The organism is Waltera intestinalis (assembly GCF_009695995.1).
Lineage (GTDB): Bacteria > Bacillota > Clostridia > Lachnospirales > Lachnospiraceae > Acetatifactor > Acetatifactor intestinalis.
The window spans coordinates 173,014-230,684 of record NZ_VUMU01000002.1; the positions used below are offsets into that span (position 1 = coordinate 173,014).

Annotated in this window: 55 protein-coding genes, 1 tRNA gene, 2 pseudogenes and 1 other annotated feature (2 of these 59 only partly in view); of the genes and pseudogenes, 52 read left to right on the top strand and 6 right to left on the bottom strand. The window is 46.4% G+C overall.

Annotated features, from left to right (window positions below):
• Positions 1-82, top strand: partial view of a bactofilin family protein gene (locus FYJ59_RS02540; RefSeq protein WP_154495128.1) — the final stretch only. 443 nt of this gene lie to the left of the window's left edge; the window shows 82 of its 525 coding nt (coding positions 444-525); the start codon falls outside the window, past its left edge; it ends in the stop codon at positions 80-82.
• A 24-nt stretch (positions 83-106) separates the two neighbouring features.
• On the opposite strand, the gene FYJ59_RS02545 is transcribed toward FYJ59_RS02540, so the two are convergent.
• Positions 107-409 (bottom strand): YerC/YecD family TrpR-related protein, encoded by a 303-nt coding sequence (locus FYJ59_RS02545; protein WP_022154909.1) that lies wholly within the window; start codon positions 407-409, stop codon positions 107-109.
• A gap of 349 nt (positions 410-758) precedes the next feature.
• Between FYJ59_RS02545 and FYJ59_RS02550 the strand changes: the two genes are divergently transcribed.
• The 4 genes from FYJ59_RS02550 to FYJ59_RS02565 all read left to right on the top strand — a co-directional run bounded on the left by FYJ59_RS02550 (position 759) and on the right by FYJ59_RS02565 (position 3,773).
• On the top strand, positions 759-1,400 hold the full coding sequence (locus tag FYJ59_RS02550) for a DUF1836 domain-containing protein (protein ID WP_154495129.1): 642 nt from the start codon (positions 759-761) through the stop codon (positions 1,398-1,400).
• 35 nt (positions 1,401-1,435) lie between these two features.
• Positions 1,436-2,194, top strand: a complete 759-nt coding sequence (locus FYJ59_RS02555) for a phosphatase (protein ID WP_154495130.1) — start codon at positions 1,436-1,438, stop codon at positions 2,192-2,194.
• 78 nt (positions 2,195-2,272) lie between these two features.
• Entirely contained in the window at positions 2,273-2,692 is a 420-nt protein-coding gene (locus tag FYJ59_RS02560; RefSeq protein WP_154495131.1) for an HIT family protein, read from the top strand.
• 67 nt (positions 2,693-2,759) lie between these two features.
• A complete protein-coding gene (locus FYJ59_RS02565; RefSeq protein ID WP_154495132.1) occupies positions 2,760-3,773 on the top strand; it encodes an ABC transporter substrate-binding protein in 1,014 nt (337 codons plus the stop codon).
• A 47-nt stretch (positions 3,774-3,820) separates the two neighbouring features.
• Here the strand turns inward: FYJ59_RS02565 and FYJ59_RS02570 are convergent, their stop codons facing one another.
• A complete protein-coding gene (locus FYJ59_RS02570) occupies positions 3,821-4,318 on the bottom strand; it encodes a helix-turn-helix domain-containing protein (protein WP_154495133.1) in 498 nt (165 codons plus the stop codon).
• A gap of 191 nt (positions 4,319-4,509) precedes the next feature.
• Here FYJ59_RS02570 and FYJ59_RS02575 point away from each other — a divergent pair, with 191 nt between their 5' ends.
• From FYJ59_RS02575 to FYJ59_RS02635, 15 genes and pseudogenes are all read left to right on the top strand, one after another.
• Positions 4,510-5,865 carry an SPFH domain-containing protein gene (locus FYJ59_RS02575; protein WP_022154915.1) on the top strand — a complete coding sequence of 452 codons (1,356 nt, stop codon included), beginning with the start codon at positions 4,510-4,512 and terminating at the stop codon, positions 5,863-5,865.
• 102 nt (positions 5,866-5,967) lie between these two features.
• Positions 5,968-6,729 (top strand): zinc ribbon domain-containing protein, encoded by a 762-nt coding sequence (locus FYJ59_RS02580; RefSeq protein WP_154495134.1) that lies wholly within the window; start codon positions 5,968-5,970, stop codon positions 6,727-6,729.
• Positions 6,730-6,748: 19 nt separating this feature from the next.
• On the top strand, positions 6,749-9,583 hold the full coding sequence (locus FYJ59_RS02585; protein ID WP_154495135.1) for a bifunctional diguanylate cyclase/phosphodiesterase: 2,835 nt from the start codon (positions 6,749-6,751) through the stop codon (positions 9,581-9,583).
• A 6-nt stretch (positions 9,584-9,589) separates the two neighbouring features.
• Positions 9,590-11,974 (top strand): ATP-dependent helicase, encoded by a 2,385-nt coding sequence (locus tag FYJ59_RS02590; RefSeq protein ID WP_154495136.1) that lies wholly within the window; start codon positions 9,590-9,592, stop codon positions 11,972-11,974.
• A 95-nt stretch (positions 11,975-12,069) separates the two neighbouring features.
• Positions 12,070-12,369 carry a DUF4366 domain-containing protein gene (locus FYJ59_RS02595; RefSeq protein WP_154495137.1) on the top strand — a complete coding sequence of 100 codons (300 nt, stop codon included), beginning with the start codon at positions 12,070-12,072 and terminating at the stop codon, positions 12,367-12,369.
• A 3-nt stretch (positions 12,370-12,372) separates the two neighbouring features.
• Positions 12,373-13,863, top strand: coding sequence for a 23S rRNA (uracil(1939)-C(5))-methyltransferase RlmD (gene rlmD / locus FYJ59_RS02600; protein ID WP_154495138.1), 1,491 nt, complete (start codon positions 12,373-12,375; stop codon positions 13,861-13,863).
• A pseudogene (locus FYJ59_RS02605) lies at positions 13,805-13,972 on the top strand (class II aldolase/adducin family protein); the annotation flags it as partial. The gene rlmD and the pseudogene FYJ59_RS02605, both read left to right, overlap by 59 nt.
• 26 nt (positions 13,973-13,998) lie before the next feature.
• The gene (locus FYJ59_RS02610; protein WP_118547232.1) at positions 13,999-15,264 is read left to right on the top strand and encodes a glycoside hydrolase family 27 protein; all 1,266 of its coding nucleotides are present in this window, start codon (positions 13,999-14,001) and stop codon (positions 15,262-15,264) included.
• Positions 15,265-15,515: 251 nt separating this feature from the next.
• Positions 15,516-17,012, top strand: coding sequence for a glycoside hydrolase family 43 protein (locus FYJ59_RS02615; RefSeq protein ID WP_154495139.1), 1,497 nt, complete (start codon positions 15,516-15,518; stop codon positions 17,010-17,012).
• A gap of 369 nt (positions 17,013-17,381) precedes the next feature.
• Entirely contained in the window at positions 17,382-17,654 is a 273-nt protein-coding gene (locus FYJ59_RS14035; protein WP_235897890.1) for a hypothetical protein, read from the top strand.
• A gap of 225 nt (positions 17,655-17,879) precedes the next feature.
• Entirely contained in the window at positions 17,880-18,122 is a 243-nt protein-coding gene (locus FYJ59_RS14205) for a recombinase family protein (protein WP_268878525.1), read from the top strand.
• A gap of 18 nt (positions 18,123-18,140) precedes the next feature.
• Entirely contained in the window at positions 18,141-18,737 is a 597-nt protein-coding gene (locus FYJ59_RS14210) for a recombinase zinc beta ribbon domain-containing protein (RefSeq protein ID WP_268878526.1), read from the top strand.
• Positions 18,738-18,754: 17 nt separating this feature from the next.
• Positions 18,755-19,174, top strand: coding sequence for a hypothetical protein (locus FYJ59_RS14215; protein WP_268878527.1), 420 nt, complete (start codon positions 18,755-18,757; stop codon positions 19,172-19,174).
• 81 nt (positions 19,175-19,255) lie between these two features.
• Complete coding sequence (locus tag FYJ59_RS02630) at positions 19,256-19,531, top strand: hypothetical protein (RefSeq protein WP_147365368.1); 276 nt, start codon at positions 19,256-19,258, stop codon at positions 19,529-19,531.
• A gap of 31 nt (positions 19,532-19,562) precedes the next feature.
• Positions 19,563-20,111, top strand: coding sequence for a GNAT family N-acetyltransferase (locus tag FYJ59_RS02635; protein ID WP_205839430.1), 549 nt, complete (start codon positions 19,563-19,565; stop codon positions 20,109-20,111).
• Between the two features lie 66 nt (positions 20,112-20,177).
• On the opposite strand, the gene FYJ59_RS02640 is transcribed toward FYJ59_RS02635, so the two are convergent.
• Positions 20,178-20,384, bottom strand: a complete 207-nt coding sequence (locus FYJ59_RS02640; RefSeq protein WP_154495141.1) for a hypothetical protein — start codon at positions 20,382-20,384, stop codon at positions 20,178-20,180.
• Positions 20,385-20,771: 387 nt separating this feature from the next.
• On the opposite strand from FYJ59_RS02640, the gene FYJ59_RS02645 reads away from it, so the two are divergent.
• The 5 genes from FYJ59_RS02645 (at position 20,772) to FYJ59_RS02665 (ending at position 26,660) form a co-directional block, all read left to right on the top strand.
• Positions 20,772-20,972, top strand: a complete 201-nt coding sequence (locus FYJ59_RS02645; protein ID WP_154495142.1) for a hypothetical protein — start codon at positions 20,772-20,774, stop codon at positions 20,970-20,972.
• A gap of 69 nt (positions 20,973-21,041) precedes the next feature.
• A complete protein-coding gene (locus FYJ59_RS02650; protein WP_205839431.1) occupies positions 21,042-22,043 on the top strand; it encodes a hypothetical protein in 1,002 nt (333 codons plus the stop codon).
• A complete protein-coding gene (locus tag FYJ59_RS02655; protein ID WP_154495143.1) occupies positions 22,043-22,972 on the top strand; it encodes a PIN domain-containing protein in 930 nt (309 codons plus the stop codon). Before FYJ59_RS02650 ends, FYJ59_RS02655 begins: the two co-directional genes overlap by 1 nt.
• A gap of 80 nt (positions 22,973-23,052) precedes the next feature.
• Positions 23,053-23,321: a binding site (T-box leader), on the top strand.
• A 105-nt stretch (positions 23,322-23,426) separates the two neighbouring features.
• The gene (locus FYJ59_RS02660; protein WP_154495144.1) at positions 23,427-25,118 is read left to right on the top strand and encodes a carbon starvation CstA family protein; all 1,692 of its coding nucleotides are present in this window, start codon (positions 23,427-23,429) and stop codon (positions 25,116-25,118) included.
• Positions 25,119-25,313: 195 nt separating this feature from the next.
• On the top strand, positions 25,314-26,660 hold the full coding sequence (locus FYJ59_RS02665; RefSeq protein WP_154495145.1) for an MATE family efflux transporter: 1,347 nt from the start codon (positions 25,314-25,316) through the stop codon (positions 26,658-26,660).
• Between the two features lie 59 nt (positions 26,661-26,719).
• On the opposite strand, the gene FYJ59_RS02670 is transcribed toward FYJ59_RS02665, so the two are convergent.
• Complete coding sequence (locus FYJ59_RS02670; protein ID WP_154495146.1) at positions 26,720-27,292, bottom strand: ECF transporter S component; 573 nt, start codon at positions 27,290-27,292, stop codon at positions 26,720-26,722.
• A 200-nt stretch (positions 27,293-27,492) separates the two neighbouring features.
• Here FYJ59_RS02670 and FYJ59_RS02675 point away from each other — a divergent pair, with 200 nt between their 5' ends.
• The 12 genes and pseudogenes from FYJ59_RS02675 (at position 27,493) to gdhA (ending at position 36,076) form a co-directional block, all read left to right on the top strand.
• Complete coding sequence (locus FYJ59_RS02675) at positions 27,493-27,897, top strand: DUF3842 family protein (protein WP_118547222.1); 405 nt, start codon at positions 27,493-27,495, stop codon at positions 27,895-27,897.
• Positions 27,875-28,441, top strand: coding sequence for a uridine kinase family protein (locus FYJ59_RS02680; protein WP_154495147.1), 567 nt, complete (start codon positions 27,875-27,877; stop codon positions 28,439-28,441). The genes FYJ59_RS02675 and FYJ59_RS02680 overlap by 23 nt, the downstream gene beginning before the upstream one ends.
• A gap of 25 nt (positions 28,442-28,466) precedes the next feature.
• On the top strand, positions 28,467-28,976 hold the full coding sequence (locus FYJ59_RS02685; RefSeq protein WP_118547220.1) for a YqeG family HAD IIIA-type phosphatase: 510 nt from the start codon (positions 28,467-28,469) through the stop codon (positions 28,974-28,976).
• Position 28,977: 1 nt separating this feature from the next.
• On the top strand, positions 28,978-29,865 hold the full coding sequence (aroE, locus tag FYJ59_RS02690) for a shikimate dehydrogenase (RefSeq protein WP_154495148.1): 888 nt from the start codon (positions 28,978-28,980) through the stop codon (positions 29,863-29,865).
• A 91-nt stretch (positions 29,866-29,956) separates the two neighbouring features.
• Positions 29,957-30,313 (top strand): annotated as a pseudogene (locus FYJ59_RS14420) (shikimate kinase); the annotation flags it as partial.
• Between the two features lie 111 nt (positions 30,314-30,424).
• Positions 30,425-30,853, top strand: a complete 429-nt coding sequence (gene aroQ, locus FYJ59_RS14425) for a type II 3-dehydroquinate dehydratase (RefSeq protein ID WP_118550386.1) — start codon at positions 30,425-30,427, stop codon at positions 30,851-30,853.
• Between the two features lie 89 nt (positions 30,854-30,942).
• On the top strand, positions 30,943-31,500 hold the full coding sequence (gene efp, locus FYJ59_RS02705) for an elongation factor P (RefSeq protein WP_022154943.1): 558 nt from the start codon (positions 30,943-30,945) through the stop codon (positions 31,498-31,500).
• A gap of 152 nt (positions 31,501-31,652) precedes the next feature.
• Positions 31,653-32,549 (top strand): DUF5688 family protein, encoded by an 897-nt coding sequence (locus FYJ59_RS02710; protein ID WP_154495149.1) that lies wholly within the window; start codon positions 31,653-31,655, stop codon positions 32,547-32,549.
• 68 nt (positions 32,550-32,617) lie between these two features.
• Positions 32,618-32,689 (top strand) — tRNA-Arg (locus FYJ59_RS02715).
• Positions 32,690-32,782: 93 nt separating this feature from the next.
• Positions 32,783-33,994 (top strand): SH3 domain-containing protein, encoded by a 1,212-nt coding sequence (locus FYJ59_RS02720; protein ID WP_205839432.1) that lies wholly within the window; start codon positions 32,783-32,785, stop codon positions 33,992-33,994.
• Between the two features lie 86 nt (positions 33,995-34,080).
• Positions 34,081-34,515 carry a hypothetical protein gene (locus FYJ59_RS02725; RefSeq protein ID WP_154495151.1) on the top strand — a complete coding sequence of 145 codons (435 nt, stop codon included), beginning with the start codon at positions 34,081-34,083 and terminating at the stop codon, positions 34,513-34,515.
• Positions 34,516-34,729: 214 nt separating this feature from the next.
• Entirely contained in the window at positions 34,730-36,076 is a 1,347-nt protein-coding gene (gene gdhA, locus FYJ59_RS02730; protein ID WP_154495152.1) for an NADP-specific glutamate dehydrogenase, read from the top strand.
• Between the two features lie 240 nt (positions 36,077-36,316).
• On the opposite strand, the gene FYJ59_RS02735 is transcribed toward gdhA, so the two are convergent.
• Positions 36,317-38,986, bottom strand: a complete 2,670-nt coding sequence (locus FYJ59_RS02735; protein ID WP_154495153.1) for a transglycosylase domain-containing protein — start codon at positions 38,984-38,986, stop codon at positions 36,317-36,319.
• A gap of 152 nt (positions 38,987-39,138) precedes the next feature.
• Between FYJ59_RS02735 and FYJ59_RS02740 the strand changes: the two genes are divergently transcribed.
• The 9 genes from FYJ59_RS02740 to FYJ59_RS02780 all read left to right on the top strand — a co-directional run bounded on the left by FYJ59_RS02740 (position 39,139) and on the right by FYJ59_RS02780 (position 51,199).
• Positions 39,139-39,786 carry a YigZ family protein gene (locus FYJ59_RS02740; RefSeq protein WP_154495154.1) on the top strand — a complete coding sequence of 216 codons (648 nt, stop codon included), beginning with the start codon at positions 39,139-39,141 and terminating at the stop codon, positions 39,784-39,786.
• A 154-nt stretch (positions 39,787-39,940) separates the two neighbouring features.
• Positions 39,941-41,293 (top strand): magnesium transporter, encoded by a 1,353-nt coding sequence (gene mgtE / locus FYJ59_RS02745; protein ID WP_154495155.1) that lies wholly within the window; start codon positions 39,941-39,943, stop codon positions 41,291-41,293.
• Positions 41,294-41,504: 211 nt separating this feature from the next.
• Positions 41,505-42,173, top strand: a complete 669-nt coding sequence (locus tag FYJ59_RS02750; protein ID WP_154495156.1) for a DUF1905 domain-containing protein — start codon at positions 41,505-41,507, stop codon at positions 42,171-42,173.
• Positions 42,174-42,322: 149 nt separating this feature from the next.
• Positions 42,323-43,282: a hypothetical protein gene (locus FYJ59_RS02755; protein ID WP_154495157.1), complete on the top strand. Its 960-nt coding sequence runs from the start codon at positions 42,323-42,325 to the stop codon at positions 43,280-43,282.
• A gap of 121 nt (positions 43,283-43,403) precedes the next feature.
• On the top strand, positions 43,404-45,071 hold the full coding sequence (locus FYJ59_RS02760) for an ABC transporter substrate binding protein (RefSeq protein WP_205839433.1): 1,668 nt from the start codon (positions 43,404-43,406) through the stop codon (positions 45,069-45,071).
• A gap of 138 nt (positions 45,072-45,209) precedes the next feature.
• Positions 45,210-47,306, top strand: coding sequence for a membrane protein insertase YidC (yidC, locus tag FYJ59_RS02765; RefSeq protein WP_154495159.1), 2,097 nt, complete (start codon positions 45,210-45,212; stop codon positions 47,304-47,306).
• 57 nt (positions 47,307-47,363) lie between these two features.
• Entirely contained in the window at positions 47,364-47,645 is a 282-nt protein-coding gene (locus FYJ59_RS02770; RefSeq protein ID WP_154495160.1) for a hypothetical protein, read from the top strand.
• Between the two features lie 19 nt (positions 47,646-47,664).
• A complete protein-coding gene (locus FYJ59_RS02775; protein ID WP_154495161.1) occupies positions 47,665-49,329 on the top strand; it encodes a sulfatase-like hydrolase/transferase in 1,665 nt (554 codons plus the stop codon).
• Positions 49,330-49,381: 52 nt separating this feature from the next.
• Positions 49,382-51,199 carry an aminotransferase class I/II-fold pyridoxal phosphate-dependent enzyme gene (locus FYJ59_RS02780; protein ID WP_331464267.1) on the top strand — a complete coding sequence of 606 codons (1,818 nt, stop codon included), beginning with the start codon at positions 49,382-49,384 and terminating at the stop codon, positions 51,197-51,199.
• On the opposite strand, the gene lepB is transcribed toward FYJ59_RS02780, so the two are convergent.
• Positions 51,180-51,680, bottom strand: a complete 501-nt coding sequence (lepB, locus tag FYJ59_RS02785; RefSeq protein ID WP_154495162.1) for a signal peptidase I — start codon at positions 51,678-51,680, stop codon at positions 51,180-51,182. The two genes, FYJ59_RS02780 and lepB, sit on opposite strands and share 20 nt — an antisense overlap.
• Positions 51,681-51,786: 106 nt before the next feature.
• Here lepB and FYJ59_RS02790 point away from each other — a divergent pair, with 106 nt between their 5' ends.
• The 6 genes from FYJ59_RS02790 to FYJ59_RS02815 all read left to right on the top strand — a co-directional run.
• On the top strand, positions 51,787-52,407 hold the full coding sequence (locus FYJ59_RS02790; protein ID WP_022154856.1) for a flavodoxin family protein: 621 nt from the start codon (positions 51,787-51,789) through the stop codon (positions 52,405-52,407).
• 39 nt (positions 52,408-52,446) lie between these two features.
• Positions 52,447-53,010: an RNase H family protein gene (locus FYJ59_RS02795; RefSeq protein ID WP_154495163.1), complete on the top strand. Its 564-nt coding sequence runs from the start codon at positions 52,447-52,449 to the stop codon at positions 53,008-53,010.
• A complete protein-coding gene (locus tag FYJ59_RS02800) occupies positions 52,997-53,710 on the top strand; it encodes a pseudouridine synthase (protein ID WP_235897891.1) in 714 nt (237 codons plus the stop codon). Before FYJ59_RS02795 ends, FYJ59_RS02800 begins: the two co-directional genes overlap by 14 nt.
• Positions 53,711-53,733: 23 nt before the next feature.
• On the top strand, positions 53,734-55,707 hold the full coding sequence (gene ligA, locus FYJ59_RS02805; RefSeq protein ID WP_154495165.1) for an NAD-dependent DNA ligase LigA: 1,974 nt from the start codon (positions 53,734-53,736) through the stop codon (positions 55,705-55,707).
• A gap of 21 nt (positions 55,708-55,728) precedes the next feature.
• The gene (gene metA / locus FYJ59_RS02810) at positions 55,729-56,646 is read left to right on the top strand and encodes a homoserine O-acetyltransferase MetA (protein ID WP_154495166.1); all 918 of its coding nucleotides are present in this window, start codon (positions 55,729-55,731) and stop codon (positions 56,644-56,646) included.
• A gap of 149 nt (positions 56,647-56,795) precedes the next feature.
• Positions 56,796-57,671, top strand: the 5' portion of a protein-coding gene (locus tag FYJ59_RS02815; protein WP_154495167.1) for a flotillin family protein. It continues 714 nt past the right edge of the window; only the first 876 of its 1,590 coding nucleotides appear in the window; its start codon is at positions 56,796-56,798; its stop codon lies off the right edge, out of view.

A 57,671-nucleotide genomic window follows, 5' to 3' on the forward strand; every position in this document is an offset into this window, starting at 1 on the left:
GGAAGAAAAGAGAGAAAATCAGGAAAATACAGCAGCGCCGGAACAGACGCAAAATACGGCGGCAGAAGAAACAACAAAATAAGATAAAAGAAAAAGACGTTGGGGATTACTTGCCAACGTCTTTTTTCTCCATACGTCCGAATACCAGTTCATAACCGTCATTGCCATAATTCAGAGAACGATTCACTCTGCTGATGGTAGCAGTGGAGGCTCCGGTTTTCTCGGCGATTTCCAGATAAGTCTTGCCATCTTTCAACATGGCAGCTACTTCAAAACGCTGGGACAGAGACAATAATTCATTGACTGTACACAGATCTTCGAAGAAACTGTAACATTCCTCCCGGGACTGCAGACACAATACTGCATCAAACAGAGAATCCACAGCATCCGTTTTGATTTTTTTATTCATGATCGACACACCTTTCCATAGTTGTAATCCGTACAACGCAACTATCTGTATTTTAGCATACTAAAGTTTTAAAGTAAAGGCGTGAAACAAAATAGTTATAAAATCTTCATAATTTCAAAGAATGTAGAAAATGAGAATGTAGAAAAGATGGAAGTGTTGACATGTAGTTTTGGATACTATATAATAGCCACATAGAGAAAACAAGTAGCTGCGAAGCAGACAGCAGAGTGCGAAGCACGGCTATTTGTGCCGCAGGCGTCACAAAGTAGCCCTTATCGCAGAATCCAAATTAGAAATTTGATTCGCGATTCCTCCGACGAAAGGAATCGTCTGCGGAATGGAGATTAGTATGGCAACAACAGAAGAATTACTTCAGACGATTTTGCAGAGCCTGGAGAAAGTGGAATATATCAAATCAGAAGACATTCCGAATATTGATCTGTATATGGATCAGGTGCTGACTTTTATGGACCGCAAGCTGCGTTCGGCAGTACGCCCGCAGACCGAGGACCGCGTCCTGACCAAGACCATGATCAACAATTATGCAAAAAACGATCTGCTTCCTCCTCCGGTGAAGAAGAAATATTCTAAGGAACATGTACTGTTGCTCATTTTCATCTATTACTATAAGGGCGTGATTCCCATGAATGAGATTCAGACTCTGTTGCAGCCGATCACCGATCATTATTTTCAAAATGGACAGGCATTTGACCTGGAAAGCTTATATAAAGAAGTCGTATCTTTGGAAAAGGAACAGCTGGAGGACTTAAAAAAAGACGTAGTGGACAAATTCCGCAGAGCAGAGAATTCCTTTACGGAGACCTCCGGAGAAGAACGAGAATTCTTACAGAAATTTGCCTTGATCTGTCTCTTAAGTTTTGATGTCTACATGAAGAAAATGATCGTGGAACAGCTTGTAGCGGAACTGGCAAACGATGCGAAAGCCAGGGAGCCCGAAAAGGAAACTCACAAGAAAAATAAAGAGAAATAAAAATAAGTAGCAAAATCAGAAACAGGAAAAATTTTATGAAAGCATTTATGGATCTTCATACGCATTCTCTGGCAGCAGGGCATGCGTATAGTACTTTATTAGAAAATATTGACGCTGCACTGGCAGTCGGGATCAGATACCTGGGAATGAGTGAACATGGTCCCGCATCTCCCGGAGGACCGCATGAGTTCTTTTTTAGCAATTATAAAGTGATTCCCAGAGAGTATGACAGAGAAGAGGTTAGCGGCAGAGTGGTACCGGTGACAGGTGGAAGGCTCCATCTTTTGTGTGGTGTGGAAGCCAATATCTGTGACACGGACGGTAAGCTGGATCTGGAGGAACGTTATCTGCAGAAGATGGATTATGCGCTTGCCAGCATTCATCCTTTTGCTTTTACTGCGGGAAGTCGTAAGGAGAATACGTTAGCTTCCGTGAGAGCATTTCAGAACCCTTATGTGAAAATACTGGGACATCCCGATGACGGCAGATTCCCTTTAGATTACGAGGAACTGGTGCGGGAAGCAAAGCAGGCGCACGTTGCATTGGAAGTGAACAATTCTTCTCTAAATCCCCGGTCGTCAAGACAGGGCGGTAGGGAAAATATCATAGAATTGTTAAAGACTTGCATGAAATATGAACAGCCTGTTATAATGGGAACGGACAGCCATATGTGTTTTGCCATAGGAAAATTTGTCGAGACCGAACAGCTGATGAGGGAACTGGATTTCCCTACGGAGCTGGTGTTGAATTACGCCCCGGAGAATATTCATAAGCTGATCAACATCACACTGTAGCTGATACCACCCGGTGTTACCGGAATAAGAATACAGCCGGAGAAGGCACGCCCCGCAAGCGGGCAGATAGGAGAACAAATGAAAGACGCAAATTGTGGATATTGTATGAGAGGGGAACTGTTAGATAAGTTCGGTATTTTCATCTGTGACCTGAAGGTGAGCAGCCTGATCCTGTTCAAGGAACAGAGCCATCCCGGCAGATGCATCGTAGCATACAAGGACCATGTCAGTGAGATCGTGGACATCAGCGAGGAAGAGAGAAGATTATTTTTTGAGGATGTGGCGCATGCAGCGAAAGCCATCCATGCAGCATTCCATCCAGATAAGTTAAATTACGGAGCATACGGAGACACCGGCTGCCATCTGCACATGCACCTGTGCCCGAAGTACAAGGACGGTTTCGAGTGGGGCGGCACTTTCGAGATGAATCCCGGCAAGACCTTTTTGACGGATGTAGAATATCAGGAGATGATCGACAGGATCAAGGCGAACCTGTAAATATTCCGGAACATTTTCCCTGGGATTACATAGAATAGATATGTAATCTCAGGGAGGATGAACGATTATGAAAACAAAGAAAGTAATGGCAGCGGTATTGGCTGTACTGCTTGCGGCAGGTGGACTTACGGGCTGCGGCAATGCAGAACAGACGAACGGACCAAAGAAGACAAGAGTGGTGCTCAATGAAGTGGCCCACTCTCTTTTTTATGCACCGATGTATGTGGCTATCGAGGAAGAATATTTTGCCGATGCCGGGATCGACCTGGAGCTCGTAACGGGATTTGGCGCGGATAAGACTATGACAGCGGTTCTGACCGGTGAGGCGGACATCGGCTTCATGGGCAGTGAGAGCACGATTTACACCTATGCCGGAGGAACGGAAGACTATGTGGTGAACTTTGCCCAGTTGACCCAGCGGGCAGGAAATTTCCTGGTGGCGAGAGAACCTATCGATGACTTTTCGTGGGATATGTTAAAGGGTGCTACAGTCTTAGGTGGTAGAGCTGGCGGTATGCCGGAGATGGTATTTGAATATATCCTGGAGAAAAATAATATGGATCCGACAACGGATCTGTCCATCGACCAAAGCATTGACTTCGGTTCCACGGCAGCAGCTTTTTCCGGCGGGCAGGGAGACTTTACCATTGAGTTCGAGCCGCATGCTACGCTGTTAGAGCAGAAGGGCGACGGCTATGTGGTGGCATCTTTAGGCGAGGAATCCGGCTATGTACCGTATACTTCTTTTTCTGCCAGGAAGAGTTATATAGAGAAAAATGCGGAGACGATCCAGGCATTTACCGATGCCCTGCAAAAAGGTATGGATTATGTGCAGGAGCACAGTGCGGAAGAAATCGCCAAATGTATTGCACCCCAGTTCGCAGAGACCGGGAGTGATACGCTGACAGCCATTGTGGCCAGATATCAGGAGCAGGATACCTGGAAAAAAGATCTGATCTTCCACAAAGATGCTTTTGACCTGTTACAGAATATTCTGGAGGATTCTGATGTACTGAAAGAGAGAGTGCCCTATGAAAAACTGGTGACCACAGAATTTGCTGAGAAAGCGGCGGCAAAATAAGGAAAACGAAGAGAGTGTTATAAAAATAGTTTAAAAAAGGAGGAGGATCAGACATCCTCCTCCTGAATGTGTATATTTTTAATGGCCCAGAGCTTTAATGCCTTGGCATTGGTACTGATCTTCTCCAGGGAATCCAGAATATCCTGAAATGCCGGACGCTCATTCTCAGAGATCACGCCGTCTTCGGAGATAGCGATCAGGGACGCACGAAGCGTGTCGATATCTTTCAAGGATCCCAGTACTTTCAGCGCCAGTCGGTCAAAGTCTACAATGTCAACCTCTGATACATTGTTGCGCCCCATGGGGCATTCTCTGGCACAGTAGGAATTGCACAGCTCCGGGGTATTATATGCCTCTGCCATAGCCTTGACTTCCTCCGGATAAGGGGCGATGGTATCCAGTTCGATCCTTGCCAGTCTGGTGCGGTCGATGCCTACCAGTTCAGCGGCCTTTTCCCGGCTGCTGAAGTCCGGATTTTCCTTGGCAGCTTCGCATCGTGCGAGATAGTACATATTATCAGCGGCTTTTGTAGCTTTTTTACCCATATTTCTTTTAATCCTTTTATAGTATAGTGTAATCAAACATCTCTAATATCACAGTTTAGTAGAAAAAAGACACATTGTAAAGGAAAAATGACGATATTTTACGAAAAGCAGTTGAGGGAATGTGTAAAATTTGCTAAAATATAAGAGATGTGAAAAAATCAATTTTTCATATATAAAATGGAGGTGCGGTAATGGGTTTAATCAGAGCAGCAAAAGATGCAGTCAGCAGCATGATGGCTGACCAGTGGAGAGAGTATTTCTACTGTGATTCTCTTTCCAACGATGTATTGGTAGTAAAAGGACAGCAGCGAGTAACCAATGGACGTAACAGCAACACCAAGGGTGTGGAGAACATTATCTCCAACGGTTCCATCGTAGCAGTTAACGAAGGACAGTGTATGATCATTGTGGATCAGGGCGGAATCGTAGAGTTCTGTGCGGATGCCGGTGAGTTCGTATATGATTCTTCCACAGAACCCAGCTTGTTCTACGGCAATCTTGGCGAGAGCGTTAAGAATACTTTTTCCAATATCGGAAAACGTTTTACCTTTGGTGGTAATGCAGCGAAGGATCAGAGAATCTACTTCTTCAATATCAAGGAGATCATGAACAACCTCTTTGGTACGGCAAGCCCTATTCCGTTCCGTGTAATTGACCAGAATATCGGACTGGATCTGGATACCTCCTTACGTTGTAACGGTGAGTATTCCTTCCACCTGGTGGATCCTTTGTTATTCTATAAAAATGTATGCGGTAACGTAACAGAGTCCTATACCAGAAGCGAACTGGTAGCGAAAATGAAGGCAGAATTGTTGACCGCTCTGCAACCTGCACTGGCTAAGGTTTCTGCACAGGGCGTACGTCCCAGTGAGATCCCTGCTCACACAGAAGATCTGACAGAAGCATTGAAGGAAGAGCTTTCCGATCTGTGGACCAAACTTCGTGGTATCGAGATCGTTACCATTAATATCAATTCTGCGAAGATCCCTGATGAGGATGCAAAGACCATCGCAGATCTGCAGAGAACCGCAGTACTGCGCAATACCGGAATGGCAGCAGCTACCATGACCGCTGCACAGGCAGAGGCTATGAAGATGGCAGCATCCAACACCTCTACCGGTCCCATGATGGCATTTGCAGGCATGAACATGGCGAACATGGTAGGCGGTATCAATGCCGGACAGCTGTATCAGATGGATGCCCAGCAGAACAGTGGTATGCAGCAGGCACAGGCAGCACCCGCGCAGGGGCAGGCTCCTAAGATGCAGGCACCGGTACTTGGCTGGACCTGTAGCTGCGGCGCTACGGATAACCGTGGTAAGTTCTGCGCTGAGTGTGGAGCACCTAAGCCTTCGGACGCAGGCTGGACCTGCAGCTGTGGTGCAGTAAATCAGGGCAAGTTCTGTTCCGAATGCGGAGCAAAGAAGCCGGAAGGAGCACCGATCTATAAATGTGATAAATGCGGCTGGGAGCCGGAAGATCCTGCACATCCTCCTAAGTTCTGCCCGGAGTGCGGCGATCCCTTTGATGACAACGACAGAGTATAATACATACTCGTCAGAATATATTTACCGGAAACAGTACAGCAGATACCTTTATGATATCTGCTGTACTGAACTGTTATGAATGAAAAAGAAAGAGAAATATAAATGAACGGAAGTCTGATCGCTATTATTGTTATACTGGTATTGTGTCTGGTACTGGCAGGGATCATTTATTATGCTTATTGCAGGATCCGTGAAAAATTACGGGATACCTCCAGAATGCTATTCGGTACAGATTCCATGATCGAGGGCATGAAGCAGAGAGAAGCGGAAGTGGAGATGACACCGAAGTCCGTATCCTCCGCGACAAATCTGTATATGCCTTCTATTATGAGAGATTTTCCCGAGTTCCATTATGATGAGATGAAGAGCAGAGCGGAGAACGTGCTGACCTCTTATTTACAAAGTATTACCGGACAGAATCCGGCACTTTTGTCGGAGGGAACGAAAGAATTGAAAGAACAGCTCAGACTGCGGCTGGAGATGCTACAGAACCAGTCACAGAGGGAGAGCTTTGAAAATATACATATTCACAGAACAGAGATACATCAGTACCGGAAGCAGAAGGGAAGACAGAGTATTGTCCTGCAGTCAGCCGTAGAATATATCCATGCGTTGAAAGAAAACGGTAAGCTTATCGGGGGCAGTGAAGAACGGAAAGAACAGGCAAAATACAATGTGGAACTGGTCTATATCCAGGATCAGGATATGGTCGAGAACCAGGAGGATGCAGGTCTGGCCCTGAATTGTCCCAATTGTGGTGCACCGCTTCCCGGACTTGGGGCAAAAAAGTGCATTTATTGTGATACACCTATTGTGGAATATAATCTGCGGATCTGGAATTTCAGCAGAGTGGAAGAAGCATAGAGAAGGCTGAGAGGGCTGTATGGACGAAAAAATAATGGAGTTAGAAAATAACAAAGATATAGACAGACGGCTGGAGGAAACAACGAAGCAACTGCAGCGGGAACGGGAAAAACTGATGGCTGTGATCCGAATGTCCGGAGATCTGATCTTTGAATATGATATTGCAAAGGATCAAATGCATTATGCCGGTCCGGAAGAAGGTAGTCTGTATTGCGGACAGATCACGGAAGGGTATACTGAGCAGCTCCTCAGGGAAGTGGACAACCGCACGGATGCAGTGGAACAGCAGCTTGCAGAAGCGCTGCACAGCGGCAAGCCGGATATTTGTATTGAACTCTGCAAGCCGGACGAGGAAGGTAATCCTCACTGGATGAAGGTCATCGGGCAGACTTTTTATAATGAAAAAAAAGAACCGGAACGTGTCCTGGGCAAGGTCTGTGATATTGATGCGCAGAAGAAAAAGGAAAGGGAACTACAGGAAAAATCACAAAGGGATTCCCTGACTGGACTTTTGAATCATTCCACCATCAAGCAGCAGATCACACACAGACTGCAGAAAATGAAACGGGGACAGGTGGGATACCTTATTGTTCTGGATGTGGATAGTTTTAAAAAGATCAACGATACAAACGGACATCTGTTTGGAGATGCGGTATTGTGCTCTTTTGCGGATGAAATGAATAAATTGTTTCCCGAGGCGCTGAAAGGCAGGATTGGTGGAGACGAGTTCGTATGCTATGTAGAGAATATGCCAAGAGAGGAACTGGAAGAGAAGCTTGGACAGTTGAATCGCTGTATGTCTGACCGCTATGATGATGATAAAACAGGACTGCATATCTCCTGCAGTCTGGGAGCTGCGGTTACGGATGGAACAGTGACAGACTATAATCTGCTGTTCCGGTGGGCAGATGCAGCCTTGTATCAGGTGAAGAGTCGGGAAAAGGGCGCTTATGATCTTCTGGAGGTCAAGGAGGGTGTGGCATTGCCCGGTCAAAGCTACCTGGACAGTGAGGAGAACAAAGAGGACGAGATCGTTCACAAGGAGGCACAGTTCGAGAGCGCGGAAGATCTGGTGCTGTTCTGCATGGACCTGTTGGAAAATGTACCGAATCTGACCAGCGCCCTGAAGTTGATCAGTGAACGTACCTGCAGTTTTTTCAATATTGATGATATGATATGTGTGGAAGTGAGTGAGGCAGGACCGTCGATCCGTTATCAATGGAATCGGGAAGAAAAGAAAAATTTTGTCAAAAGAATATTGCACCCGGGAGTATTTGAATGGGACAGGATCCGGAAACGTGCAGACGAATCCGGTGCCGCAATTTACAGACAGTCGGAGACTCCGAATATCTACAAAGAAGAAGCGGAGTCTGTGATGATCGTAATGTCTACCGCTTCGAAGGGATTAAAGGCCAGTGTTATCTTCTCAGACCGCCATACAGACAGAACCTGGGAAGAGGAGAAAAATGCCCTGTGCAGAATATCCCATCAGATATTCAACAGGCTTCGCATGCTGAAAAATGCAGAAAAAGATCAAAGGGAACTGAACCGGAAACTGAATTATGATGCGCTGACCGGACTGCCGGTGTACAATAAGTTCGTAGACAAATTAGAAGCCTATATGGCAGCGAATGGAAAGACCGGATTATATTTTGTGTCCTCTGACTTTTCTAATTTCCAGTATGTGAATGAAATGTATGGCTACGAGGTAGGCGACCGTATCCTGCATGATTTTGCTGTGGAATTACAGGAAAAATGTCAGGAAGGCGTATTGTTCTGCCGCGTAACCTCCGATCACTTTGTCGGTGTGCTGAAGGAAGATTCCGCGGAGGATGCCAGACAGGCGTACCTGACGTTTACGAATTCTTTTGTGAAGAGGATCAATAGCCGGTATGATCAGTGTAATCTGGTCATTGCCACCGGTTTGTATGAGATCACGGAGAATGACTGGTCGGTATCTTCCATGATGGATAATGCCAATGAGACCAGAAAACAATGCAAGACGCAGAAGGTAGACAGTGCCGTAGAAATTTACACGGACAAGATCCGCAGAGATTTGGAGAATACCAGAACAATTGTATCCGGAATGGTAAGCGCCTATAATAATAAAGAATTCCATGCATATCTCCAGCCTAAGGTATCTCTTCATACCGGAAAAGTAGTGGGAGCGGAAGCACTGGTGCGCTGGATAAAAGCGGATGGAACTATGGTAATGCCCGGAAAGTTTATAGATATTTTTGAGAGAAATGGGTTTATTACCAAGGTTGATTTCGCCATTCTGGATCAGGTCATGGAATATTTGCGTGATGCCCTGGCACAGGGAGAAGAAGTGGTGCCGATCTCTGTTAACTTTTCCAGACGTCATAATGAATATGCGGATTTTGTGCCGAATATCTTAAAGCGCCTGAAAGACTATAAGGTACCCAGCAATCTGCTGGAGGTGGAAGTGACGGAGTCAGTATTTATGTCGGATCTGAATAAGCTGACCAATAATCTGGAAACCCTCAGGGACAGAGGAGTGGAGATCTCTGTCGATGATTTCGGAAGTGGATATTCTTCGCTGAATCTGTTATCCAAGGTGGCTGTGGATACGGTAAAACTGGACAAGCAGTTCCTGGATGATACCATGAACAGCGAACGGGAAGAAACCGCATTGACAATTATAAAATATCTGACTAAAATGTTAAGACATCTCGGCTTTAAAGTGCTGGCAGAGGGTGTGGAGACCAGTGAACAGCTGGAGATGCTCCGGCTGGCGGATTGCGATATCGTGCAGGGATATTTTTATGCAAAACCAATGCCGATCGGGGAATTCAGAACTTTTTTACAGGAATTCAATGAAAGGGATAATTAGTCATACATGAGCATTTATGATACTTTGAATAAAGAACAAAAAGAAGCGGTGCTTCATACGGAAGGACCGCTCCTTCTGTTAGCGGGCGCCGGAAGCGGCAAGACCCGTGTCCTGACCCACCGAGTGGCATATCTGATCGATGAACTGGGAGTGAATCCATGGAACATTCTTGCTATTACCTTTACCAATAAGGCGGCACAGGAGATGCGGGAACGTGTGGACCAGATCGCCGGTTTCGGCGCGGATCAGGTGTGGGTAGCCACTTTCCATGCCACCTGCATGAGGATCCTCAGAAGACATATTGACAGACTGGGATATGATACGAATTTTACTATCTATGATACAGACGATCAGAAGACCGTGATCAAACAGGTCTGCAAACGTCTGAACATCGACACGAAGATGTATAAGGAGCGGACGCTGCTGTCTGAAATATCTTCTGCCAAGGATGAACTGGTGGATGTACGGGAATTCGAGGTCAAGTCTGTAGGCGATTATCGCAAAAGTGTGACGGCAAAGGTTTACAGAGAATATCAGGACACCCTGAAGAAGAGTAATGCACTGGATTTTGATGATATCATTGTGAAAACGGTGGAGCTGTTCAAAAGCTGTCCGGAGGTACTCTATAACTATCAGGAGCGCTTTCGATACATCATGGTGGATGAGTACCAGGATACGAATACGGCGCAGTTTGAACTGATCCGGCTGTTGGCGGACGGTTACCGCAATCTTTGTGTCGTGGGTGATGATGACCAGTCCATTTACAAGTTCCGAGGTGCCAATATCCGCAATATTTTAGATTACGAGAAGATATATCCGGATGCAAAAGTGATCAAGCTGGAGCAGAATTACCGTTCCACACAGAATATTCTGGATGCGGCAAACGCGGTGATCCGCAACAACAGAGGCCGTAAAGAGAAGGCACTGTGGACGGAAAAAGGAGCAGGCAGCCGAATACATTTCAGACAATTTGACAATGCTTATGAAGAGGCGGAATATATCGCAGATGATATTTCTGATAAAGTGAACAAAAATGGCGTTGCCTATGCGGATTGTGCAGTACTGTACCGTACCAATGCCCAGTCCAGACTTTTAGAAGAACGTATGGTGGTGGAAGGAATTCCCTATCATGTGGTAGGCGGTGTGAACTTCTATGCCAGACAGGAGATCCGGGACATCCTGGCGTATTTAAAGACTATTGATAACGGCAGGGATGAAGTGGCTCTGCGCAGAATCATCAATGTGCCGAAACGAAGCATCGGTACGGCATCGCTGGAAAAAGTGGCGGATTATGCACAGATGAAGGATATCACGTTATTTGATGCATTGTGCGAGGCAGACCAGATCAGGGGACTGGGAAGAGCGGAAGCAAAGATCCGTGGATTCGTCAATCTGATCGAAGTGCTTCGCAGCGGATTGTCCTCCTATACACTGCCGGATCTGATCAAGTCCTTATTAGAACGGATCGATTATGCGGAATATCTGCGGGATCAGGATGAAGAATCTGCAGAGGACCGTCTCGGGAACGTAGATGAATTGATCACCAAGGCAGCAGTCTACGAGGAGACCCATGATGAGCCTTCTCTGTCGGAATTTTTGGAAGAGATCATGCTGGTAGCGGATATTGACAATGTGGAGGATGGCGATAACAGAGTGCTTTTGATGACTCTGCACAGTGCCAAAGGTCTGGAATTCCCGGTGGTCTATCTCGCCGGCATGGAGGATGGACTATTTCCCGGCTTTATGACGATCGCGTCCGATGATCCCTTGGAGATCGAGGAAGAGAGACGACTGGCTTATGTGGGAATCACCAGAGCCAAGGAGGATCTGACGCTGACCTGTGCCAGAAGCAGAATGCTCCGCGGTGAGACACAGTACAATCCCGTGAGCCGTTTTGTGCGGGAGATCCCGAAGGAACTTATGGATAATACCCTGCCGCCCAGCAGAAGATACCGGGACGATGACCTGGAGGATTTTCAGACGAGAAGAGCCAATGAGGCAGCCCTTCGTGCCATGGGACTGGAAGCGATTGCACCCCCCCGGTCCGGAAACGGTTCGGGTAGCGGCTTCGGAGGCTTTGGCAATACGGGATTTGATCCAAGACCCAAGGCAACCTTGAAACCCCGAGTTACGGCAAAAGCAGACAAACCTTATATTTCCAAGGGGATCAATGGACTCAACCAGCTGGCGGGACTTCAGAAAGGAACGGAATTCAAGGCACCGGATGCACTGGACTATACGGTAGGTGACAGAGTACGTCATATCAAATACGGTGAGGGCACGGTATTGAATATCGCGAGAGAACCCAGGGACTATAAGGTCACGGTGGAATTCGACCAGGCGGGGCAGAAGATCATGTATGCATCTTTTGCCAAGTTAAAACGGGTATAGTATTTTTCACGAAAACATGGTATCATATAAAGGAATGAAAACAATTGCTTTGCATCCGCAGAAAAGTCCGGATGCCGGAAAGGCAGGTAAATAATATGAACAGAATCGAAAATCTGGTAGACCTTGACAAATTAAACGAACTGAAAGTCAGCGAACTGAAGAAGCTTAATAAGCTCCTGGGTAAGGAAGTGGAAGAGAAGAAGGAGCGCAATGTCCTGGTATGGGTACTGGCGATCATCGGCGCCGTAGCAGCTGTTGCAGCTGTAGCTTATGCCGTATATCATTTCTTCTTTGCACAGGATTATCTGGAAGACTTCGAGGATGATTTCGAGGACGAAGCAGATGAAGTGGAAGAGGATGATGACGACTTCTTCGAGGATGAAGGAGAGAACTAACCCATGAAAAAAGGACAGGTATATGAAGGATCTGTTGTAAGGGTCGATTTTCCCAACAAAGGGATCGTCTGTGTGGGAGAAGAGACTGCTGTAGTCAAGAACAGCCTGCCCGGACAGAAAGTCAAGTTCTCAGTGAATAAAGTACGCAAAGGGAAGGCGGAAGGAAGGCTTTTAGAGGTGACAGAGAAGTCACCTTTAGAAACCGGCCGGACGTGTTCCCTTTTTGGGTTGTGCGGTGGATGTACCTATTTGTCTCTGCCCTATGAAGAACAGCTGAAGGTCAAAGAAGAACAGGTAAAACGTCTGCTGGACAGCGTGTTAAACAAGCAGGAAGAAGCCTGGATTTTTGAGGGCATCAAGGGCAGCCCGAAGGCTTATGAATACCGCAATAAGATGGAATTTTCCTTCGGAGACGAGTACAAGGATGGACCGCTGGCACTGGGCATGCATAAGAGAGGCAGTTTCTACGACATTGTGACCGTAGCGGACTGTGAGATCGTGGATGCGGATTACCGCCTGATCTTACAGTCAGTGAGAGATTATTTTGCCCGGGCGAAGGTAAGCTTTTTCCACAGAATGAGCCATGAGGGGTACTTACGGCACCTGCTGGTACGTAAGGCATCCCGCACCGGAGAGATTCTGGTGGCACTGGTGACGACCTCCCAGGATCCCTGGCAGGGAGAGACGGCGGTGGAAGGAAGCTTGGATGCGGATGCGCTGATCACGGGATTTAAGGATTTGTTGCTTTCCCTGGAACAGGATGGGAAGCTTTTCGGAAAATTCGCAGGAATCTTACATATCACCAATGATTCCATCGCAGATGTGGTGCAGAGTGATCATACGGAGTTGTTGTACGGACAGGAGTATTTTTATGAGGAACTGCTGGGGTTGAAATTCAAGATCTCCACATTCTCCTTTTTTCAGACCAACTCCTACAGTGCGGAGGTACTGTACCAGACGGCGAGAGATTATGTGGGCGACCTGGGTGGCAGCGACAAGACCGTGTTCGACCTCTACAGCGGTACCGGCACCATCGCACAGCTCATGGCACCGGCCGCCGGGAAAGTCATCGGTGTGGAGATCGTGGAGGAAGCCGTGGAGGCAGCAAAGAAAAACGCCGCCGCCAACGGACTGGATAACTGCGAATTCATTGCCGGAGATGTGTTGAAGGTACTGGACGAAGTGGAAGAGAAGCCGGACATGATCATCTTAGATCCCCCAAGAGATGGCATCCACCCCAAAGCACTGCCGAAAATTATAAAATATGCGGTGGATCATATCGTCTACATCTCTTGCAAACCCACCAGCCTCGTGAGAGATTTGGAGGTATTCTTAGAGAATGGCTACCGCGTGGACAAAGCCGTTGCCGTGGACCAGTTCCCCTGGACCGCGAATGTGGAGACTGTTGTCTTGCTTTCCAAGGGAATGGTCGATTGGTCCTTTTTCCTGGGGCAAGGATGCAAAGGAGGCCGTCCACAATGCGGTGGTTCTTGAAGAGGTTGCCAAGATGGCATATCGAATCGAGCTGATTCATCCGCAGGAATTACAGGATAAGCATTATTTCCGTAAGCATGGTGCAAATGCATATTACGGACAGAATTAACAGGATATCGAGAGGGTATAAAACAGATGAAGATGAAAACAGCACCTATGGGGTGGAACAGCTGGGATTGTTATGGAGCGGCTGTTACAGAAGATATCGTACGACGGAACGCTGAATTTATGGCTGAGCATCTGAAGGAGTACGGTTGGGAATATATTGTGGTGGATATCCAATGGTATGAGCCATATGCTGCAACCAATGAGTATCATCCTTTTGCGGATGTAGTAATGGATGAGTATGGAAGACTGCTTCCCGCAGTAAATCGTTTTCCTTCCGCAGCAAATGGTGCGGGCTTTGGACCATTGGCAGAATATGTCCATTCTCTTGGATTGAAGTTCGGCATTCATATTATGAGAGGGATTCCACGACAGGCTGTACATCAGAACACGAAAATCATGAACAGTGACAGACATGCCCGGGAAATTGCCAAAACAAACAGTATCTGTGCCTGGAATACGGATATGTATGGTGTAGATCCTGAGAAAGACGGGGCACGGGAATACTATAACAGTATTTTTGAATTATATGCTTCCTGGGGTGTGGATTTTATTAAATGTGATGATATTGCACGGGAACTGCCACATGAGGAATCCGAACTGATTATGCTGAGCAAAGCATTGCATGGTTGCGGAAGACCCATGGTTTTAAGTCTGTCGCCGGGACCTGCTCTTTTAGAAAAGGCAGAGCTTTATAAGCAGATTTCCAATATGTGGAGAATCACCGATGATTTCTGGGATAAGTGGGAACTGTTATATGATATGTTTTCAAGAGCAGAAAAATGGTGCACCCATGCAGGTGCAGGGCACTGGCCGGATGCCGATATGCTTCCGGTCGGACCGATACGGCAGGTATATGATGTGAATAACTGGACGAATTTCACACAGGATGAGCAGATCACCATGCTGACACTCTGGAGTATCATGCGTTCTCCTTTGATGCTGGGAGGAGAGCTGACAGGGTTTGACGAATTCACTATGAATCTGGTAACCAATTCTGAAATACTTGCCATGCATGCAAATGCACGGCATTCGCATCAGGTGTGGAGACGTGAAATCGATGGTATAGAGCATGCATTGTGGATTGCAGCAGATACAAAGGGTGGATATTATGTCGCGGTATTTAATCTGGGTGATAAAGACAGTGGCATATCCATACCGCTTGCCGATCTGGAGATTTATGATGGAGTAAATGGAACGGAGCTTTGGAGCGGAGAGCACGTGGAAGAGCCAAAGAGCCTTAGTGTGTCATTAAAGAGTCATGGTGCTAGGGCATATCATTTTACGTACAACTAAAAAGCATACTACTGTTAATGTATAGAGATCTTCAATCATGATCTCAGTTTTGAGATTAACCTTATAGTCATTTTCAGCACGTTTGCGATCTTTTTCGATTATTATATTTTACTGTGAGATTTTGATATTAGCAATAGTGAAATGGGGCAGAGAAGAGTTGAAAAGGCAGACGGATAAGAAACAAAGATAAAATAGTAAAAATAGAATAGAACAAAGAAAGAATATGGAGATAAAACAGAAAGGAATAAACATTGAATGTAAATCCTATAACAAGATTGGATTATCCAGATCCGGACGTGATCCGCGTAGAAGACACCTATTATATGGTATCCACAACCATGCACTTTATGCCGGGCTGTGAGATTCTGCAGTCTTTTGATCTGGTGCACTGGGAGCATATGACTTATGTCTATGAGACGTTGGATCATACGGATGCGCAGCAACTGAAAAGCGGTCAGAATATTTACGGACAGGGCATGTGGGCAGCTTCTCTGCGCTATCATGAAGGCCGATTTTGTATCTGCTTTGTGGCAAATGATACCCGTAAGACTTATTTGTATACTTCGGAAAAAATAGATGGTCCATGGAAAAAGCAGCTTATAGAAGGCTTTTATCATGACGGCTCTTTATTATTTGATGAGGATGGCAGAAACTATATTGTATATGGAAATGATGAAATCTGGATTACAGAATTGAATGAAGATTTGACTGCACCAAAGAAGGACGGATTACATCGTCTTTTAGTCAGTGATCATAAGAACCCGGAGCTAGGCTATGAGGGTTCTCATATTCAAAAAATAAACGGCTATTATTATATTTTTCTGGTTCATTCCCTGAGAGACCGCTGGATGCGGACGGAAGCATGCTTTTACAGTGATTCTCTGGAAGGAGAATTCACGGGTGGAGATGTACTTTGTGATGATCGTGGATATTGTGGACAGGGCGTGGCACAGGGAGGAATAGTGGATACGCCGGATGGAAAGTGGTATGCAATGCTGTTTCAGGATTCCGGAGCAGTTGGACGGATTCCTATTCTGCTTCCGGTTACCTGGAAGGATCATTTTCCGTTTTTTGGACAGAACGGACATGTGCCGGAAGAAATAGAGGTTCACAGTACCAGACCAGGATATATTTATCAGCCATTAGTGGGAAGTGATGATTTCTGTAATGGGTTGCTTCCGCGCTGGCAGTTTAATCATGATCCAGATCCACGGTACTATCATCTGGATGCATTGCAGGGAACCTATACAATTACAACACGGGAAGTTTGTACAGAGCTTACACAGGCAGTAAATACGCTTACGCAAAGGATGAGTTATCCGTCCTGCGCAGCTGAGGTTACTGTTGATGCTTCTGCATTGAAAGAGGGCGATGTCGCAGGTTTGTGTGCGTTGCAGAGCTGTTATGCTGCAGTTGGCATTACAAAACATCATGGAAAATATGAAGTCCTTATGCTGGATAAAAAAGAAGATGGTATATTGGATATGACGGAAGGAACTGTTGTTGAATCACACCAGATGGATTTTCGTCTTGAAGCAGATTTCTGTAACATGAAGGATGAAGCACGCTGCTATTACCGGGTAAATAAGGGAGACTGGCTACCCATCGGAACCGTGCATAAGCTGTACTTCAAACTGGATCATTTTACTGGTTGCCGGTTTGGTCTGTTCTGCTACGCGGCAGAGGAAACAGGAGGAAGTGCCTGCTTCCGGGATTTTAAGTACTATGATGTTGATGAAATCTCATAAAGATAGAACTGCATAAAATAAGTGTCGGAATTTACTCAAATTTTTCCTACTTTGGACATTGGTTTTTACAACGGTATTGTATAGTGAAGCAGAGGAAAAACAAAACATGTTTCAGAGAGGAGAAACGATTATGAGAATTAAGAGTATGATGAAGGGTATGCTTGCTGTTGTAATGGCAATGTCTATGGCAGCATGCTCCGGAGCACCTGCAGCAGACTAGACTTCTTCTAAGTCACCGTCACCGGCACAGACAGAAAGTACAGCAGCAACAGAGCAGGAAACAATCGTAACAGAAGTATCTGCAGAAACGCAGACGCAAGAAGAAACAGCAAAAGCACCGAAATATGTTTTCTGTTTATTGGTGATGGTATGAGCTATCCCCAGTTTCAGGCAGCATCTGACTATCTTGGAGCAATAGCAGATGAAGATTATGTCAAGGCACTTCCGAGCAATAGCTATGAAGACCGTGGAGGAGCAGTACTGGACGGCCCGGAAGCAGGATACAAGGTTACCTATACACAGGCTGATGCAGAAGCGGTTATGGCTGAAGATGGAAGTGTTATTCTGATGGATGAGCATCTGGCAGATTTCCGTCATCAGCAGATGGAAGCGGATTTACACACCTGCTTCTTATGTACATGAACTTGGATTAAAATTCGGTATTCATATCATAATATAGTATATTGAAACTATTACTATTGTTAGGACGTAAAGTATTAGAAATATCACATGACGCTTTGTTTTTGTGGTGTTTTGGGAATATTCAATGGATAATTATATTACTTTATCTGGAACTTCAAAGAGATGAGGAATATCTGCGAGAAGAATAAGAACATTATGTGCAGAAAGCAGAATAGATGGTGTGATTTGATTTGGACGATTCTGGACAATTTCAGAGAATGCTCACAAGCCTTTCGATCTATCATTGCGGCAGTAGCAGAGATGGAGCGGGAAAATATCAGAGTGCAGACAATGGCTGGGCGTGAGCATAAGGCGAGAGAAGGTAAATGGAATGGCGGATTTGCTCCGTATGGATATAGGCTGGAAAATGGGGAACTTGTTATTGCGGAGGATGAAGTGGAAATTATTCAAATGATTTTTGACAGGTAAATTGATAACCCGGTATATATGGGGAAGATAGCATATGGACGCAGGCGTACAGAGAAGAAAACAGGAACCCGTAATGAAACTCATGTAGTGGAGCAATCAGATTTCCCTGTTTATGAGGGAATTCATGAAGCAATTATTTCCGAGGAAGACTGGGATCTTGCACAGGAAAAACGTTCAAAAAATAATTACAAGCGTGAAAAAATTCATGATCCGGAACATGCACATATTTTGTCTGGGATATTAAAATGTCCTTGCTGTGGAAAAGGAATGTATGGAAATATTGGTAAAGCAGGGCAAAAAGATAACAAGACTAGATATTACTATTATTGTAAGAATACCGTGAATGCTACCGGGCACAAGTGTACGTTCCGACGTAACATCGAGCAGACACAGATTGATGATATGCTTGCAAAGCTGATTACAGCAATGACAAAAGAAGGAAAATTCAAGGATGCCATTCAGGATAAAATAGGAGCAACTGTTGACACAACGGACCTGGAAAAGCAGTTATCTGTGTTAAATGCAAGTCTTCATCAGGCAGAGACTATTAAAACACGCCTTGAACAGCAGATGGATAATCTGGATGTTACAGATACCCATTACGATAAAAAATAGTAGATTTGCAGAGACGATTGGATGCTCAATATGATAGAATAGATGAAGTGGAAGAAACAAGGGCAGAACTGAAGTCTCAGATTTATGAGCTTAAGAAAAATCAGATTGATGCAGATAGTATATACAGATTTTTAGGTGCTTTTAATGAAGTGTATTCAGAATGTACGGATGCTGAAAAGAAACAGTTCATGCAGGCTTTTATTGAACGCATTGATATATTCCCGGAAAGACGGGAAGATGGAAATTGGATTCAGAATATTAAGTTTCAGTTTCCGGTACCGATTATAAAAGAAGGCAAGGAAGTAGCACAAATCAAGGGAATTTCTTTGGACAAGGAGAAATCGGATGAGCATATGGTTTCCTTGGAAAAGTCATCAACACTTGAGACTGTGTGCTTACTGACGATGCACAGTTGTTTTCAAGACCGAAGGAGATGAACCTGTTTGTGACGGACTGTAAATATGGCCTTACAGAAACGGATGTCAAACATATCCTGAAAATGAAAAAGGGCAAAAAATTTGGAGAAAGAAAAGAAAACAGAAGTGAATAAGGCAGCAGTAGTGTCCCAGGCAGAATTTACAGAGATATTAAATAGTATCATAGACGAAAGATTTCCGGGAACGCAGCGTTATATAATCAATGGCGGAGATTATTGGAAAGACATTGTCATGGAACTGAGACAGGGAGCTGGGAAATTGAGATACAGTCCTTACCAGTTGTTCAAACAGTCGGATGATTATGAAAATACAATACAGGAGTTTATATTGCGTTGGGAAAAAGAAATAAATTCTTGAAATAGGAGTGCTGAAAATGTAAGGTGGCATGATGAGTAAAAATATATGCAGATTAGATGGAAATCATATTTTTTTATCCGTACTGAGGGATGACGAGGAGGCAGTCGGCTTATACGCGAAGTGGATGTCGGATGAAACCACCTGTGTCTTTATAGAGCATGCGCATTCTGTGGTGGACATCACCCGGATGCCCGGTTGGGTAAACGACCATTCTGTCATGCGGATGGGAATTGTCCAGAAAGAGACAGACACATTGATTGGATATTGTCATATTGACCATCGAACTGAGGACATGTCAGCCTGGTTATCCATTAACATCGGAGAAAAGGCGGCGCGTGGAAAAGGCATTGGAACCGAAGTCGTGCAGATACTCTTGCGGTACTGCTTTATGGTGCTGGGAGTGTATAGTGTCCATCTGGATGTACTGGAAACAAACACCCCTGCCATTAAGTGTTACGAGAAGGCAGGATTCAGAATAAGTGGCAGATACCGGGGGCATTGTTACTATATGCGGAACCACTATGACTGGCTACACATGGATATCTTATATGAGGAATACCGGAAACCGCTTGAACCTTAAGAGTCTTCATGCGAAAAGTGCCCGCAAGTTAGCGGGCACAACAAAAAAATCAAGAAAATCAAAAAATTACAGAGTCTGATGCACCTCGCGGATCACAGCATCAGCAAGCTCCGGAGCTTTGGCGGGATCAATGTCATCCGGGAATTCCGCATCAATGGTGGAGGCAGCCGGGCGATAGTTCAGGCGAAGGGAATTTGCCTGAATATAATCCGTTGCCTTGTTGTAAGTATCCTCTGTAACGCCGTTTAAAGTAATGGTATATAATTTTGCCATAATCTATCATCCTTTCTTTTATGTTGTGATTAATGGAAACATTTCCTTGTTTCTGTATATAGTATATCTCTTTTCCTGAAAAAAGAAAATGGAATAAAGTAACAAATATAATAATAGGAATCATTACTATAATTGTGAAATAGTCACATATTACTATAATAAGACATTTGTCAACTGTGTTTTACTCTGCAAAAATGATAAAATGAACCATCAAAAAGCAGTTTGCAAAGGAGGAAAACAAGGGAAAAATGTAAGACAAAGATAAGAAGAAAAATGTGAAAAAAATATCTATTCCGGAATGCGTATTCTGAATCACAATCTGCTGTTGGGATTCCATAGGCCCGGAATATCCGCCGCTGTCGGATGAATATTTGCAGCAGGATAGACTTGTGTGGATATCCGACCCCGGAACGGGAAGGGTATCATTTCGCAGGCTGGTATCTCACAACGGATGAGGGAGACATATTGGTGGAGACCATGCCGGCATCCCGCTTTTTTGCACAACAAGGCGGAGAAACGGACTATAACGTTCCGTTGGAACTGCACTTGATGGCAGGCTGGAAGAAAACCGAAGAAAAGGGGAACTAAAGGTTGTTTTTCTGCGTGGGAAAAATTATAATAGGACTAACGGATCACACACAGAAAGAGGACCCCAAAATGGAAGAACAGGAAGAACAGGGAAAAAAAGAAAGCACAGTGCTCCCGGAACCTCCGGAGATTACGGTGAAAAATCCCAGGATCGGCAAAGTACGTAAGCTGGAAGAGGAAGTAAAACGTCAGAATGAGTTGGAGCAGCTTCGGACCAGGCGCATCCGTAAGGAGCAGGAATATATTGAGCAGATGAGCAAGGCGGTGGAAGATCACCTGCGCAATACCAAAGAGGAGCAGCGGTATAACGAAGAGTTTGAACGCCTGATCCGCAAGGATGTCTACCAGATGCACGGCATCAGTGAGGACAAGCTGCAGGGAATGACGGAATACCGCTATGCCCTGTATCGGGGAACAGCGTTCGGCATGTTTTTTCTGTCGCTGATCTTGACCGGAATCTGTGGATATCTTCATGGCTTCGGCTCGGAATTATGTATTTTCATGGCTTTTTATACAGCCATTGAGGGAACGCTGCTGAACAATGGGAAGAGACAGCATGCAATATTGGATGTCCTGACGAGGATTCTGTATCTGCTCTTGTTCCCGGCGATGTTGATCGTGTTTGTGTGCTATGAACTGGGATTTACAGAGTATGCCCTTATCGTACCGGCGCTTACGATAGCCGGAGTGGTGCTTCTGCTGCTGGGAGCAGTGTCCTATTTCCTGTATGACCCTTACCGACTGGATCGTAAGAATCATAAAAAGGCCAATCGTTACATCCGTGATATCGAAAAGGCTGCCATCAAGGAAGTGGAACTGGAAGAAAAAGCACTGGCGAAGCAGGCGAAAAAGCAGGAAAAGCTGGAATTAAAGGAAGAAGCCAGACAGAAGCGTGCGGCGAAGCGAAGAGAACGGAAAAAGCAGATAAAGGAGATCTTCTCCGGTTGGAAAGAATGGATCCGTGCAAAGCTTCCGAAGAAAAAGCAGGAGCCGCCGGTGACAGAAGAGGAACAGACAGAGAAGTCCGTGGATACAGAAGGCAGTGGGACAACCAGCATGGAGGAAGCGTAATGGCATATTATCTGATTGATTTCGAAAATGTAAAAAGCCGTGGCATGGAAGGCGTGGAGCTTTTGACGGAGGAAGATACTGTCTGTATTTTCTACAGCGATAATGCTGACAGCATGACCTTTGACCTGCATCGGAAATTAAATGAGACGAAGGCAAACATCATTTACCACAAAGTAGCGGTGGGTACCAAGAATGCACTGGATTTCCAGCTGGCAACCTATCTGGGATATCTGATCTGCGGGCAGCAGAACGAGGGGATACACCCAAATTATTTTATCGTGACCAAGGACAATGGCTTCACCAGCCTTATGGTGTACTGGAAGGCGCAGGGAGTTCCCGTGCGGATCATCCGTAATCTCTTATGGGGGAAGAATCCTGTGGCAGAGCAGAATCTCCTGACAGAAGAGGAACAGGAGACAGAAACAGCCGTTACCGCTGCAGAGGATGTGACAGAGCAGCCGACGACAGAGGAAGAGCAGACACAACCCATACAGCCGGAAAGGGTAGATGCACCTGAGGAGCCCGTACAGCCGGAGCCTGAGAAGGCGAATGCACCCGAGGAGTCCGCACAGCCGGAGCCTGAGACGGTGGACGAGTCTGCACAACCCGCGAAGAAGCCCTCAAGGAAAAAGAACAACACGAGAAAGAAGAGTGCTGCAAAGACAGATGATAAGACTGAGGAAAAGAAACCGGCAGAAAAGAAGCCTGCAGAGAAGAAGTCCGCGGAGGAACCGGATGAACTGACTTTAGCCGTAGAAAAAGTCCTTACAGATCAGACCATCGTCCCGCAGGTGGTAAAATTCATCCGCCAGTACAAGACCAAGCAGGGTATCAACAATGCCCTGAATAAGGAGTTCAAGGACAGCAAGCGCACCAGTGAGATTTATTCTGCCATCAAACCCCTGATTGCCGACAAAAAGGGAAAATAATAAAAAAGATCAAGAAAATGTGAAAAGAAAGTTATTGACAATATAAAAGCAGAGTGGTATTGTTGCTATCGAACAGAAAGTGAAATTCGATGAGCAGAACAAGATCTGCATACGGAAGCATTTCAGAGAGCCGTCGGCTGGTGTGAGACGGTATGTGAGTATGACAGACTATCCTCTGTGAGAAGTGCGCTGAAGATTTTAAGTAGGTGTCACCGGTATTCTACCGTTATTTAGAAGCCTGTTGGAAATGAAATATTTGTATTTCATGGAGATGGGAACAAGAGGTCATGTGATAAAACATGGCAAGCAAAGTGGTAACGCGGAGAGCTTAGAGCTTTTCGTCTTTGGGTGCTTAAGGGCGCCGGAGACGGAAGGCTTTTTTGTTTTATGGGCAATCAGAATTTTTCTTTCTGTCACGACAAAATAACAAGACACAAGAAAGAAGGAAACAAAAATGAACAGTTTGGTAATCATTCTGATCGCAATGGCAGTGCTGGTAGCAGGCTATGTCTTCTACGGAAGATGGCTTGCAAAAAAGTGGGGAATCGATGAGAAGTCGAAGACGCCTGCATTTACCCATGAAGATGGAGAGGACTTCGTGCCTTCCTCCAAATTTACCGTATTTTCTCATCAGTTTTCCTCTATCGCAGGGGCAGGCCCTGTGACGGGTCCCATCCTCGCATCAGTATTCGGATGGGTGCCTGTGCTTCTGTGGCTTCTGATCGGCGGCTTGTTCTTCGGTGCGGTGCAGGACTTCGGTGCCCTGTATGCTTCTGTGAAGAACGAAGGAAAATCTATGGGAATGATCATTGAAAAATACATCGGTAAGACCGGCAGAAAGTTGTTCATGCTGTTCTGCTGGCTGTTCACGCTGTTGGTTATCGCAGCCTTTACCGATATGGTGGCAGGTACTTTCGTAGGTACCGGACTGGAAGATGCAGGTGTGGCATATGCTAACGGCAGTGCAGCATCCATCTCCATGTTGTTCATCCTGGTTGCTGTGATCTTCGGTCTGATCCAGAAAAAGGTTGGAAAAATGAACGAGTGGGTTAAGGCGGTCGTAGCCATCGGTCTGCTGGTAGTGATGTTTGCGGTAGGCATGAAGCTTCCGATCTATGCTTCAAAGACCACATGGATCTACATCATCATGGCATACCTGTTCCTGGCATCCGTAATGCCCATGTGGCTTCTGATGCAGCCCAGAGATTACATGACCACCTTTATGTTACTGGGCATGATCATCGGCGCTGTACTCGGTGTGGTCGTAGCACATCCCGATATGGAGCTGAATGCATTTAACGGTTTTCAGGTGGGCAACAGCAGCTTGTTCCCGACCCTGTTTGTCACGATCGCCTGCGGTGCGGTATCCGGATTCCACAGCCTGGTATCCTCCGGTACTTCCTCCAAGACCATCAGCAATGAAAAAGATATGCCCATGGTAGGCTACGGTGCCATGATCGTAGAGAGCCTGCTTGGTGTGGTAGCACTGGTAGTTGTCGGAGCAGTAGCTGTGAATGGTACGAAACCCGATGGCACACCTTTCTCCATTTTCTCCTTCGGCGTTGCAGGATTCCTGGAGAAAATGGGTGTTCCCGTAACCGTGGCAACCGTATTCATGACCATGTGTGTATCCGCACTGGCACTGACTTCCCTGGATTCCGTAGCAAGAATCGGACGGATGTCCTTCCAGGAGCTGTTCTTAGGGGATACCACAGACACTGCAAAGATGACTCCCATGCAGAAGGTTCTGACCAATAAATATTTTGCAACCGTGATCACCCTGTTTTTCGGCTATCTGCTGACTCTGGGCGGATACAACAATGTATGGCCGCTGTTCGGTTCTGCAAACCAGCTGTTGGCTGCACTGGTACTGATCGCATTGGCAGTATTCTTAAAAACCACCGGTCGTACCGGCTGGACGCTGTACTTTCCCATGGGAATGATGTTAGTCGTAACCTTCACCGCATTGATCCAGAAGACGATCACGTTGGTGAAAAATGTGGCTGCCGGACAGGCAACCTTCCTGGTGGACGGTTTACAGCTGATCGTTGCCATACTGCTTATGGTACTGGGCGTTATGGTTGCTTACAGCTGCATCCGCAAGCTGTTCGGTGCAGGGAAAAATTCAGAAAAAGAGGCAGCGTAATACAGCAGAGAAATAGCAGATAAATATAGCACAAAATATAACAAAGAAATATGGCAAACTAAGAAAAGATATGCTAGAATAGGGAACGGTCAGAGAGCAAAAAGCTTTTTGACCGTTCTTTTCGTCAGAGTGGAAGCTGGCGGGGAGGATTGTAATGGGAATCAAGTAAGTGACAGGGAAAAGGATAAAAGCAAGATGAAACAGAATATGCAGGATCTGACGGAAGGATCCTTAGGGAAGAAAATACTGATCTTCAGTGTGCCGCTGATGCTATCCAATCTGCTGCAGGTGCTTTTCAATATGGCGGATATTGCAGTGATCGGACAGTTCGCGGGATCTCTGTCTCTGGGCGCGGTGGGCTCCACGGCGACCCTGGTCACCATGTTTACCGGGTTCCTCATTGGTCTGTCCGGCGGTATCAATGTATTAACGGCATTATATTACGGAGCAAAAGATAAGGACAGCCTGTCGAAGACCATCCATTCCGCGGCACTGGTCAGCCTGATCATGGGCGTATTGTTATTAGTTCTGGGCGTGGGATTGTCCGAGTGGATGCTGATGGCATTGAAGACGAAGGAAGAGCTGTTGGACAAAGCGGTATTGTACCTGCGGATCTATTACCTGGGAATGCCGGCACTGGCAATTTACAATTTCGGTAACGCCGTGTACAGTGCGGTGGGCAATACGAAAAAGCCGTTGTATTATCTGGGATTTTCCGGAGTGCTGAATATAATCTTAAATCTTTTCTTCGTCATTGTCTGCCGGATGGATGTAGCGGGAGTGGCGTTAGCAAGTATCATTTCCCAATACGTGTCCGCTGTGCTGATCTTACAGGCACTGCTTCGAAGCAAAGACATCTATGCACTGCATCCCGGAAAACTACGGATGGATCGGGAACTTACGAGGGATATTCTGAAGCTGGGAATGCCTTCCGGATTACAGAACGTGATCTTCCAGTTCGCCAACAGCTTTGTTCAGATGGGCGTGAACTCCTTTGATGCCACGATGGTGGCGGGCAACTCCGCAGCTACTAATGCGGATGCACTGGTGTATGATGTCATGGCGGCATTCTATACTGCCTGTGGCAGCTTTATGGGGCAGAATTACGGCGCCGGTAAAAAGAAAAGAGTGCGGAACAGTTACCTCATCAGCCTTGCATATTCCTTCGGCATCGGTCTGCTCCTGGGAGTGTCACTGGTGGTTTTCGGAAGACCGTTTTTGTCTCTGTTTACCAGAGATGCGGCAGTTATGGATGCCGGAATGTATCGTCTGACGATTATGGGCTTTTCCTATTGCATCTCGGCATTTATGGACTGTACCATTGCGGCAGCCAGAGCCCTGGGCAAAAGTATTGTACCGATGTTCATTGTCATCATGGGCTCCTGCGTATTCCGTGTGATCTGGGTTTATACGGTATTTGCGTATTTTCATACAATTCCGTCCCTGTATCTGCTGTATATGTTCTCCTGGAGCATTACCGCAGTGGCGGAGATCCTGTATTTCATACGGATCTACAGACAAAAAATGGCTCTCCTGTCGTAAGACAGAGGAGCTATTTTGCTGTGAGTGCGATGAGCCGGCCGACTCGATGGTGTATGGATTTATGCAGCTTCGGTCTCTGCAGTAGCAGAAACGGCAGCGTAACGAACCGGCAGGAGATGAGCGCGTTCCAATGCCACATAAATGGTAGGAAGTAAGATCAGCTGAAGGATGATGCCGGGGAGACAGGATACGAAATATCCGGTAGCCCAGGCAGACCAGCTGTAAGAACCGCCGGCGAAGATCAGGGCACGCAGGATTCCGGTGATCACGCGACCGCCCAGCATGGCGATGATCAAAGCCGCATACAGATCAATGACCAGCTTGCCGCTGCGGAGAAGCTGCATGACCAGACCGCTGATCAGACCATAGAGTCCCAGCTCGATCATCATGATGGGCATATAGCCGAAAGCGGGCATGCCGGTGAGCATACTGGATACAAAGGGCCCTAAAATACCACAGATGAGACCGAAGGGAGCTCCGCAGACCAAACCGCACAGCAGCACGGGCAGATGCATGGGAGAGAACAGGACGCCACCCTTAGGGATCGCATGCAGAGCCATAGGCAGTACCACACATAAGGCAACACACAGAGCGGTGATAATACTCTTGTTTAAAACGGTTAATTTTTTCATGGAATGAAACCTCCTGAACAGTAACAAAAAAGCCAGAACGGCATAGTTCCCCCTTCTGGGGTAATATGCCTTCTGGCGTCAGGCTCCTTCGTGAAGCACAATTTATAATAAAGGGTAAGCATTTTTTTGTCAAGATAAATTGCAAAAAAGCATCTGCCATGCTATCATGAAACAAGTATTATTTTTGCAGGAGTAAGGTTATGCGTATTATGGTAATGGATGGACAGGGCGGAGGCGTAGGCAGAAGCCTGCTGGAGGCATTAAAGGAACGTTTCCCTGAGGCGGAACTGATCGCTGTGGGAACCAACGCCACGGCTACGGCGAATATGATGAAAAGCGGCGTGACAAGCGGAGCCACCGGAGAGAACGCTGTGGTATATAACAGTAAGAGAGCGGATGTGATCATGGGACCAATGGGAATCGTTATGGCGGATGCCATGTTAGGAGAGATCACACCCACGATGGCGGCGGCAGTGGCTTCTGGTGATGCGAAGCTGGTCCTGATCCCCATGAACAAATGCCATGCGACGATCGTGGGAGTAGAGAGCAGACGGCTGGGAGAATACATTGCGGAGGCTGTGGATGAGATCGCGAAGATTTTTTAATGATCTGGCAGAGGAATTACGGGAACTCCCTAAAGAGGTGCGCATCATTGCCATTGACGGAAGATGCGCGGCCGGGAAGACGACAATGGCTGCAAGACTGGTAAAGAAACTGGGTGGGGATGTGATCCATATGGATGATTTTTTCCTGCCGCCTGCACTTCGGACACCGGAACGCAGAAGCGAGCCCGGAGGAAATGTGCACTATGAACGCTTTTTAACGGAAGTGCTCCCGAATCTGAGATCTGGCAGACCTTTTTCCTATCGGAGATTTGATTGCTCCCGGATGACCCTGGGAGAAGAGATTCCGGTAGAAAATAACGGTTATGTATTCGTGGAGGGAGCCTACAGCTGCCACCCGGTATTTGGTGACTATATGGACCGTCGGGTATTTCTGGATATTGATGGGAAGACACAGGAAGAGCGGATCCGCAAGCGGAACGGCGAGGACAGATTACAGGACTTTTTACAGCTGTGGATCCCGCTGGAAGAGGCATACTTTCAGACATTCTCTGTGTGGGAAAAAGCAGATTACATTATATTATAGAGGAAATAAACGAAAGGCGGGACATATGCTGCAACAGTTTTACCCGGATCATGAGGCGGATTCCGCCTATGGCATAGATTACAAGACATTATATAGGAAGGGTTATCGCGGGATCATTTTTGATATTGATAATACTCTGGTACCCCATGGGGCACCGGCGACACCGCAGGCGATCGAATTTTTCGGCAGACTGCGGGAGCTGGGATTTCAGACGCTTCTATTATCGAACAACAAGGAACCCAGGGTGAAAAGCTTTGCGGACGCGGTAGGGGCTTCTTATATTTATAAGGCCGGCAAGCCGGGAAGAGACGGCTATCTGCGCGCCATGGAGCAGATGCATACTACGAAAGATACTACACTTTTTGTGGGAGACCAGCTGTTCACGGATGTGTGGGGAGCCAAAAAATGTGGCATCGTGACCTATCTGACGCGCCCTATCCATCCTAAGGAAGAGATCCAGATCGTACTGAAGAGATATTTAGAAAAAATTGTGCTGTTTTTCTACCATAGAGAATGCCGCCGGAAAGGAAAGTAAAATGCTGAATGATATCAATGGTTATACCAGAACCTGTGGACTGATCGGCAACCCGGTGGAGCACACGCTGTCACCGGTGATCCATAATACTCTGTCCATGGTGCTGGGAGAGAATCTGGCATATGTCCCGTTCCGTGTAGAGAACGGAAGACTGGAGGATGCTGTAAAGGGAGCCTTTGCGTTGAATCTGCTGGGTTTAAATGTGACGGTCCCTTATAAAAGTGATGTGATCCCGTATCTGACGGATATCGATCCGCTGGCAGAGAATATCGGAGCGGTGAATACTCTGGTACGGACCGAGACAGGCTATAAGGGATATAACACCGATATGCCAGGATTGTACCGTGCCATGTGTGAAGATGGTGTGAAGGTGAAGGGCGAAAAAGTCCTGATCCTGGGTGCCGGCGGTGTGGCGAGAGCCGTAGCCATGCTGCTGTTGGATAAGGGAGCAAGGGAAGCAATCCTTCTCAACCGTACGGTGCAGAAAGCACAGGAGGTGGCGGACGAAGTCAATCGTATCGCCGGCAGGAAATTTGCGAAAGCAATGTCTGTGGATGCGTATGACAAGCTTCCGGCAGGAAAACAATATCTTGCAATACAGGCCACCAGTGTGGGCATGTATCCCCACTGTGATGCGGCCGTGATCGAGGATCCTGCATTTTATGAAAAAGTACATACCGGTTACGATCTGATCTTCAATCCGCCGAAGACCCGGTTTATGGAGCTGGTGGAGGCACAGGGCGGTAAGGCCTACAACGGAGCGAAGATGCTGCTGTACCAGGGAATTATTGCGTTTGAACTGTGGACAGGCTGCAAGGTCGAATCGTGGCTGGCAGACAAAGTCTATGAACGGATGCAGGAAGCAAAAAAGACAGAGGACGGAAAATAAAATGAAGCACAAGCGCAGGAATATCGTCCTGATCGGTTTTATGGGATCGGGGAAAACCACACTGGGATTAAAGCTGTCCTATCTGCTGCGGATGCCGGTGGAAGATACGGATAAAATGATTGAGAAACAGGAAGGCAGGAGCATTTCAGAGATTTTTGCGGATGATGGGGAAGCCTATTTCCGGGAACTGGAGACGGAAGTCTTACGCAAATGCGGCAGCAGAAAATACGAGTACATTCTGTCCGTAGGCGGAGGAACCCCGGTCAATCCGGTGAACCGTCCCCTGTTGCATCAATGTGGAACGGTGGTATACTTAAGAGTGTCACCGGAAGTAGTATACGAGAGACTCAAAAATGATACCACAAGACCGCTGTTGCAATGTGAGGATCCGCTTGGAAGAATCCGGGAACTGTTAGCAGTACGGGATAAAATCTATACGGAATGTGCAGATATCATCCTGGATGCAAATAGGGGACACTCTGATGAACTGGCAGAGGAACTGCAGCTGCAGCTTCGTAAGCTGAAAGAAGCACCGAAGAAAAAGGAGCGTGAGAAGAAAATGAAAATTTTAGTGATCAATGGCCCTAACCTGAATTTCCTGGGAATCCGTGAGAAGAAAATCTATGGCACGCAGGATTATCAGTATCTGTTGGATCTGATCGACAAAAAGGCAAAGGAGACCGGGGATGAGATCCAGACGTTCCAGAGCAATCATGAAGGAGCCATTATCGACAGGATCCAGGAAGCCTATTTTGATGGAACAACCGGTATTGTAATTAATCCGGGAGCTTATACTCATTATAGTTATGCTATCCGGGACGCACTGGCAAGCGTGGATATTCCGAAAGTGGAAGTCCATATTTCCGATATTACAAGCAGAGAAGAATTTCGCAAGATTTCCGTGACGGCACCGGTATGTAATAAGCAGATCTACGGCCAGGGACTGGACGGATATCTTCAGGCAATTGATTTCTTAAGAGAAATTTGAAAAAAATATTCAAAAGTAGTTGAAATATGTATGCTTTTATATTAAAATATTAAAGAATTATGACGTGAAAATATTAGGAGGAATACATTATGATTTCTGCAGGTGATTTCAGAAATGGTATTACCATTGAGTATGATAACAATGTTTACCAGATTATCGAATTCCAGCATGTTAAGCCGGGAAAGGGCGCAGCATTCGTTAGAACCAAGCTTAAGAACATCAAGAGTGGCGGTGTAGTTGAGAAGACTTTCCGTCCTACTGAGAAGTGCCCTCAGGCGCGTATTGATAGAAAGGATATGCAGTATCTGTATGAAGATGGTGATCTGTACTACTTCATGGATACCGAGACTTACGATCAGGTTGCACTGAATTCCGAGACCGTAGGCGATGCACTGAAGTTCGTAAAAGAGAACGAGATGTGCAAGATCTGCTCTCACAATGGCAGCGTATTCTCCGTTGAGCCTCCTCTGTTCGTAGAACTGGAGATCACAGAGACTGAGCCCGGATTCAAGGGCGATACCGCTACCGGTGCCAGCAAGCCTGCTACCGTTGAGACCGGAGCTACCGTAGCTGTACCTCTGTTCGTTAACCAGGGTGACAAGATCAAGATCGACACCAGAACCGGTGAGTATCTGTCTCGTGCATAATCACTGATATCCAAGCATAAGACCTGTAAGGCAATGAGTGACCTTTTTTTCGAAGGTGTACTTGTTGCCTTTTTTGTTGCAATTTGAAATACCACATGGGTAAAAGCCTGTCTGGGGAGACAGCGCTTTCGGAGATACATGGAGGTATTTATATGGAAATGACCGTTTTCAGAACAAAAGTACAGCGTGCAGTCAGTGAGGCGCTTGGAGAGGAATACAGCGTAGAATTAAGAGAAGTACAAAAGAATAATGGAGTGATCCTGCAGGGACTTATGATTCGCAGGGCGCAGGAAAACATGATGCCCACCATATACCTGAATTCTTTTCTAAAGGCCTATGAGGAAGGTGCGACATTTGCGGATATTATCCGGAAGATCGTTACGGTGTACAGAGAAGATGCCGTGGGAAAACAGATCGATATCTCATTTTTCACGGATTTTGAAAAAGTAAAAGACAGGATATGCTTCCGGCTGATCAATCGTGATAAAAACCGAAGCTTCCTGGAAAAGGTGCCGTATATTCCCGTTCTGGATCTGGCTGCCTGTTTTTACTATGCATACGATGGCAATGGAGTGCAGAACGGAATGATCCCTATTTACAACAATCATATGTCCGCATGGAATGTGACGGACAGAGAATTGTTTGCCTGTGCTGTGAAAAATACTCCCAGACTTTTTCCCTGCGACATTATGCCGATGGAAAGTGCATTGGAGGAACTGCTGGAGGAGCTTCAGGCAGATGTAAGACAACATCTGGCACGGGAGATTCCCATGCTGATCCTGACAAATGCCGGGAAAACATACGGTGCCTGCTGCATTTTATACCCGAAAGTGCTGGAGCAGCTGGCTAAACGGGTGGATGGGGATTATTATCTGATTCCCAGTTCGGTTCATGAATTTATTCTGCTTCCGGTAGATCAGGGACGGAGTGCGGAGGAGCTGAAGGAGATGATCGCCGAGGTAAACAGTACGGAGCTGACTCAGGAAGAGATTTTGTCGGATCAACTTTATTTATACAGCAGGCAGGAGCGCTGTGTAAAAATACTTTAATTTTAACTGGACATGTGTAGAGTTTTATGATATTATAATCGAGGTGATGTAACAAATTTGTAATATTTGCATCCGTAGTCTAATGGATAGAACGGAGGCCTCCGACGCCTTTAATGCAGGTTCGATTCCTGTCGGATGCATTTACATCACCTTGATTATAGGGAGAGATGAGAGAAGCCGCTTGCGGCTTTTTGCAATTCAAGGAATATTTCAGAATTCGGAAAGGACTATATATGTGGAAAGAGAAAATACATTCCATCGGCAATTATATCATAAAACATAATAAGGTCGTGCTTCCGGCAGTAGTTGTAGTGGCGGTGGCTATTACCGTATCCGTAAGCCTGAGTTTGAGTAACCGGCATAAAGAGGCACAGCAGGAGGCAGAGATCGCATCCGCAGCCAGTGAGACGGCAACAGAGACGGCGACGGAGGAAGTGCCGTTGGTGGCCAACGAAGAAGGTGCGATTTATACACTGATCGCAACGTATTATAATGCCATGGCGACAGGTGATGAAGAAACACTTCGTTCCGTATGCGATGAAATCTCGGATAAGGATATGTATCGTTATGTAGAACTGTCTCAGTATATTGACTATTATCCTACTTTGGAAATATATACCAAGACGGGACCGGAGGAAGGTTCTGTGATCGCCTATGTGTATTACAAAATCTCTTTTGTGGGTCACGAAGAAGAGGTTCCCGGATATCAGGCACTCTATATCTGTACCAACGATCAGGGCGGACTGTATATTAAGCGTGGTGAGAACAGTGAAGAAGTAAATGAATATATCAAGACTGTCAGCACGCAGGATGATGTTGTGGAATTCAATAATAAGATTACCGTGGAATATAATGAACTTATGGTGGACCATCCGGAGGTGCTGCAGTATATCAGTGAACTGGATTCTCAGGTAAGTATTGCGGTAGGCGAGAAGCTTGCCAGTCAGGTGGCCGGAGAGACTCAGGTCGCAGAAGCCGGAACAGAGGAAGGCGGCACGGACGGACAGGATACCCAGACGGAAAACGGCGAACAGCAGGAGGCAGAGGATCAGGGACCTCAATATGTAACCACCACCACAACCGTGAATGTCAGAAGCTCTGACAGTGAGCAGGCAGATAAACTGGGCAAGGTATCCGGCGGTACGAAGCTGCAGGTTCTGGAACAGCGTCCTAACGGCTGGACCAAGGTGGATTACGAAGGCAAGGAAGGTTACATCAAGACAGAGTTCCTGCAGCTGGCGGAGAGTGCAGCTGGAGCTGAGACCATCGGAACAGTTACTGCCACCACCAATATTAACGTGCGTGCATCGGCCAGCGAGACAGCAGACAGACTGGGAGTTCTCTCCGGCGGTGATTCCGCAGAGCTGGTTGGCACAGAAGGCGACTGGAGCAAGATCAAATACAACGGACAGATCGGATATGTGAAGAGCGAGTACGTACAATAACGATGCGTCAGCAAATCAGCGGAATCCGAATAAAACATGTCATTTCAGGGAAAGCTTCTTACCAAAAACGGTAAGGAGCTTTTTTGATGAACAAACAGGAAATTAACATCTATCGGGAAATACAGCGTAATACGGAAATGGCGATGAAAGCACTGGATGCTGTTACGGATAAAATCTACGATGATCGTCTGGCTGCGACTGTGGCAGAGCAGGAGCTGCAATATTCCAGACTGCATGACAGAGCAGTGCAGAAACTGGTAGAAGGCAAAACGCAGATTTATCGCACGAATGCTATAGAGAATATGATGCTTAAGATGGGCATCGGATACAATACACTTCTAAATACCGGCACGGGACATATAGCGGAAATGATCATAAAGGGAAGCAACAACGGAGTGCTGGAGATGGAGAAAGTGCTGGCGCATAACGAAGAGATGGCGGATACTTCCAGCAGGGCATTGGCGAAGGAGCTGATTGCCATGGAGAACAGCAATATCAAAACATTAAAAGAATATTTATAAAATCTCATAGGAAGTTATTTTAGCAATCTGTGCACTATAACGCACAGATTGTATACTTGTATAATTTTTGTGCAATTTTTACAGAAAAGTGACAAAAACTTTTACGATTTAGTGGAATAAAGTTTATTGTGCAATTAAAAAAGTCGTTTTATAATAAAGCATATGGCAACCAGGTTGTCATGAATCTGTATACCAATTGAAGGAGGACATTCAGATGTCATATGTTGATGAAGTATTTGATATGGTAGTGGCCAAAAATCCCGCACAGCCCGAGTTCCACCAGGCAGTCAAAGAGGTTCTGGAATCTCTTCGTGTTGTGATCGAGGCAAATGAGGAAAAATATCGTAAGGACGCTCTGCTGGAGAGAATCGTAACTCCCGAGAGACAGATCCTGTTCCGCGTACCCTGGGTGGATGACAAGGGTCAGGTACAGGTAAACAACGGATTCCGTGTACAGTTCAATTCCGCGATCGGACCTTACAAGGGCGGTTTACGTTTACATCCTTCTGTAAACTTAGGAATCATCAAGTTCCTTGGTTTTGAGCAGATCTTCAAGAACTCCCTGACCGGACTGCCGATCGGCGGTGGTAAGGGTGGATCCGATTTCGATCCCAAGGGCAAATCCGACAGAGAGATCATGGCTTTCTGCCAGAGCTTCATCACAGAACTTTACAAATATATCGGAGCAGACACCGATGTTCCTGCCGGTGATATCGGTACCGGCGCAAGAGAGATCGGTTATATGTATGGACAGTACAAGAGACTGACCGGCCTGTATGAAGGCGTTCTGACCGGTAAGGGCTTAAGCTACGGTGGATCCCTGGCAAGAACCGAAGCAACCGGTTACGGTCTGCTGTATCTGACAGAGGAGATGTTAAAGTGCAATGGCAAGGATATCGCAGGCAAGACTGTTACTGTATCCGGTGCCGGCAATGTAGCGATCTACGCTATCCAGAAAGCAGAGCAGTTAGGTGCAAAGGTAGTTACCTGTTCCGATTCTACCGGCTGGATCTATGATCCCGAAGGAATCGATGTAGCTCTGTTACGCGAAGTGAAGGAAGTTAAGCGTGCAAGACTGACTGAGTATGCAGCAGCAAGACCCAGTGCACAGTATCATGAGAAGAAGAATGGTGAGCACGGTGTATGGACTGTTAAGTGTGATGTAGCTCTTCCCTGCGCAACTCAGAACGAGCTGGATCTGGAGGATGCAAAGCAGCTGGTAGCTAACGGCGTATTCGCTGTAGCAGAGGGCGCTAACATGCCTACCACCATGGAAGCTACCGAGTACTTCCAGAAGAACGGTGTTCTGTTCTGCCCTGGCAAGGCATCCAACGCAGGCGGTGTTGCTACCTCCGCTCTGGAGATGAGCCAGAACAGTGAGAGACTTTCCTGGACCTTCGAAGAAGTAGATGCCAAGCTGAAGAACATCATGGTGAACATCTTCCATAATCTGGATGATGCAGCTAAAAAGTACGGTATGGAAGGCAACTACGTAGCAGGTGCGAACATCGCAGGCTTCCTGAAGGTTGCAGATGCAATGACCGCTCAGGGTATTGTATAGTATATGATGCCAGGGGAAAAAGGTCTAAACCCACATGAGCTTGCTCATATGTGGGAGAAAGACTTTTTGACCCGCCCCGATATGAGCATAAAAGTGGGATGATAATCCCACGATATGCGAATAGAGGGTAGGATTGCGAGAGTGCATAGCACGAAGCAATCCGTAGGCATCAAAAAGTCCCCGGAATCTGAAGTTCCGGGGACTTTTTTAGTGGTGCGCCATGCGGCGCACCTTTTTGTTCTATTCCTGTGGCTGCTGTGCAGCGGCATTCCGTGCGTTGATCTCAGCCTGCTGCTGATTGATGACTGCTTCGTAATCCGGGTTCGCGAAGAAGGTAGCGTCATGCTGACACTGAGTTCTGGTGTTCGGTGTGCTGACTGTCTGTGTACCGTCCGGATTGTTGATAATGACGGTAGAACCCTGCTGTAATGCAGGATCCTCTACGAGAGGCATCGTAGCAATACCGGTGTATTTGAACGGGCAGTCAGGACTTGCGGGAAGCCCATCATAAGCACAGATCTCGCCCTGATAATGCACGTCACAGCTCTCGGTAGGTTCGGTACCTTCTGCAAAGTATTCGGTATAAACAGAACCATCACACAGACCGGGGATCGGCAGCTTTCCGGACTGAGAACATACCGCAACCTGTACGATTCCGGAAGGAACCGGGAATTGGGTGTTGGGCAGATCCTCATGAACCCGTTTCATCACCTTGCGCCATAAAGTCTTGGAGACACCGTCTTCCGCACTGTTCAGGTCTACGTTGTTATCGTAACCGGTCCAGGTAGCAGCAGTGTAATAAGGGGTATATCCTGCAAACCATGCGTCGGTAGGTCCTGTTGTGGTACCTGTCTTACCGGCAATGGCCATGCCACCGAAGTTAACCTTTCCACCGGTACCGGAAGTAACAACATCCTGCATGGCACTGGTCAGCAGGAAAGCAGTAGTTTCCTTGATCACCTGTCTGGTGGGAGGATTCGTATTGTCCAGGATTACATTGCCGTCGGAATCAGTGACTCTGGTGTACAGCTTTGGCGTTACATAAGTACCGCCGTTTGCAATGGCTGCGTAAGCAGCTGTCAGCTCATAAGGAGTAACACCGTAGGTCAGACCACCCAGAGCCAGGGACTGGTTCACATCGGACTTGATCTCATTGCCGACCTGGACACCGTCGGTCAGCGTGGTAAATCCAAAGTTTAACAGATAATCGTATCCGAGTCTCGGGGTGATCACTGTGATATTTTTTACAGCGATGATATTCAGGGAGTCACGGATCGCACTGCGGATATTCTGGATGCCACGGTAGCCGGACTTGTACCAGTTACGTACAGGAGTACCGTCTGCGTAATTAAACGGTGCATCGTTGTAGACCGTTGCCAGAGTCTTCCCGGCACTGTCTAAAGCGGGAGCGTAGGAGGCCACTACCTTGAAGGTAGATCCGGGCAGACGCTTTGCACTGGTAGCACGGTTCAGGGTCCTACGGCCTTCCTTGGAGCCACGGCCGCCGATCATGGCTACAATATGACCGGTACTCTGTTCTTCGATGACCATAGCAGACTGCGGCTGAGGTGTCATGGTGATCGTCTCTTCGTAGTTGTCCGCACTGTCTTCCACACCCAACTGGGCTAACATGGCGGAACGGTACGTATCTATAGCCGCATAAGCATCATCCTGGGAGGAGAAGATCAGATTGAACTTTTTATTCTGATTTTCCTTGAACCAGGTCATCATGTTTTCTTTACTGAAGTTATTTTTGGTGCCATCAGGAGAGATAATGGTAAGTGCATAGTTCAGATACCATTTCACATTCTCCGGATAATTGGAGGGATCTGCATATTCTTCGTTCAGAATTGCCTGAATCTTGGGATCCAGAGTGGATTCCACACGCAATCCGCCGGAAGTAAGCAACGTCTCTGCCATGGCTTCGTTATAACCGGACAGGATCAGATCCTGTTTTACCTGCTCATACACGGCATCGGAGAAGTAAGAGCCGGTAGTAGCATTGGCTTCCTGATAGTCGATATCATACAGCCCGATACGCTCGTATACCGCATCGGTATCTGCCATGGCTTCATCGTATTGTGTCTGACTGATAAAGCCAAGCTCCAGCATTTTGTTCAGACATTTCTCTCGACGTACCGCATTGTCCTCCGGATGCCTGATCGGGTTGTACTTGGAAGGATTCTGCGTGATGCTGGCGATGACCGCGCATTCAGAGACGGTCAGATCGCTGCAGTGCTTACCGAAGTAACGTAGGGAAGCGGATTCCACGCCTAAGGTGTTTTGCCCTAAGTTGATGGCGTTCATGTAACGCAGCAGGATCTCATCCTTGGAGTAGTATTTTGTAATCTCCAGTGCCAGATACTGCTCCTGGATCTTACGCTTGATCTTTTTGATCTTGTTATCCCCCTCGGAAGTCCAGTCGGTGAAGACGGTGTTCTTCAACAGCTGCTGGGTGATGGTACTTGCACCCTGGGCTTCTTCGCCACCGGTCTTTATGAACTGATAACCGGCACGCAGGATACCCTTAACATCAATTCCGTTGTGCTGATAAAAACGCTCATCCTCGATCGCTACAAAGGCTTTGCCCATGTAGTCGGGAATCTCGTCCATGCCTACGGAGAGACGGTTGGAGTTGGTGCTGACATATTGGTCGATCTCATTGCCTTCTTTATCATATACGATAGTAGCCTCGCCTACTGCCACGACATCGGACAGCCGGATCGTGGGAGTGGAAGAGAGGATGCCGCGGAAGACACCGATACCGGCAGCTACACCGCAGATGCCGATGCCTACGACAGCGGCCAGCATGATCTTGACACAGGTCAGCGCGAGCTTCCTTCCCCATTTTTGTGATTTAGAGTTGAGTGCCTTCTGCTTCGCTCGGACACCTTTTTTACCATAATTCATAAAACAAGTCCTTTCTGTCTGAGATACAGACGAAAATATTATACCAAATAATGCTATGTAAATAAAGGCTTTTTAGAATTGTTTCACATTTTGGAAAAGTTATGCTACACTGGAAAAGAATCCGAAGGAAAACAAAAATAAGTGAGGTTAACATGGGCGATACGGCAGCAACAGACAGCTACAGAGTATTATTATCCGGCGGCGAAGGAGAGATCGTGGAGAAAAAATCCCGTTTCATCGCAACGATCCGTAAGTGTGAAACCGAGGAAGAGGCCGTAGCTTTTATAGAAGAAATGAAGAAAAAGTACTGGGATGCCAGACATAACTGTTCTGCATTTATAATAGGAAGCAGAGGCGAACTGACAAGATGCAGTGATGACGGAGAACCCTCCGGCACTGCGGGCAGACCCATGCTGGAAGTGCTGACAGGCTCCGGGATCCGCAACATCGCGGTGGTGGTGACGAGGTACTTCGGCGGCACCCTATTGGGTACCGGCGGGCTGGTGCGGGCATACACCCAGGCGGTGAAGGAAGGTCTTGCCCACTGCGAGACGGGGATCCTGCGAAAAGGTTGTGAACTGGAAGTGACGACAGATTATAATGATGTAGGAAAACTGCAATACTATTTCGGACAGCAGGGCATCGTTCCTATGGACAGTATCTATGCCGAAAACGTAAAATTTATTTTACTTATCCCGATGGAAAATGAAGAAAAAGTCAGGAAAAACCTGACAGAAACCACCTGTGGAAAGGTAAAAATTGAGAAATTGAAAGAGACTTATTTCGTTGACAAAGAATAACCAATGAAATAAAATAAAAATAGCGGTTTAATGATTCCATGAGGAAAGGTGGTGGTTTTTATGAAGTGTACACAGAAGAGCTCTGACAACCCACTTCCGGGGCGAAGCTGCCATGTAAGTTACACCCATAGAAAACATCATAAGGAGGATCATCATGGAAGAGATCAAAGAACTGGAAGAGGTATTAGAGCTTCTTAACACCAAGCAGTACACCAAGCTGCGCCAGTACCTGGCTGAACTCAACGATGCCGATATTGCGGGACTTTTGGAAGAACTGGAAGAGGAAGAGATGTTAAAGGTCTTCCGCATCCTTCCCAAGGACCTGGCGGCAGACGTTTTTTCCTATTTAGATATGGACAATCAGCAGAAGATCATCACCTCCCTGTCGGATAAGGAAGCAACGAACATTATCAACAACCTGATGGCGGACGATGCGGCCGATCTGCTGGAGGAGATGCCTGCCAACATTGTCAAAAAGCTTCTGACCAACGCAAGCCCGGATGTGCGCAGAGATATTAACCATTTACTGCGCTACCCGGAAGATTCTGCCGGAAGTATCATGACGGTCGAATATGTAGACCTGAAGGAGAATCTGACGGTTAATCAGGCCATCGAGCGGATTCGCAAGGTGGGACTTGACAGTGAGACCATCAATATCTGTTATGTCTTAGATGCCCAGAGAAGACTGGTGGGAACGGTGGCTCTGCGGTATCTGCTGCTCATGGACGGCGACGAGATCATCGGTGACATCATGCATGAAAATGTCATCTCCATCAATACGTTGATGGACCAGGAAGAAGTTGCCAGACAGTTCAAAAAATACGACTTTACAGCCATGCCGGTAGTGGACAATGAGAACCGGCTGGTAGGTATTATCACCGTGGACGATATCGTGGATATCATCGAAGAAGAGACCACGGAGGATATGGAAAAAATGGCGGCTATCGTGCCCAGCGATAAGCCTTATATGAAGACCGGGGTATTTGAGACCTTCAAAAAGCGTATTCCCTGGCTGCTTCTTCTGATGGTGTCAGCTACCTTTACCGGAGCCATCATTTCTTCTTTTGAAGATGCTCTGAGTGTGTGTGCGGTACTGGTGGCATATATTCCCATGCTGATGGATACCGGCGGAAATGCCGGAAGCCAGGCGAGCGTTACAGTCATCCGTGGATTGTCCCTGAATGAGATCGAATACCGGGATGTGCCGAAGGTCGTATTCAAGGAGATCCGCGTGGCACTGATCTGTGGTATCACACTTTCCGCAGCGAACTTTGTAAAATTACTGTTATTGGATAAAGTAGGGGTGCTGGTGGCAGCATCCGTGTGCCTGACTCTGGTAGCAGCGGTAGTGATCGCAATGATCATCGGCTGCCTCCTGCCGATCCTGGCGAAACGGCTGGGATTCGATCCTGCGGTTATGGCGAGTCCGTTCATAACGACCATCGTTGATGCAATGTCATTACTGGTATATTTCCGTGTCGCATCTGCAATTTTAGGGTTATCATAAGAGAATAAATGATAGGTAAAGCGTCTGCCGGAAAGCAGGCGCTTTTGACATTTTTTTGACAGGATGTTTTTTTTTCAATACTTTTCCGCAAGCTCTTTGCAAGGACGATAATTTTTGTTAGAATCAGGATAAATGTGAAATGTAACCGCTTTCGTTAATCTTTTTCTTAAGAGAATATTCGGGAACAGCAAAAGCAACGGAGGAATGAAATATGAGATATTTTTTTGAATCTAAAGTAGAGAAAAAGGATGCAGGGTACACCATTCAGATTCCTTTTAATGTATGGGAAGTATGTCATCAGAGAGAAGTCATCAAGGGAGATATCGTTCTGGATAACAATATCATCGAGTGTGAGCTTCACCCCAAGGAGAAGGGCAATTATGAGATCGTAATTACCGATGAAGCTGCCGTAAAGGTAGAGCTGGGTGTGCCTCACAAGATCCTGTTACATATTAACGGTTCCCTGATCCGTATGGACCAGAACAGCCCTTACAGCTTCGAGAATCCGATCCGTAAGATTGACAGCATGAATGTGATCATCCAGCCAGAGGACGGTCTGTGCGGTCAGGCTTGTGTCGCAATGTTAGCCGGTGTTACCATTGCAGAGGTGATCAGTGTGATGGACTGCAGAGAGTGGCAGGCTACCATGGGACGTGTGATCTCTGCGCTGAACTATTACGGCATTGATCATACCGATATCATCGTTTATACCGAGGGCAAACCCGCTGTGCTGCCGAAGTGCTGTATCATGATGGAAAAGATGGGACGTTTCTGTCATTACCTGGTACATTACGATGGCAAATTCTACGATTCAAATCTGGGCGTACTGGAAGAGTATGATATGAGCAAATTACTGGGTTACCTGGAGATCAAGTGTTAAATTAAGAAAGAATAAATATAAGCTGCAGGCCGTTGCCCTGCAGCTTTTTGTGTAAATAGTTAAAAAATATATGGTGTTGCAAAGCAATGCGGTAAAGTGTAAAATAGACGAGGTATGATTTTATCAATACGAAAGACGGGGAGAGAGAAATGAATAAGAAAAAGATAATTGAAACATATCAGGAAGTGGCAATGGCTACCGGACTTCCCTATGACGAGGCAAATGACCTGTTCCATGGCGTGAGGGACGGATTTGACTTCATCGCATATCCTTACGATGAAAGTCGTCCTTTTGCAATTGTCCTGCATACTGCAGCGAAAAGTGCAGACGGTTCTGTATTGGACAAAAAGGTGATCAAGGCATTTGAAAAGAGCAGCAAGAGTATCGGATGTCTGGGACAGAAGAATATGGATATCCGGGTCACTGTGCAGGCCACCGCAAAGAATCTGAAGGATGCCATGAATGAGTGCCTTACGGCAACGACTGCTTTTTTACGTGCCAACAGCTACAGCCCCTGCTGTGATCTGTGTGGACAGCAGGTGGAGACGGTTGCACTGAAAATGAGCGGGGAATACTATCATATGTGTCCGGATTGTGAGATGAAAATGCGCAGCGACACGGCAATGAAGGCACAGCAGACCGCTCAGAAAAAGGAAAATATCATCGGAGGCATCGTAGGTGCCCTGCTGGGATCTCTGCTGGGAGCACTGAGTGTTCTTATTCTCAGTCAGCTGGGATATGTGGCAGCACTTTCCGGTGTGATCATGGCAGTGTGTGTCCTGAAGGGATACGAAATGCTGGGCGGAAAGCTCACTAATAAGGCAGTGGCTATCAGTGTGATCATTATGATCCTGATGACCTATTTTGCAGATCGGGTGGATTGGGCATTTATCTTGCTCCGTGACGGTGGCGGTGCAGAGGCCGGTTACAATATATTTGAATGTTATCGTCTGATTCCGGAAGCGCTATACCGGGAGGTCATTGATAGAGGAAGTTACATAGCCAATCTGCTGATACTGTATCTGTTTGTGGCACTGGGAGCAGTACCTACCATTCGCGGAAAACTGAAAGAGAAAAAAGAAGAAGGTATTATTACGAAATTGAATTAAGCTCTTTGCTTTCAGCCGATTATGTGGTACAATAGTACCAGTGATGTAATTCCTTATATCGTGGTATTGGGTTCAGACTTTTGACCCCGGTAGCATAATGTTGGAATTAGGGGGAAGGAATATGAGAAAGTGGAAAGCATGGCTGTTTGCGCTTGCTGTTCTCATAGGCATTGGGACTATTGGGACGGTGTCAATGAAGGCAGAAGCACAGAATCTGAATCAGGGAAAGCGGGTACTGTTTATCAGCTCGTATTCTTATGGATGGGATACAGTCCAGACACAGATCGAAGGAATCAAGGCGGGGGTGGACGAGAATACCACCGTGGATTATGAATTCATGGATACGAAGCGCTTCCGGACGGAAGAGTCAATAGCAATGTTTGGCGAAATGATGAAGTACCATCTGGATCATTCAGATCCCTATGATGTCGTGATCGTGGGAGATGATGCCGCACTTCGTTATGCAATGGCATTCAGGGAGGAACTGTTTGATGGCATCCCCATTGTCTTTGAGGGTGTCAATGATGAGGAATATGCCCTGGAAGCAGCGAAGAATCCTCTGGTAACCGGGATGCTGGAGAAACTGTCAGTGGAAAAAAATATCGATATGGCATTAAAGGTAAATCCGTCAGCGGACAAAGTAGTGGCCATATTGGATGATTCTATGACCGGTGAGGCAGAGCGTAAGAATTTTTACAGTGCCGAGTCAGAATATCCGGGGTTGGAATTCTCTGAGATCAATTCTTCCGAACTGACAACTGCACAGCTGCAGCAGGCAGTCAGCAAGGTGGATGAGAATACCATACTGATCTACATTGTAATGTCAAAGGATGGCAGCGGCAAGCAGTATACCAGTGCACAGGCGGTACGCATGCTCGTGAATTATTCCAAGGTGCCGGTGTACCGCATGGTGGAGGCCGGGATCGGTGATGGATTGCTGGGTGGTAATGTGGTATCCATGTATAAGTCCGGAGAGATCGCAGCACAGATGGCCATGGATATCGCGAATGGTACCGACAGTGCAGAGATCAATGTGGTAAAGGACAGCCCTAACATTTATTGCGTAGATGAAGACGTCATGCGAAAGTTCGGACTGGAGGCATCACAGTTTCCGAAAGATACCGAATTTGTAAATCATCGGGAGGGTTTTTTTGCCAGGAACCGTGAGGCTTTGATCCCGGCACTTATCCTTATCACTGCACTTAATGTTATTATCTGTTGGGTGTGCTTCGATAATTACCGCAGACGAAAGCTGTTACAGGAACTGGAGCAGGCACGCGCGATCATGGAATCGGCATCCCAGCATGACTTCCTGACGGGACTTCCGAACCGCAGCAAGTTCATGAAGGATCTGGAACAGCTGATCGGAGCCCAGATTCCCTGTACGGTCATGATGCTGGATATCGATAATTTTAAGAAGATCAACGATACTTACGGACACACAGCGGGAGATGAGGCACTGCAGCAGGTAGCCAACCGACTGAAGGACATGCAGTCCCAGATACTTACCTCTTATCGGTTCGCGGGAGATGAATTCATCCTGATCCTTCGTAGCAATCAGAGCATGCTGGTGGAGAAGACGGCGTACCAGTGTCGTCAGGTATTTGCCAAAGATGTGACACTCTGCGGAACGAAACGGCGGATCGGCGGCAGCATCGGTATTGCAAGCTATCCCAAGGACACCGATAATCTGGAACAGCTGATCGTATGCGCGGATGATGCCATGTATAAGGTGAAAAAGAACGGCAAGAACGATTTCGCATATTATGAGAAACCCACAGAGGAATAAAATATCAGACAGGCGGTTATTTCTGTTCTACGAACAGCAGATACTGCCTGTTTTTTTCTGCCTGTTTTGAACATAAGGTTGAAAAAAAGCAGGATTATGTTTATAATTAGTACTATTGACTAAAAGGAGAAAGATCTCATGCGAATACTTTCAGATGCGTTAGGATACGTTATGTACTTTTGCTATTATCTGCTACATAATTACGGCCTTGCTATTATTCTGTTCACTCTGATCAGTAAGATCGTTCTTTTACCGGTGTCAGTATGGGTACAGAAGAATTCCATTAAAATGGTAAAAATGCAGCCCGAGATCAACCGGATCAAAGCAAAACATTTCGGTGATGCGGACCGGATCGCAGACGAACAGTCCCAAATATTCAAGAGAGAGAAGTACAATCCTTTGGCATCTTTAATTCCCCTGGTGGTTCAGATCATTCTGCTGATGGGACTGGTGGAGGTTATCTATCATCCCCTGGATTATCTGCTGCATATGTCTCAGGATGTGATCACTGCATTTAATGGGCTGGCGATCAGTCTGGCAGGGGTGCATCCGGAGAGCTCTTCCGTTCAGCTTACGGTAGTGGAAATGATCAAGAGTGGCAACTACGCAGAGCAGTTTGCAGCATTACAGAGCAGTCTTGCCGGTGTGGATATCGCTTCTGTATTACAGCAGGTAGAGAGCATATCTTTGGATTTCTGCGGTATTAACTTGAGCTGGGTACCATCCGAAGTGGGTGGCATTGATATTATTGTGCCCATCGCAGCGGGAGTATCCGCATGGTTGTTATGTGTGGCGCAGAATGCGGCCAATGTCATTCAGGCAGAACAGTCCAAACTGAACAAATACGGTATGATGGCATTTTCCGTAGGACTTTCCCTATATCTGGGCTGGTTTGTTCCTGCAGGTGTGGCATTGTACTGGATCGCCAGCAATCTGTTTGCAATCTTACAGCAGTATCTGTTAAACTGGGCCATTAATCCAAAAGACTATGTGGATTACGAAGCACTGGAGGCCAGCAAACAGGAACTGGATGAATTACAGTCTATCGGTGGCAGGAAAAAGCCTTTTGCGAGAAATCCTTATGCCAAGAGAGAGAAGAAGGACTTCAAGCGTTTCTTCTCGGTGGTGAATAAGCATCTGGTATTTTATTCCGAGAGCAGTGGCTTCTATAAATATTATCAGGGAATCATTGAATGGCTGTTAGCCCATACGAATCTGACCATTCATTATATTACCAGTGACCCTGAGGATCAGATCTTCGCACTGGCAGAAAAAGAGAATAAGATCCGTGCCTATTATATCGGGGAGAAGAAGCTGATCACTCTGATGATGAAGATGGATGCGGATGTGGTTGTTATGACCATGCCGGATATTGAGAATTTTCATATCAAGCGCAGCTATGTGAGAAAAGATATTGAATATATCTACATCCCACATGGCATGGACAGCCTGAATATGACCATGCGTACCGGATCCATGGATCATTACGATACAGTATATTGTGTCGGTAAACATCATACCGAGGAGATCCGCAAAACAGAGGAAGCCTACGGTCTGCCACCCAAGAAGCTGATTGATTGGGGATATTGTCTGTTAGACCGCATGATCGAAGATTACAAGAAGGCAGACAAGACACCTCATGAGAAAAAGCATATTCTCATCGCACCCTCCTGGCAGAAGGATAACATTGTGGACAGCTGTCTCGAAGGTATGCTGGATGATCTGGCAGGTAAGGGCTATGAAGTGGTAGTGCGTCCTCATCCCCAGCAGGTACGCTTACAGCAGGACAAGATGGACCGCCTGAAAGAGCGTTATGCGAATAATCCGGATATTGAGATCCAGACCGATTTTTCATCCAACAGCACGGTATTTGAGGCAGACCTGCTGGTGACCGACTGGTCCGGTATCGCTTATGAATATGCGTTTGCCACGAACAAACCGGTACTCTTCGTGGATACTCCCATGAAGGTCATGAATCCGGAGTATCAGAAGATTGACACTGTACCTATCAATATCTGGATGCGTGATGTCATCGGAGACCGCCTGGATCCTGCGAAGACAGAGGAGACCGAAAGTAAGGTCAGAAATCTGCTGGAGCAAAAAGATGCTTATCATGATAAAATTGAAAAAATTGTAGAAGAGTATGTATACAACCTGGGCAACAGTGCCGAGGTAGGTGCGAAATACATCGTACAGGCAGTGCAGGAACAGATCAAAAAAGCAAAAGAACAATAAGCTGTAAAACAGAAATTACAAATAAATAAAAAGTAAAAGAAAGAGGTAAGTAAAATTATGAAGAAATTAAGCAAAATCGCACAGGTAACATTTTTTGCAGCAGCATTCGCAGTACTGTTTTCCGGAACAGCCGATGCTTATATCGATCCTTCGGTTATGAACTATGCGATTCAGGCAGTAGCAGGAGTCATTATCGCAGTGGGCGCAGCAGCCGGTATTTACTGGAGAAAGGCAAAAAAGAAGATCGACAAGAGCCTCGGTATTGATGAGAACAGAAACAAAGAAGTAGAGTCCGATGACATTATGATGGATCAGGCAGAGGATAAGCAGGACAAGTAAGCAGGAGAAATATTCAGAAATGAAAAAACGGGATAAGAAACAATTACTGCCGGGCATTGTTTTGTCAGTTGCTGTTGGCTTTTTAGTGTTTTTATATGCACCGATAGATTTGTATTGTAGCAATGCGGATGAATTTTGGTTTGACTTTGGAATATTGTTTACTGCGGCATTGGGGTTATTTGCAGTCTGCGTGGCTGTTATGAGTCTGGCATATATTGTGTTATGGCTGATACATCCTGTCGCATACCGGATAGGTCTGGCAGGTGGATTTATTGCATTGATCTGTACCTACGTCCAGGGCAACTTTATGGTCAAAAATCTTCCGCCTCTGGATGGATCTGCGATCAATTGGGATAACTATACTGCTTTGAGAACACAGGGGATTATCCTTTGGACAGTCGTGGCGGTTATCACGGCTGCTATGTGCATATTACTGAAAAAGGAATTGTTTACGAAGACAGTCATGTATCTTAGCACATGCCTTACTCTGATGCTGCTTATGACAGCGGTGAGTGTTACACTTACCAGTGGTGTATTGCAGGAAAAAGCGCATTATCAGATCGGCGCGGACAAAGAGTTTGTAATGTCGGACGATCAGAATTTTGTGATCTTATTATTGGATACAGTAGATGCCAGAACATTTTCAAAGTTGCTGGAAGATCATCCGGAATACAACAAAGACTTTCAGGATTTTACTTATTTTGAAAATACTGTTGGAGCTTATTCCTGTACAAAACGCTCAATTCCCTTTATCTTATCCGGAGACTGGTATGAAAACGATGAGCCGTTCGATGATTACATGCGCAATATGTATGAGGTATCACCGTTATTTAATGCTTTACAGGAGAAGGGCTACAACATGGAACTCTGCGATACTGAGTTGTACATGAATGACGATATTGCCAAGATGTTCAGCAATGTGTACAGAGTTGACTTTAAATTAAGCTCTTATACGAAATTTGCCAAACCTTTATTAAAACTGATAGGCTTCAGGTATGCACCGTTTGAATTGAAGAAAAAGTGTATTTTCAAACCCGCGGCTTTTGATGAATTGGTCAGAGTGGAAAATACAGGTGAAAATTATAGCTTCACCACATCGGATTATCAGTTTAAGGGGCATTTGGACACCGTAGGAATTACAACCGAGAATTCAAATCCTAAATTCAAATTTTTCCATCTGGATGGAGCGCATGTTCCCTTCATCTATGATAAGGATATGAATATCATTGATGAACATGAGGGAACCTATGAGCTGAGCATGGAAGCTGTAATGCTGGAGGCGGCAGATTATGTGGAACAGCTGCGCAAAAGTGGAGCTTATGATAATACAGTACTTATTATCATGGCAGACCATGGATATAACGGCAGCCTGGAAGAATCCGGAGACGAAGCCTGGATGAGACAGTGCCCGCTGTTAATGATAAAGGGTCGCAGCGAAAGCCATGACACGATGCAGATATCACAGGCACCGGTCAGCTTTGCAGATCTGCAGGAGGCATATTTACGTCTGTTGGACGGACAGCCGAGTGAAGCAGCATTTGACTGGAAAGAAGGAGATGTGAGAGATCGCCGTTTCCTGAAGTATTCTTTCCTGGACGAAGATCATATAACGGAATACCTGCAGACAGGACATGCGTTCAACAGAGACACAATGGTTCTTACCGGAAGAGAATTTAATCGATAAGAATACAAGGGGAGACAGATAAATAAAACAAGCAAATGAAAAGAAGGAAAGAATGAGTATGCAGGCTATTATTTTAGCAGCGGGAATGGGAAAAAGGTTAAAGGAATTAACTAGCAATGCCACCAAATGTATGGTCGAAGTAAACGGTGTCACCATGATAGAAAAGACACTGGGACATTTAGAAAAGCTTGGGCTTAAGCGCATTGTGTTTGTCATCGGTTATGAAGGGCAGAAACTGAAAAGTTATGTCGAAAGCTTAAATATCAAAACCCCGTTAGAGTTTATTGACAATGATGTCTATTATAAGACCAACAATATCTATTCCTTATATCTTGCCAAGGAAAAACTTGTAGAGGATGACACCCTGTTGCTGGAATCTGATCTTGTCTATGAAGAAGCCGTGATCCGTAAACTGGTAGATCATCCGTATCCGTCTCTGACACTGGTGGATAAGTTTGAGAGCTGGATGGACGGAACCTGTGTTACGTTAGACGAAGATGACAATATTACAGCTTTTTTGAGTAAGAGAGAATTTGATTTCAGCAAGACAGATGAATACTATAAAACGGTAAATTTATATAAGTTCAGTAAAGAATTCTCCCAGAAGCATTATGTTCCGTTTTTGGAAGCATATTGTAAGGCACTTGGAACAAATGAATATTACGAACAGGTGCTGAAGGTCATTACATTCCTGGATGATCCTCAGATTAAGGCTGTTAAGCTGAATGGAGAAAAATGGTATGAAATAGATGATGTGCAGGATCTGGACATCGCAGAGACCTTGTTTGCCACGAAGGAAGAACGCTTGAAGAGAATGCAGAGCCGCTATGGCGGATATTGGAGATATCCTAAATTGTTGGACTTCTGTTATCTTGTGAATCCGTACTTCCCCTGCCGTAAGCTTATTGATGAAATGAAGAGCAATTTTGAGACACTTTTGACGGAGTATCCTTCCGGAATGAGTGTAAACAGCCTGATCGCTGCAAAAGATTTCGGATTACATAAGGATCAGATGGTTGTCGGAAACGGGGCAAGCGAACTGATCAAGTCTCTTATGGAGCAGCTGCCGGGGAAAATAGGTGTGGTAAAGCCTACATTTGAAGAATATCCGAATCGCAAAAATGCAGAGGATGTCATTGCTTTTCTGCCATCGAATGAAGACTATTCTTATTCAGCAGAGGATCTGATGAACTACTATGCAGATAAAGATATTAAAACATTGCTGTTGATCAATCCCGATAATCCTTCCGGCAATTATATACCGAAAAAAGATGTGCTGTTGTTGGCAGCTTGGGCAGAAGAAAGAGAGATCTGCCTCATTGTGGATGAATCTTTTGTGGACTTTGCGGATGAGACTGACAGTTCTCTTCTGGAACAGGCAGTTCTGACACAATATCCTCATTTGTTCGTAATGAAGAGTATCTCCAAGAGCTATGGAGTACCGGGCATCCGACTGGGAATTTTAGCAGGAGATAATAAAGAAATGATTGCAAAATTGAAAAAGGATGTCTCTATATGGAATATTAATTCCTTTGGAGAATTCTACCTTCAGATCTACGAAAAATATGCCAAAGATTATAAAGCAGCTATGGATAAGTTCCGACAGGAAAGAAGAGCTTTCGTAAATGCATTGGCAGAAGTACAGGGATTACGCGTGATCCCTTCTCAGGCTAATTATCTGCTCTGTGAATTAACAAATGGAGAATCTGCAACAAAGCTGGCAGAAGATCTTTTGGATGAAGATAATATTTTAATTAAAGATTTGTCCACCAAAAAAGGATTTGAAGGCAGAAATTATATCCGGATCGCGATCAGAGATGAAAAGGACAATGAAAAACTGGTAGCGGCTCTTAAAAAGAAGTTAAATTAATTACTTTTCCGGTGATGGAATCCGCAGGAATGAGTCCTATCTTATCGGAACGGCTGTCTATACTTTCCGGACGATTGTCTCCCAATACGAAATACTCATTGTTACCCAAAACTATGGGAGCAGAGGCGTTTCCCGGATCAGTTATAGCCGGAGCATCTGAAAAATAGGGCTCGTAGAGAGGTGAACCGTTGATATAGACAGCTCCGTCCATGATCTGAACAGTCTCACCGGGAAGACCGATCACACGTTTTAGAATCATTCGGTTGTCAAGAGCTTCTGAGCGGATGGTGATAATATCAAAACGGGAAATCTGTTCGGGAATGCCAAATTTTTGTACCAGTAAAAAAGATCCGGAATGGCAGGTGGGCTCCATGGATCTCCCGGAGACCTGATAAAGCTGTACGCCGTAATGACTGATCAGAAAAATAAGGCATCCGATACACAGTATGGACAGTAAATAGTGAGAGATTTTAGACGGCATGAGGACTCCTTTCTTACAACTGCTTAATTTACGGATATAGTAGCATGCGAAAACAGATCATGCAAGAACAGAACATATTATAAATGATGAAAAAGAGGGATAACATATGAAAGTATTACTGGTGAACGGAAGCGGACATGCGAAGGGATGCACCTATACTGCACTGGAAGAGGTAGCGGGTGCATTGGAGAAGAACGGTATCGAGACAGAGATCATTCAGGTAGGCGTAGAACCCATCGCCGGATGCATCGGCTGCGGTGCCTGCTTAAAGACCGGAAAATGTTTCCGTGAGGACGGTGTCAATGAATTCGTAGAAAAAGCAAAGACCGCAGATGGATTCGTGTTCGGATCTCCCGTGCATTATGCATCGGCATCCGGTATGATCACTTCTTTCTTAGATCGGGCTTTTTATGGTAAGAGTGCACTTTTCCAGGGCAAACCCGGTGCCTGCGTTGTCAGCTGCAGACGTGGCGGAGCCTCCGCGGCTTTTGATCAGTTGAACAAATACTTTACCATTAACTGCATGCCGGTGGTATCCAGCCAGTACTGGAACCAGGTACACGGCAATACACCGGAAGAAGTGAAACAGGATCTGGAAGGTATGCAGACCATGCGCACATTGGGCAATAATATGGCGTGGCTGTTAAAATGTATAGAAGCAGGCAAAGCTGCCGGTGTGAGTTTCCCGGAGAGAGAACCGGCGCAGAAGACCAACTTTATCCGATAAATACGACAGACCGGACAGGAAAAGGAGACAGACGAAACTATGGCACAGTGGCAGGGATTGGGAAGATATCCGGAAAATGCAGATCCAAAGGACTGCCCCGCAGCGGGAGAACTGTTGGCTTACGTGGACGGAAGCTATCAGGATGCACTGAAAAAATACGGTTTTGGCTGTATTTTCATCCTTCCCGACGGGCGGATCTATACAGAATACGGCAATGGCGATAACCCGGACTCCCTGAAACAGCGAAATGTATCCGGAGAGATGCTGGGAGCCATGTATGCGGTACGGTTTGCCTTAAACAGTGGATTTCGAGCCATTGAGATCCGGTATGATTACGAGGGGATCGAAAAATGGGTCACCGGTGCGTGGAAGAGCAAAAATGAACTGACACAGAAATACGCACAGACCATGAGAGGCTGGGGACAGAAGATACAGATCCGTTTCATGAAAGTGCCGGCACATTCCAAGGTAAAATACAATGAACTCGCGGACGAGACAGCAAAACTCGGCGTGGCGAACGGTAACGGAATTCCCAAGGTGAAGAGTCTTAGCGATTTCGAGGCGGCGGATGCCGCAGAGAGGATGCAGGATGCGGCTGAATAAATATCTGGCACAGTGCGGTGTATGCTCCAGGAGAGATGCGGACAAACTCATCGAACAGGGAAAAGTCTTAGTCAACGGTCAGGTTGCAGGAATGGGACAGCAGGTGTTAGAGACGGATACCGTACAGGTGGGAAAAAAGATTTTACAGGGGAAACAGACCTGCAAAGTCCTGGCTTTCTACAAGCCGGTGGGCGTCGTCTGCACAGAGCGGGATCCACATGCGGAGAAAAAGATCATGGACATGATCCGCTGTCCGGAGAGATTGACCTATGCCGGACGCCTGGACAAAGATTCCGAAGGGCTGATCCTTCTGACCAACGACGGAGACCTCATTAACGCCATGATGCGGGGAGCAAACCGCCATGAAAAAGAATACATTGTAAAGATCGACCGGGAAATAACACCCGATTTTTTGGAGATAATGAGAAAAGGCATCTATCTGAAGGATCTGGATATCACTACCAGAGAATGTAAGATAGATAAAATAGGAAAATATACATTCCAGATCATACTGACTCAGGGAGTCAACAGACAGATCCGCAGGATGTGCGAAGCCTGCGGAGCGAAAGTGAGATCCTTAAAAAGAATCCGCGTCATGAATATCCGCCTGGGAGATCTGAAGCCCGGAGAGTGGCGTGAGGTCACAGGGGAAGAACTGGAAACGCTTCTGACAGATACCGGAATGTTAAATCGTAAATAATCTTTTAAAGGCAGGAACACAATATGCAGTCTTCAAAGATAGACCGGATCAAATATCTGGTAGAACAACTGAATGCGGCTTCGGAGAGCTATTATGCCAAAGATCGGGAGATCATGAGCAATTATGAATATGATAAGCTCTATGATGAACTGGTGGAACTGGAAAAAGAGACAGGCGTTACCCTGGCGAACAGCCCCACGGTGAATGTGGGCTACGAAGCGGTGGATGAGCTTCCCAAGGAACGTCACGAGAGTCCGATGCTGTCTCTGGGTAAGACCAAAAGCCGCGAAGAACTGCGGGACTGGCTGCAGGGCAACCCTGCAATTTTAAGCTGGAAACTGGACGGACTGACCATTGTGTTGACCTATCGTGAAGGAAAACTTGCAAAAGCGGTTACCCGCGGAAATGGTGAGATCGGGGAAGTTATCACGAATAACGCTCGTACTTTTAAAAATCTTCCGTTAAATATTTCTTATACCGGGGAACTGATCCTGCGGGGCGAGGCGGTTATCACTTACAGTGATTTCGAGAAGATCAACGGTGAGATCGCAGATGCAGAGGCAAAATATAAGAATCCCAGAAATCTGTGCAGTGGATCCGTTCGACAGCTGAATAATGAGATCACGGCCAAACGCAACGTGAGATTTTATGCGTTTACCCTCGTAAAAGCGGACGATGTGGACTTCCACGATTCCAAGGAAGCACAGTTTGCCTTTTTACAGGAGCAGGGATTTGCGGTGGTAGAACATGTGGCGGTGACCGAGGAAAATATCCTGTCAGTCATTGAAGACTTTGAACACAAGATCGAGCATTATGACATTCCCTCCGACGGACTGGTACTTACCTATGAAAGCATCAGCTATGGACAGTCCCTGGGCAGAACTGCAAAATTCCCCAGAGATTCCATTGCTTTTAAATGGGCGGATGAACTTCGCGAGACTACTTTAAAAGAGATCGAATGGAGTGCCAGCCGCACCGGCCTGATCAATCCGGTAGCCATCTTCGAGCCGGTAGAGCTGGAGGGTACCACAGTCAGCCGTGCCTCGGTGCACAATATCAGCATATTACGTTCCCTTCGACTGGGGATCGGAGATCACATTACAGTCTATAAGGCGAATATGATCATCCCCCAGATCGCAGAGAATCTGACCGGCAGTGACAACGTGGAGATCCCGAAGGTCTGCCCTGTCTGCGGACAACCTACCGAGATCCGTCAGATGAATGAAGTACAGACCTTGTATTGCACCAATGAGAAATGCCCGGCGAAGGAGATTAAGGCATACACCCTGTTCGTTAGCCGTGATGCCCTGAATATCGACGGGCTCTCCGAAGCAACATTGGAGAAAATGATCGATCAGGGCTTCATCCACGAATATGCTGACCTGTTCCGGCTGGATCGTTATAAGGAAGTTATCACACAGATGGAGGGCTTCGGAGAGAAGTCTTATCAGAATATGATAGACAGCATTGAAGCTGCGCGCCATACGACGCTGCCCCGACTGATCTACGGACTGGGAATCGCGGGGATCGGTGTGGCCAATGCCAAGGTGCTTTGCAGATATTTTGATTATGATCTGGAGAAAATGCAGTCAGCAGACACAGAGACCTTAAGTGCTATCCCCGGTGTGGGAGAAGTGCTTGCTGGGGCATTTACGGAGTATATGTCCGATGCGGAGAACCTGGAACAGATCGAACATCTGAAACAGTTCCTGACCATTGAGACACCTAAGGTGGATGAAAATGCACAGACACTATCCGGTATGAGTTTCGTCGTAACCGGAAGTCTGAACCATTACGCCAGCCGTAATGATCTGAAAGAAGTCATCGAGGAGAGAGGTGGTAAAGTCACCGGCAGTGTGACGGGGAAGACCACCTGCCTGATCAACAATGACATTACCTCGACTTCTTCCAAAAATAAAAAAGCGAAGGAGCTTCAGGTCCCAATCCTTACGGAAGAAGATTTCCTGAAGACTTATGATATTCCTTACGAGGAATAAGTAGACCTGGAGGAAAATGAAATGCCTATTAAGACACAAAATGATCTGCCTGCAAAAGAGATACTGGAGAATGAAAATATATTCGTCATGGACGAATTCCGTGCTCTGCATCAGGACATGCGTCCATTGCAGGTATTGATCTTAAACAATATGCCGGTAAAGCAGGACACGGAGCTGCAGTTGCTGCGTGCCTTGTCCAATACCCCTTTGCAGGTGGATGTGACCTTCATGAATACCAAGACCCATGTGTCATTGAATACCCCTGCAAGCCATCTCAATAAATTCTACACCACCTTTGATGAGATCAAAGACCGCACCTTCGATGGACTGATCGTCACCGGAGCACCGGTGGAAGATATCACCTTTGAAGAGGTGGATTACTGGGAGGAGACCTGTAAGATATTAGACTGGGCGGAGACCCATGTGACTTCCACCTTGCATATCTGCTGGGCGGCGCAGGCCGGATTCTACCATTATTATGGTATTAACAAGAGACAGTTGCCGCAGAAGCTGTTCGGTGTCTACGAACATAAAGTATCCAATCGGAAAATACCGTTGGTGCGTGGCTTTGATGATATTTTCCTGGCACCGCACAGCCGCCATACCGAGACTCCTTCCGAAGCCATTCATGCCTGTAAGGAGCTGACGATCCTGGCGGAATCCGAGAAAGCCGGTGTATTCCTGGCTATCGCAGAGGAAGGCAAAAAAATCTTCGTGGCCGGGCACCCGGAATATGACCGCTATACCTTGAACAATGAGTACCACAGAGACCTGGACAAGGGATTGCCGATCCAGGTTCCCTATAATTATTATCCGGATGATGATCCGGAGCAGAGACCACTGTTACAGTGGAGATCCCATTGCAATAACCTTTACAGCAACTGGCTGAACTATTACGTATATCAGGCAACACCGTACGACCTGGCTCAGATCCGGTAACACACGTGGAATATCGTGCACATTTTGCTACAATAAATTGATAAAAAATAATAGATATCACTGTTCGTCAAGCTGCCTGTATGGTAAAATACATATCATACAAGTAGCTTTTCATATATTACGAAAGCAGAAAGAATGAGGGAGTACATATGGAAATTAACATTGGTATTATCGCAATCGTCGTATTGGCCATTGCCATTCTGGTCATCCTGGCATCCGGTTATGTGAAGGCATCACCGAACAAAGCCTACATCATCTCCGGTATCAAGAGAGAGCCCAAGGTCCTGATCGGACGTGCCGGTATCAAGATCCCCTTCCTGGAGAAAAAGGATGAACTGATCCTGAAGCAGATCAGTATCGACATCAAGACCAACGGCTATATCCCCACCAAGGATTTCATCGGTGTGGATATTGACGCCGTGGCTAAGGTCAGAGTCCTGACCCAGAGAGATGTCACCGTGAATGCCAAAGGGGAAGTAGTGGCAGGTGCCGATTCTAATAAGAGGATCACCACCGAGATGGCTAACGCAGCCATGAAGAACTTCCTGAATATGAATGAAGATCAGATCCGCGATGCGCTGACCGATTCCTTACAGGGTAACATGCGTGAGATCATCGGTACCCAGTGCCTGAAGGAGCTGTGTAATGACCGTAAGACCTTCGGTGACGAGGTTCAGGCGAAGGCACAGAAGGATATGAATGCCCTGGGTATCTGGATCGAGTCCTGCAACATCCAGAAGATCGAGGATGAGAACAACCTGATCACTGCTTTAGGACAGGATAACATGTCCCAGATCCAGAAGGACGCTTCCGTAGCAAAGGCACAGGCAGACAGAGATGTGGCCATCGCCAGAGCACAGGCGCAGAAGGATGCTAATGATGCACAGGTCATCGCAGAGACCGAGATCGCCCAGAAGCAGACCGAACTGGCGATCAAGAAGGCAGAACTGAAGAAAGAGTCCGATATCAAGAGGGCAGAAGCCGACGCAGCTTATAAGATTCAGGAAGAGGAACAGCGTAAGACC

Excerpts from the sequence above, each read along its gene's own strand:
- FYJ59_RS02725 (WP_154495151.1), top strand. The coding sequence starts at position 34,081 with ATGAACAAACAGGAAATTAACATCTATCGGGAAATACAGCGTAATACG.
- FYJ59_RS02570 (WP_154495133.1), bottom strand. The coding sequence starts at position 4,318 with ATGGGTAAAAAAGCTACAAAAGCCGCTGATAATATGTACTATCTCGCA.
- FYJ59_RS02710 (WP_154495149.1), top strand. The coding sequence starts at position 31,653 with ATGGAAATGACCGTTTTCAGAACAAAAGTACAGCGTGCAGTCAGTGAG.
- metA (WP_154495166.1), top strand. The coding sequence starts at position 55,729 with ATGCCTATTAAGACACAAAATGATCTGCCTGCAAAAGAGATACTGGAG.
- FYJ59_RS02655 (WP_154495143.1), top strand. The coding sequence starts at position 22,043 with ATGGCATATTATCTGATTGATTTCGAAAATGTAAAAAGCCGTGGCATG.
- FYJ59_RS02650 (WP_205839431.1), top strand. The coding sequence starts at position 21,042 with ATGGAAGAACAGGAAGAACAGGGAAAAAAAGAAAGCACAGTGCTCCCG.
- gdhA (WP_154495152.1), top strand. The coding sequence starts at position 34,730 with ATGTCATATGTTGATGAAGTATTTGATATGGTAGTGGCCAAAAATCCC.
- FYJ59_RS02560 (WP_154495131.1), top strand. The coding sequence starts at position 2,273 with ATGAAAGACGCAAATTGTGGATATTGTATGAGAGGGGAACTGTTAGAT.
- yidC (WP_154495159.1), top strand. The coding sequence starts at position 45,210 with ATGCGAATACTTTCAGATGCGTTAGGATACGTTATGTACTTTTGCTAT.
- mgtE (WP_154495155.1), top strand. The coding sequence starts at position 39,941 with ATGGAAGAGATCAAAGAACTGGAAGAGGTATTAGAGCTTCTTAACACC.
- FYJ59_RS02595 (WP_154495137.1), top strand. The coding sequence starts at position 12,070 with ATGAACAGAATCGAAAATCTGGTAGACCTTGACAAATTAAACGAACTG.
- aroQ (WP_118550386.1), top strand. The coding sequence starts at position 30,425 with ATGAAAATTTTAGTGATCAATGGCCCTAACCTGAATTTCCTGGGAATC.
- ligA (WP_154495165.1), top strand. The coding sequence starts at position 53,734 with ATGCAGTCTTCAAAGATAGACCGGATCAAATATCTGGTAGAACAACTG.
- aroE (WP_154495148.1), top strand. The coding sequence starts at position 28,978 with ATGCTGAATGATATCAATGGTTATACCAGAACCTGTGGACTGATCGGC.
- FYJ59_RS02750 (WP_154495156.1), top strand. The coding sequence starts at position 41,505 with ATGAGATATTTTTTTGAATCTAAAGTAGAGAAAAAGGATGCAGGGTAC.
- FYJ59_RS02585 (WP_154495135.1), top strand. The coding sequence starts at position 6,749 with ATGGACGAAAAAATAATGGAGTTAGAAAATAACAAAGATATAGACAGA.
- FYJ59_RS02545 (WP_022154909.1), bottom strand. The coding sequence starts at position 409 with ATGAATAAAAAAATCAAAACGGATGCTGTGGATTCTCTGTTTGATGCA.
- FYJ59_RS14035 (WP_235897890.1), top strand. The coding sequence starts at position 17,382 with ATGAGCTATCCCCAGTTTCAGGCAGCATCTGACTATCTTGGAGCAATA.
- FYJ59_RS02565 (WP_154495132.1), top strand. The coding sequence starts at position 2,760 with ATGAAAACAAAGAAAGTAATGGCAGCGGTATTGGCTGTACTGCTTGCG.
- FYJ59_RS02720 (WP_205839432.1), top strand. The coding sequence starts at position 32,783 with ATGTGGAAAGAGAAAATACATTCCATCGGCAATTATATCATAAAACAT.
- rlmD (WP_154495138.1), top strand. The coding sequence starts at position 12,373 with ATGAAAAAAGGACAGGTATATGAAGGATCTGTTGTAAGGGTCGATTTT.
- FYJ59_RS02670 (WP_154495146.1), bottom strand. The coding sequence starts at position 27,292 with ATGAAAAAATTAACCGTTTTAAACAAGAGTATTATCACCGCTCTGTGT.
- FYJ59_RS02685 (WP_118547220.1), top strand. The coding sequence starts at position 28,467 with ATGCTGCAACAGTTTTACCCGGATCATGAGGCGGATTCCGCCTATGGC.
- FYJ59_RS02790 (WP_022154856.1), top strand. The coding sequence starts at position 51,787 with ATGAAAGTATTACTGGTGAACGGAAGCGGACATGCGAAGGGATGCACC.
- FYJ59_RS02665 (WP_154495145.1), top strand. The coding sequence starts at position 25,314 with ATGAAACAGAATATGCAGGATCTGACGGAAGGATCCTTAGGGAAGAAA.
- FYJ59_RS02775 (WP_154495161.1), top strand. The coding sequence starts at position 47,665 with ATGAAAAAACGGGATAAGAAACAATTACTGCCGGGCATTGTTTTGTCA.
- FYJ59_RS02800 (WP_235897891.1), top strand. The coding sequence starts at position 52,997 with ATGCGGCTGAATAAATATCTGGCACAGTGCGGTGTATGCTCCAGGAGA.
- efp (WP_022154943.1), top strand. The coding sequence starts at position 30,943 with ATGATTTCTGCAGGTGATTTCAGAAATGGTATTACCATTGAGTATGAT.
- FYJ59_RS02795 (WP_154495163.1), top strand. The coding sequence starts at position 52,447 with ATGGCACAGTGGCAGGGATTGGGAAGATATCCGGAAAATGCAGATCCA.
- FYJ59_RS02580 (WP_154495134.1), top strand. The coding sequence starts at position 5,968 with ATGAACGGAAGTCTGATCGCTATTATTGTTATACTGGTATTGTGTCTG.
- FYJ59_RS14210 (WP_268878526.1), top strand. The coding sequence starts at position 18,141 with ATGGGGAAGATAGCATATGGACGCAGGCGTACAGAGAAGAAAACAGGA.
- FYJ59_RS02610 (WP_118547232.1), top strand. The coding sequence starts at position 13,999 with ATGAAGATGAAAACAGCACCTATGGGGTGGAACAGCTGGGATTGTTAT.
- FYJ59_RS02735 (WP_154495153.1), bottom strand. The coding sequence starts at position 38,986 with ATGAATTATGGTAAAAAAGGTGTCCGAGCGAAGCAGAAGGCACTCAAC.
- FYJ59_RS02780 (WP_331464267.1), top strand. The coding sequence starts at position 49,382 with ATGAGTATGCAGGCTATTATTTTAGCAGCGGGAATGGGAAAAAGGTTA.
- lepB (WP_154495162.1), bottom strand. The coding sequence starts at position 51,680 with ATGCCGTCTAAAATCTCTCACTATTTACTGTCCATACTGTGTATCGGA.
- FYJ59_RS02590 (WP_154495136.1), top strand. The coding sequence starts at position 9,590 with ATGAGCATTTATGATACTTTGAATAAAGAACAAAAAGAAGCGGTGCTT.
- FYJ59_RS02680 (WP_154495147.1), top strand. The coding sequence starts at position 27,875 with ATGAGATCGCGAAGATTTTTTAATGATCTGGCAGAGGAATTACGGGAA.
- FYJ59_RS02770 (WP_154495160.1), top strand. The coding sequence starts at position 47,364 with ATGAAGAAATTAAGCAAAATCGCACAGGTAACATTTTTTGCAGCAGCA.
- FYJ59_RS02675 (WP_118547222.1), top strand. The coding sequence starts at position 27,493 with ATGCGTATTATGGTAATGGATGGACAGGGCGGAGGCGTAGGCAGAAGC.
- FYJ59_RS02555 (WP_154495130.1), top strand. The coding sequence starts at position 1,436 with ATGAAAGCATTTATGGATCTTCATACGCATTCTCTGGCAGCAGGGCAT.
- FYJ59_RS02755 (WP_154495157.1), top strand. The coding sequence starts at position 42,323 with ATGAATAAGAAAAAGATAATTGAAACATATCAGGAAGTGGCAATGGCT.
- FYJ59_RS02760 (WP_205839433.1), top strand. The coding sequence starts at position 43,404 with ATGAGAAAGTGGAAAGCATGGCTGTTTGCGCTTGCTGTTCTCATAGGC.
- FYJ59_RS02740 (WP_154495154.1), top strand. The coding sequence starts at position 39,139 with ATGGGCGATACGGCAGCAACAGACAGCTACAGAGTATTATTATCCGGC.
- FYJ59_RS02640 (WP_154495141.1), bottom strand. The coding sequence starts at position 20,384 with ATGGCAAAATTATATACCATTACTTTAAACGGCGTTACAGAGGATACT.
- FYJ59_RS02550 (WP_154495129.1), top strand. The coding sequence starts at position 759 with ATGGCAACAACAGAAGAATTACTTCAGACGATTTTGCAGAGCCTGGAG.
- FYJ59_RS02635 (WP_205839430.1), top strand. The coding sequence starts at position 19,563 with ATGAGTAAAAATATATGCAGATTAGATGGAAATCATATTTTTTTATCC.
- FYJ59_RS02660 (WP_154495144.1), top strand. The coding sequence starts at position 23,427 with ATGAACAGTTTGGTAATCATTCTGATCGCAATGGCAGTGCTGGTAGCA.
- FYJ59_RS02575 (WP_022154915.1), top strand. The coding sequence starts at position 4,510 with ATGGGTTTAATCAGAGCAGCAAAAGATGCAGTCAGCAGCATGATGGCT.